We start from the raw sequence: 57671 nt of genomic DNA, 5'->3' as shown, positions 1-57671 counted from the left end.
GTACTCGTCCGTGATCAGACCCGCCGACTCCCGGATGCCGAGCCCCGCCGCCTCGTCCTCGACGACCCACGCGCCGAGCACCACACGGTTGCCGTCGAAGTCGGGCAGCGGTGCGAACTCCTGGTAGCAGCAGGCCTCTTCGCGTACGGCGGGTGCGGCGGATTCGGCGGGTTCGGCGGGTTCGGCGGGTTCGGCGGGTTCGGCGGGTTCGGCGGGTTCGGCGGGTTCGGCGCCCGGCGGGTGGACCGTGACTCCGGCGCCTTCGCGGCCAAGGAGAGGCTTGGCGACGTAGCCCCGCCCGGAAGCCAGCTCCCGGGGACCGTCCAGGTAGGCGGGGAGGAGATTCGGGTGGCCGGGGTACAGCTCCCAGAGGATCGCCAGGAGCGCCTTGTTGGAGAGGAGCATCTTCCAGGCGGGCTCGATCCACAGGGTGGAGCCGGTGCCGCCGCCGTTGTCGAGGGTCTCCAGGACGTGCGGGGCGAAGCGGTCGGTGGTCAGCCACTCCCACGGGTAGAGCTTGAAGCAGCTGCGGATGAAGCCGAGCTTCTTGTCGACGAAGCGCCGCGAGAGCCGGTCCCAGCCGATGTCCTCCATGGAGATCGCCTCGGTGGCGAGCCCGGCCTGCTGCGCGGTCTCGCGCAGGTAGGCGACCGTCATCAGATCCTCGCCGAGCTCGTCGCCCGCGGAGTGCGCGAAGTACAGCGGGCCGCCGGGCGGCAGCAGGGCGGCCTGCTTCTTCCAGGCGTCCACCAGGCGCTCATGGAGGGAGTTCCACTGGTCGGCGCCCGGGAAGCGCTCCTCCATCCAGAACCACTGCGGGCTCGCGGCCTCGACCAGGGACGTGGGGGTGTCCGCGTTGTACTCCAGCATCTTGGCCGGACCGCCCTCGGCGCCCGCGTAGTGGAGGTCGAACCGTCCGTAGAGGGAGGGGAGTTCAGCGCGGCGGTGCCAGGCCTCGGTGACCGCTTCGGCCACGCGGGGGTCCGTGATGCCGAGATCGGCGAGGCGGCCGTGCGTGACGATGTGCTCGGCCGCCGTCAGGCACATCGCGTGCAGCTCCTCGACGACCTCCTCCAGTGCCTCGACCTCGGGGAGCGTGAACGTGTAGTAGGCGGACTCGTCCCAGTACGGGCGCAGCGAGTCGTCGGGGTAGCGGGTCAGGGGGTAGATGAGCCCCTGGTCCTCGACCGTCCGCTGCCAGCCGGGGCGGGGAGTGGTGGTGTGGCGTTCCATGGTCCGGGATCAGCCGCCGCCGCTGCCCGAGCAGCCGAAGCCGTCGCGGTCGACGGCCTCGCTGCGGCTGAAGGTGCCGTAGTCGGCGTGGCGGCCGTCGATGTCGGCGTCGTAGTACCACTCGGGGTCCATGCGGCCGGACGTGCCGGTTCCGTAAGAACTGCCGCCGGCCTTGCGTCCCTTGCCGTTCGAGGAGGACGAACCGGAGCCGCTCTTGCAGTTCTTGTCGGCCACGATCTTGTAGCCGGTGTAGGCGTCGTAGCTGTCGCGGTCCACGCACCGCTTGTCCGGCTCCGAGCCGCACGAGGTCAGGGCCGCCGCGAGGACGCCCATTCCGCCGAGCACGACCGTGCTGGACCGCAGCCTCCGCCGTGGGGCTTTCCGCTCTTCCTGTTCTTCCATCTGTGCTTCCGCTCCCCCGTTGTCGTACATGCGTCCGTCTGTTGTCCGTCCGTTGTCCGTCTGTCGTACGTCTGTCGTACGTGATCGGCGATCAGCGTAGGTAAGGGCCCGTGCGCCATGCCAACCGGCTCAGCCGAATCCCTTTCCTCTACAGTCACTTCGTGTCTCTTGGGATGATTTGCGCTCTCGGTTCAGCGGTCTGCTTCGGCACGGCCTCCGTCTTTCAGGCCATCGCCGCCCGCGCCACGGCGCCCGGGACGGGGTCCGGGGTCGACCCCGCGCTGCTGCTGCGCGCGGTGAAGCAGTGGCGGTACGTCGTGGGGCTCGGGCTCGACGGGCTCGGGTTCCTGCTGCAGATCGTGGCGCTGCGTTCCATCCCGATCTACGCCGTCGGTGCGGCGCTGGCCGCGAGCCTCGCCGTCACGGCGGTGGTGGCCTCGCGGATGCTGCGGGTTCGGTTGAGCGGTGTGGAGTGGGCGGCGGTGGGGGTGGTGTGCGCGGGGCTCGCGATGCTGGGGCTCGCGTCGGGGGACGAGGGGGAAGGCGTCGGCTCGACGACCCTGCGGTACGTGATGCTCGGCGTGGCGGTGGGTGTGCTGCTGCTCGGCGCGGTGGCCGGGCGGTTGCCCGGACGGGGGCGGGCGCTGGCCCTGGGGCTGGGGGCGGGGCTCGGGTTCGGGGTGGTGGAGGTCGCGGTGCGGCTGATCGACGATGTCTCACCGGGGGCGCTGGTGAGGAACCCGGCCGCCTATGCGCTGCTGGTGGGCGGGGGTGCGGCGTTCCTGCTGCTCACGTCCGCGTTGCAGCGGGGCTCGGTGACGACCGCTACCGCGGGGATGGTGATCGGGGAGACGATCGGGCCCGCGGTGGTGGGGGTCGTGTGGCTCGGGGATCGCACGCGGGGCGGGATGGAGTGGGTGGCCGTTCTGGGGTTCGTGGTGGCTGTGGTGGGGGCGTTGGCGTTGGCGCGCTTCGGTGAGGCACCGGTCGAGGAGGAGGCGGCGGTGGGAGGGACTGCGTAGGGGGCTGCCTGGGTTCTGCCTGGGGGCTGCGTAGGGGCGGGCCCTGCGGGGCTTTCCCCAGTCCCGCAGGGCCCGCCCCTTCCCGGCTGTGACATTTGCGGCTCCGCCGCGTGGGGCTCCGCTCCAGCCCCCGCTCCTCGAACGCCGGAGGGGCTGAGACACCGCCCTACGGCAGCACCGCGCACAACGCCTCCAGCGCCCCCGCCCAGCCATGGTCCGCCGGTGTGCCGTAGCCCACCACCAGTGCGTCCCGCTCCGGGGGGCTCGCGGCAGGGTGGCGGAAGCTCGCCAGGCCCTGGACCGCGAGGCGTTGCCAGCTTGCCGCCTGGACCACCGTGCGTTCCGTGCCCGGCGGGAGTTCCAGCACCGCGTGCAGTCCCGCGGCGATCCCCGTGGCCCGTACCTCCGGCGCCCGCGCGGCCAGGGCGGCGACCAGCTGGTCCCGTCGGCGGCGGTAGCGCAGCCGCGCGCCCCGCACATGGCGGTCGTACGCACCCGACGTGATGAACTCCGCGAGCGTCAGCTGGTCCAGCGCCCCGCAGGCCCATTCCGCGCCCCCCTTCGCCTCGATGACCTCGGCGGCGATGGGCGCGGGCAGCACCATCCAGCCGAGCCGCAGGCCGGGGGCGAGGGACTTGCTGGCCGTGCCGAGGTAGACCACGCGGTCGGGGTCGAGGCCCTGGAGCGCGCCCACCGGCTGCCGGTCGTAGCGGAACTCCCCGTCGTAGTCGTCCTCCAGGATCAGGCCGCCCGTGCGCCGCGCCCAGTCGACGGCGGCCGCACGCCGGTCGGGGTGCAGCGGCACCCCCATCGGGAACTGGTGGGCGGGCGTCAGGAGCGCCACCTTCGCCGAGCCCGACCCCGACGACCCCGACGACCCCATCGACCCCAACTCGTCCGTCGAGGTGCCCAGTGCGTCGAAGGGCAGCGGCCTCGTCGTCAGGCCCGCCCGCTTCAGCAGATTCCAGTGCACGTCCAGGCCGTACGACTCGACCGTCACCTCCCGCAGACCGCGGGCCCGCAGTACTCCGCCCAGCAGGCTCAGGCCCTGCGCGAACCCGGCGCAGATGACGATGCGGTCCGGGTCCGTGTGCACGCCGCGGGCCCGGGAGAGGTAGTCGGCGAGGGCGGTGCGCAGTTCGACGCGGCCGCGCGGGTCGCCGTAGCCGAGCGCGTCGTTCGGGGCGGCGGCCATGGCCCGGCGCGCGGCCTTGAGCCAGGCGGCGCGCGGGAACGTGGAGAGGTCGGGGGTGCCCGGCATCAGGTCGTACGTCGGACCGCCGACGGCCCTGCGGCGCGGCGCGGGTTCGGCGGGGCGGGGCACGGCGCGCTCGGCGACGCGGGTGCCCGAGCCCTGGCGTGCGGTGAGCCAGCCCTCGGCGACGAGGTCCGCGTAGGCGTCGGCGACGGTGTTGCGGGCGATGCCCAGGTCGACGGCGAGGGAGCGGGACGAGGGGAGGCGGATGCCGGGGGCGAGCCTGCCGCCGCGCACCGCCTCGCGCAGGGCGTCCGTGAGGCCCTTGCGCACGCCGGAGCGCGTCGCCTCTCCCCACCTCTCCAGGTGGAGGTCGACGCCCAAAGTGGCCCAGGATTCTTCCATGGGAATGGACCATACCTGTGGGCTACTCCCCCCGTACGGTCGATGTCATGACGACGAACGAGAGCACCGCCATAGACAGCCCGGTAGACAGCCCCACAGACACCCCCGTACCGGCGCACTCCAAGGAATACGTCCACGAGCACACGCCCCGCCTCGACTGGCACGCGCAGGCGCCCGAGGTCTTCAAGGAGATGGTCCGGCTCGACGCGGCCGCCCGTAAGGGCGTCGACCCGGTGATCCTGGAGCTCGTCAAGATCCGCGCCTCGCAGATCAACCACTGCGCGCTCTGCGTCGACATGCACAGCAAGGACGCCCTCGCGGCGGGCGAGAGCGTGGAGCGGATCATCCAGCTCAGCGCGTGGGAGGAGTCGCAGCACTTCTACACCGCGAAGGAGGTCGCCGCGATCGCGCTGACCGAGGCGATCACCGTCCTGACGGACGGCTTCGTGCCGGACGAGGTGTACGACAAGGCCGCGGCCCTCTTCGAGGAGCAGGAACTGACGCAGCTCATCGCCGCGATCACGGTGATCAACGCGTGGAACCGCTTCGGCGTCTCGACGCGACAGGTGCCGGGCCACTACAAGGCCGGAGACCACAAGTGACCGCTCGTACCGACCACAGCGCCCGGACTACTCATCTCGACAAGCGCTTCGGGTCCGCCCTGGCCGCCTTGAGCGCGGCGGCGAAGAAGGGGCTCGGCGATCCCGTGCTCGCCGAGCTCGTGATGATGCGGGCCTCGCAGATCAACGCGTGCGCGTTCTGTCTGGACATGCATGTGGACGTCGCCGTGCGGAACGGCGAGAGCGCCAAGCGGATCGCCCTCCTCAACGCGTGGCCGGAGGCGGGCGAGCTCTTCAGCGAGCGGGAGCGGGCCGCTCTCGCGCTGACCGAGGCGGTGACGGTCCTGACGGACGGGTTCGTCCCGGACGAGGCGTACGAGGCGGCGGCCAAGCACTTCGACGAGTCCGAACTCGCCCATCTCATCGGGGTGATCACCGTCATCAACAGCTGGAACCGGGTGATGGTCAGCCGCCGTATCGAGCCGGGCGGGTACACGCCATGAGCCTCGTGGACGACTTCCGCGCCCTGCACCATGGGCGCGCGCCCGGTGACCCGCTGGTCCTGCCGGGACCCTGGGACGCGGCCAGCGCGCGGGTCTTCGCCGAGGCCGGTTTCCCCGCTCTCGCGACGCCGAGCGCGGGGGTCGCGGCGTCGCTCGGGTACGCGGACGGGGAGGTGCCGGTGGACGAGATGTTCGCGGCGGTGGCCCGGATCGTGCGGTCGGTCCCCGCATCCGTGCCGGTGTCCGCGGACATCGAGGACGGCTACGGGCTGCCGCCGAAGGAGCTGGTGGAGCGGCTCCTGGCGACGGGCGCGGTGGGCTGCAACCTGGAGGACTCGACGGACGGGGTCCTCAGGGATCCGCACGAGCAGGCGGAGCGGCTGGCGGAGGTGCGTGCCGCCGCGGGCGACGGGGTGTTCATCAACGCCCGCGTGGATACGTTCCTCCGGGGAGTCGCGGATCCGGGCGCCGCCGTCGAGCGGGCCCGCCTCTATGTGGCGGCGGGCGCGGACTGCGTCTACCCGATCTTCGCGCCGCCGGAGGCGCTGCCGCAGCTGCGGGCGGGCATCGAGGGCCCCATCAACGTGGGCGCGAAGGCGGACGGCCCGTCGCTGCGGAAACTGGGCGAACTGGGCGAACTCGGCGCCACGCGCATCACGTTCGGCCCCGGCCTGCTGATCCGTGCGACGGAGGCGTTGCGGGAGATCGCGGGCGGCCTGAAGCAGACGTGACGGCGCCGGGCTCCCTTCGCGAAGGGAGCCCGGCGCGCAGCACATGAGTCCGCCCCTGCCGCCGGGCAGCTCACACGGCGTCAGTGCCGACCAGTGCTAGTACTTGCTGATGCAGGACGCCTTGACCCGCCCGACCTGCGCGTTCGGGATGCTGTTCTTGATGCTCCAGGCCTCGACCCGCCACTTCACCGAGCGCATCTCGGTGGGTGTCGCGCGCTCCGTCACCAGGACCTGCTGGGAACCGCCGAAGTTGTGCGTGTGCAGCGCCCCGCCCCCGGTCGACTTGAACCGGTGCTTGAGGTTGCCGATCCCGCCGGACGAGATGTAGACGACCTTCCCCGCGGGGCAGGTCTTGGTGCCGGACTTCTTCTGGCTGAGGCGGTCCGACGCCTTGCCCACGCGCCAGCCCTGCGTGCTGCAGTAGCCGTACACCTTGCTCAGGTTCTTCTTGTTCCCGTATACCGAAGTGACCTTCCATGTGACGGACTTGCGCCACGTCGGAACGGTCCGCGTCGAGATGCCGTCGTGCGAGTGCTTCCACACCCGGGACACCAGCCGGCCGCCGGCCGGCTTCCACGACACCCGCGAGCGGCCCGCCGCCGAGTCCCAGATCCAGGCCGTCTCGCCGGGCTTACGGCACTTGAGCGTGCCCTTCTTCGAGTGGAACCCGCCCGCCGCGGCGACCGCACCGGAGTCGGATCCGGACGCCGAGCCGGAGACAGACGCCGCGGCGGAGGGAGCTGCGGGTGCGGCCTGGGCCGAGCCGCTGCCGATCATCGGCACCAGCACGGCGGTGCCGACGGCGAGTGCGCCCACCGACGTACTCACGCGGCGAGGGAGTTTCATACGCGTCCACCAGCTCTCTTGAGGGTTTGACATGAACATCGCCCACCGTAGGAGGAGACGTACGGCTCCGCTATTGCACAAAAGTGCAACGCCCCAGATCAGAGGCCTCACACATGCCGATGGTGCCGACCCCGAGGGGACCGGCACCATCGTCACGGCTACGCCGGCACAGCGGTCATCGCGCTGTGCGGCGTCACATCAATCGCCGCGTCACTACTTCTTCGGGAGCCACTTCTCCCAGACGTCCTTGTTCTCCTTGACCCACTTCTTGGCCGCGGCCTCGCCCGTCATCTTGTCCTTGGCGATGGACTTGGCGACCTCGTTCTGCTGGTCGTTGTCCCACTTGAAGTTCTTCAGGAACTCGGCCGCGTCGCCGCCGTCCTTGGCGAAGTCGGCGTTCAGGTACTTCTGCAGCTGATTGTTGTCATAGCCGCACTTGGTCTCGGTCTTCGGCTCGTTGCAGCCCTCGGTGTACTTGGGGAGCTTCACCTCGACCATGTCCAGGTCGACGTTGGCCCACAGCGGCTCCCACCAGTAGGTGATGAACGGCGTCTTGGCCTCGTACTTCGACTGGATTTCCTTGATCTGCGCGGCTTCGTTGCCGGTTTCCTTGATGTGGAAGTTCAGCTTGTGGTTCTTGATGAGGTACTGGTCGTACGTCGTGTACGAGGGGGCCGCACCGATGAACTCGCCCTTGTCGCCCGACTCCGAGGTCTTGAAGTCCTTGGCGAACTTGTTCAGGTTCTTGTAGTCGAGGATCTCGGGGTGCTTGTCCGCGTAGTACTTCGGGACGAACCAGCCGATGTGCCCGACGACACCGAGGTCGCCGCCCCTGACGACCGACTTCTTCTTGTCGATGTAGAGCTTCTGCTTGTCGGGCTGGCCGTTCCAGTCCTCCATGATGACGTCGGCCTTGCCGCTGTTCAGGGCGTCCCAGGCGATGGGCTCGTCCATCGTCTTGAGGTTGACCTTCTTGACGTCCAGCTCGTCCTCGAGGATCACCTTGGCGACCTCGGCGTTGGCGCGGGCGCCGACCCAGGACGGAACGGTGATCGTGACCTCGTCGCTGTTGCCCGACTTCTTGGTGTCGGCGGCGCAGGCGCTGAGGCCGACCATGCCGAGGGCAGCGATGCCTGCGATGAGACTGGTGCTTATCCGCTTGCTGTGCTTCACGAGATTCTTCCCTTACCTAGCAGGAGTAGCAGAAGTATGCGGGGAGTCGAGGCGCGGCGCGGTGGGCCCGCCCCCGGCGCCCGGGGTCAGCGCAGGGCGTTTTCCTTCACCTTCGCGCCCGGCTGCGAGACCCGGTCGAGCAGCACGCCGAGGCACACCATCGCGACACCGGCGGTCAGGCCGAGCGGCAGGTCGTCCTTGGCCAGGCCCGTGACCACCTGCACGCCGAGGCCGCCGGCGCCGATCATTCCGGCGATCACGACCATCGACAGGACGAGTACGACGCCCTGGTTGACGGCCAGCAGGAGCGACGAGCGCGCCAACGGAAGCTGCACCCCGCGAAGTTGCTGACCCGTGGTGGCACCGAGCGAACGGGACGCCTCCAGGGCCGACGGGTCGATCTGGTTGACGCCCTGCGTGGTGATGCGGATGACCGCGGGCAGTGCGTAGAGCACGGCCGCCACGACACCGGCGGTGCGACCGCCGTGGAACAGCGCGATCGCCGGGATCATGTAGACGAACTGCGGCATCGTCTGCAGGGCGTCGAGCACCGGCCGGATCGCCCGCTCCACCCAGCCGACCCGTGCCGCGAAGACACCGATGGCGAAGCCGAGCAGCAGGGTGACCACCAGGGCCGTGAGGACCACGGAGAGCGTGTCGAGCGACCGGGTCCACAGGCCCATGCCGCCGATGACGCCCAGGGAGAGCACCGCGGTGATGGCGGACCACCAACGGCCCGCCAGGAAGGCGAGAACACCGACGACCAGGGCCAGCGCCCACCAGGGAGTGGCTTCGAGGCCGTCGCGGATCGGGTTGATGACGTACGTGGCGAAGTTCGACGCCATCGTGATCGTGCCGCCCACGACGGGGACACCGGAGCCGAAGGTGTGCTCGATCCAGTCCACCGCGGAGTTGACCGGGTTCGCGAAGGCGACGACCCACTCGTCGGGCCACTCCTCCTTGCCCAGCACGGAACCCAGTACGGAGCCCACGGCGGTCGCGATGACGACGCCGAGCCAGATGAGCCCGGTCTTCTTGCCGCCCCTGCCGGCGCTCGGGGAGTCGAGCCGTTCGCCCACGGCACCCGTGGTGCGGTCCAGCCAGATGGCGATCAGCACGATCGCGATGCCGGGCGCCAGCGCGAGGCCGGTGTCCACGGTGGAGATCGCGGTGTAGATCTCGCCGCCCAGGCCGCCGACGCCGACCACCGAGGCGAGCACGACCATCGAGAGACACATCATGATCGTCTGGTTGAGGCCGAGCAGCATCTGCTTGCGGGCGAGCGGCAGGCGCGCGGTCCACAGCCGCTGCCAGGCGCTCGCGCCGAGGGAGGCCGACGCCTCCAGCGCGGCTTCGTCGGCGCCGCGCAGGCCGAGCGCGGTGAGGCGGGCCATCGGCGGAGCCGCGTAGATGACCGTGGCGACGAAGGCGGGCGGCACGTCGACGCCGAAGATCAGCGCGAAGGGCAGCAGATAGGAGAAGGCGGGCAGGATCTGCATGGTGTCGAAGACGGGGTTCAGAATGCGCTGACCCCGCTCCGAGAGACCGGCCCAGAGTCCGAGCAGCGCTCCGACGAGGGCCGCGACGGCGACACAGGCCACCATCAGGGCGAGGGTCTCCATCGCCGGTTCCCACATGCCGAGCAGGCCGATGACGACGAAGGCCGCGAGCGCGGTGCCCGCGGTGCGCAGCGCCCGGCGGCTGAGGTCCGCGCCGCCCGCCACCCAGGCGATCAGCACCGCGGCGAAGGTCACGCCGAAGACTCCGAGCGTCTCGAAGAGACTGACGAGTCCGTCGACGGAACCCTGTGCGGCATTGCTGATGTGCAGCAGGAAGTACAGGAAGATCCAGTGGGTGTCGCGGTTGTCCTCGAGCCAGGTCTCCGCGTCGCTCAGCGGGGACCTGACGTCGAACGTCCAGCCGCTGGGCCAGGCACTGTGGCTGACCAGGAACGCGCTGACCACGGCAACGAGCACGGCGGCGACAAGGACGACCACCTTGGGCCGGGCGGCGAACCGGGCGGCCAGGCCCGGCGTCGGCGGGACGGCGGGCTCCTGCGGGGCGCGGTCCTTCTTCTCCAGGACGGAGGTGTCGGCGGCACTCATACGGCCGCCACCTCCCTGCCCTCGGCATCGCCGTTGATCCCGGCGACCACCGCGAGCAGTCGAGCGTGGTCGACGACGCCCAGCGTGCGTCCGTTGTCGACGACCCGGCAGTGCTCGCCGCTGCGCGCGACGGCCTCGATGGCGTCGACGACGAGGGTGTCCGGGCTGAGAGCGACGCCCGTGGTCGCCTCGTCGCCCTCCGCGGGACGCATCGCGCTGCGCACCGGGATGACCTGCTCGCGCGGGACGTCACGGACGAAGTCGCGTACGTAGTCGTCGGCGGGCCTGGAGACGATCTCCTCGGGGGTGCCGAGCTGCACGACCGCGCCGTCCCGCATCAGCATGATGCGGTCGCCGAGGCGCAGGGCCTCGGAGAGGTCGTGGGTGATGAAGACCATCGTGCGGCCCTCTTCGCGGTGCAGGCGGATGACTTCTTCCTGCATGTCGCGGCGGATCAGCGGGTCGAGGGCGCTGAACGGCTCGTCGAAGAGGAGGACCTCGGGGTCGACGGCGAGGGCGCGGGCCAGGCCCACACGCTGCTGCTGACCACCGGAGAGCTGCCCCGGCCTGCGCTGCTCGAGACCGTCGAGGCCGACCTTGGCGACGACCTCCATGGCCTTCGCGCGGCGCTCGGCCTTGCCCATGCCCTGGATCTCCAGGCCGTACGCGACGTTGTCGAGGACGGTGCGGTGCGGCAGGAGGCCGAAGTTCTGGAAGACCATGGAGGCGCGGTGCCTGCGCAGTTCGCGCAGCCGGTTCTTGTCCATGGCCAGGACGTCCTCGCCGTCGATGACGACGGAGCCGGAGGTCGGCTCGATGAGGCGGGTCAGGCAGCGGACGAGCGTCGACTTGCCGGAGCCGGACAGGCCCATGACGACGAAGACCTCGCCCTTCTTCACCTCGAAGGACACATCGCGCACAGCTGCGGTGCAGCCTGTCTGCGCCCGGAGTTCGGCGGGGGTGAGCCCGTGCACCGAGGTGTCGCCCGGTATCCGGTCCGCCTTCGGCCCGAAGACCTTCCAGAGGTTGTCGACGGCGAAGACGGGTCCTTGGCCGGACTCCTGTCGCGTCGCGTCGTCCCGCGTCGTGTCGTCCGTCTTGTTCACTGAGACCTCACTCATCGGCCTTCACCACCCAGCATCTCGGCACACTTCTCCCCGACCATGAGCACTCCGATCATCGGGTTCACGGCAGGCATCGTCGGGAAGACGGATGCGTCCGCGATTCGGATTCCCGCAAGGCCGCGAATCCGCAGCTCCGGGTCGACTACAGCAAGTTCATCAGCGGAAGCGCCCATTCGGCAGGTTCCGGCGGGGTGGTACACGGTGTGTGCGGCCTTGCGCACGAGTTCGCTGATCTCGGCGTCGTCGGTGACGTCGGGGCCGGGGAACACCTCACGCTTGAGCCACTTGGCGAACGGCTCGGCCTGCGCGACCTTGCGGGCCAGCTTGATGCCGTCGACCAGGGTCCGGCCGTCGTAGTCACCCTCGTCCTCGAAGTACCTGAAGTCGAGGGCGGGCTTGGCCTCCGGGTCGGCCGACGTCAGGTAGAGACGGCCGCGCGCACGGGACTTGGGGATGTTCGGCGTCATCGAGACGCCGTGCTCCGGGCGTTCGTAGCCCAGGCGCTCCGGGTTGTCCGTGAACGGGATCTGGTAGAAGTGGAACATCAGGTCAGGACCCTTGTGGTCCGGGTCCCGCTTCACGAACAGGCCCGCGTCGGAGTCCATCGCGGAGTTGCCGGGGATCGGCCCGTTCGTCTCCCAGACGATGACCGACTCGGGGTGGTCGATGAGGTTCTCGCCGACGCCCGGCAGGTCGTGCACGACGGGGATACCGAGGGCTTCGAGGTCCTTGGCGGGGCCGATGCCGGAGTGCATGAGCAGACGCGGCGTGTCGACGGCGCCCGCGCAGACGAGGACCTCGCGGCGGGCGGTGAGCAGTTGCTCGACGCCGTCCTTCGTACGGATGTGGACGCCGCGCGCGGTCTTGCCGTCGAGCTCCAGCTTGGTGGCCCACGTCTCCAGGAGCAGCCGGAGGTTGGGGCGGTCACCGGCCTCCATGTGGGGGTGGAGGTAGGCGACGGAGGCGGAGGAGCGCTTGTTGTTCTCCGGGTGGTACGAGAGGTCGAAGAAGCCGACGCCCTCGTCGAAGGGCTTGTCGTTGAAGCCGACGACCTCGGGGACGCCGAGCGCGCTCTTCGTCGCCTCGACCCAGTCGGTGGCGATCTGGTTCTGGTCCTTCTTGGCGACGCGCACGATGTTGTTGCGCAGCTTGCCGAAGAAGGGGTCCATCGCGGCGGAGCCCCAGCCGGTGGCGCCCGCCTCTTCCCACTCGTCCCAGTCGGAGGGCAGCGGCTTGAAGGAGATCAGGGTGTTGTGCGACGAGCAGCCGCCGAGGACCTTGGCGCGGCTGTGCAGGATGTGCGAGTTGCCGCGCGGCTGCTCGGTGGTCGTGTACCCGTAGTCGAGGTCGCCGCCGAGCAGGCCGAGCCAGCGGCGCAGCGTGAGGACGTCCTCGCGGTCGATGTCGCTGGGGCCGCCCTCGATGACGGCGACGGTGACGTCCGGGTCCTCGGTGAGGCGGGATGCGATCACCGAACCGGCGGTGCCGCCGCCGACGATGACGTAGTCGTACTCAGTGGTCTCAGCCATGCGTGCTGCTCCTCTTCCTGCGAGGTGTGGTGCAAAGTGCTTGCGCGTAGTGAGCGGGGAGTGCTCGGACGTACAGACATGGATACGTGCGCGGGGGCGGGACTGCCGCCCCCGCGCACGCCTTCGTGAGTCGGGCCTCAGCCCGCGAACCAGCGGACCGGCTGCGGTGCGAGGTTCTGGTAGATGTGCTTGGACTCGCGGTACTCGGCGAGTCCGGCGGGTCCGAGCTCGCGGCCGACGCCGCTCTTGCCGAAGCCGCCCCACTCGGCCTGCGGCAGGTAGGGGTGGAAGTCGTTGATCCAGACCGTGCCGTGGCGCAGGCGCCGCGCCATGCGGCGACCGAGGCCCGCGTCATTGGTCCAGACGGCACCCGCGAGACCGTACTCGGTGTCGTTGGCGAGCGCGACCGCTTCGTCCTCGGTGCGGAAGGTCTCGACGGTCAGGACCGGGCCGAAGACCTCCTCGCGGACGACGCGCATCTCGCGGTGGCACTGGTCAAGGACGGTCGGCTCGTAGAAGTAGCCGGTCGCGGGGCGCACGTCGCTGGGCTCGGGGCGCTTGCCGCCGGTGCGCAGGACCGCGCCCTCCTCCAGCGCGGAGGCGACGTACATCTCGGTCTTCTCGCGCTGCTGCTGCGAGACGAGCGGGCCGCACTCCACGCCGTCCTCGGTGCCGCGGCCCAGCTTGATGCGGCTCGCGCGGCGGGCGAGTTCGGCGACGAAGCGCTCGCGCACCGACTCCTCGATGATGAGGCGGCCACCGGCGGAGCAGACCTGCCCGCTGTGGATGAAGGCCGCGTTGAGTGCCTGGTCGACGGCGGTGTCGAAGCCTTCTTCGGTGGCGCAGGCGTCGGCGAAGACGACGTTCGGGTTCTTGCCGCCGAGTTCGAGGGCGACCTTCTTGACGCCGAGGGCGGCGGCCTGCGCGACCTTGGTGCCGGAGACGAGGCCGCCGGTGAAGGAGACCAGGTCGACGTCGGGGTGGTCGGAGAGGCGCGCGCCGACGGTGTGGCCGGGGCCGGTCACGATGTTGGCGACACCGGCCGGGAGGCCCGCCTCGACGAGCAGCTCGATCAGCGCGACCGTCGTCAGCGGAGTGACCTCACTCGGCTTGATGACGAAGGTGTTGCCCGCGGCGAGCGCGGGGGCGACCTTCCAGCTGGCCTGCAGGAGCGGATAGTTCCAGGGCGTGATCATCGTGCAGACGCCGACCGGCTCGTGCACGACGACGCTGTGGATGTCGTCGGACCCGGCGTCGACCACACGGCCCGCGCCCTCGCCGATCACCAGGTCGGCGAAGTAGCGGAAGGCGTCGGCGACGCAGTCGACGTCGACGCGGCCCTCCTCGACGGTCTTGCCGGCGTCGCGGCTCTCCAGGAGCCCGATCTTCTCCCGGTCGCGTACGAGGAGGTCCGCCACGCGGCGCAGCAGTGCGGCCCGTTCGGCGACGGGCGTGGCCGGCCACGGTCCGTGGTCGAACGCCTCGCGTGCGGCGGCGATGGCCGCGTCGGTGTCCTCGGTGCCGCCTTCGGCGATCAGCGCGAACGGCTTGGCATCAGCCGGGTCGAGGATCTCGCGTGTGGCGCCGGAGAGGGCGTTTCGCCACTCTCCGCCCACATGGATGGTCTGTTGTGCGGACACGTCCCGTTTGCCTTCCGTTCCTGTCATTCGCCCCGCCGGTCACCCGCGGTAGCCGGGGGCACATGCCCCCGGGTGGAGAAACCATGCGCATTACATAACTGAAAGTGCGCTGTGTCACTGCGCGTGCAGGCACCTGGGGAGAAACGTACGCAGGAAGAAGGGTTTGTCCGGTGAGGTGGCGCTATACAGGGAATGGCCGGAACTCGGCCCGAGGGCCCGTCAGTCGGTCTCGTCGAGGTCCGCGGGCTCGTCCTGCACGGCGAGCCCCGCCACCCACAGCGGCATCAGCCAGTGCACGACGAACGCGGTGAACAGCGCCGGGAAGAGCAGCCCTTCGGCGTCCCATCCTTGGTAGGCGGCGAATCCGGCACCACCAGCGGCCACCAGGAGCAGCCACAGCATGACCTGACGGGCACGCGCCGCGACGCGGACGCGCTCCGCGCGCTGCCGCTCGTCGAGCGCGCGTTCACGCAGTTCGAGGAGGCCGCGCGTGGCGCCGTTGATGACGCCGGTGGCGACGCACCACGGCAGCAGCAGCGCGAGCATCGTCCACATCGCCCAGCGCTGGTCGCCGACGACCGTGAGCAGCCAGGCCGCGACGCTCGCCACGGTCAGCGCGATGTGGGCGCCGACCGCGATGCGCCTGCGCACGGCGGTGGCGTACATCGGCGCGGCCTCGCGCCGGTTCATGAGCGCGAACATCCGCCGGTCGTAGCCGGTCATCCGCTGCGCCCCCGTCTCCCGCACCTGCTGGCCCGTCATCCCTGACTCCTCCCGTAGACCTCGTCCGTGAGCGGGCGGAACGGCTCCAGGGAGAACAGTGCCTCCACCGGCAGCCCGAAGAACACCGCGATCTTCAGCGCCAGGTCGAGGCTCGGGTTGTACTGCCCGCGCTCGATGTAGCCGATGGTCTGGTAGTGGACCCCCACTGCCTCGGCCAGGCTCTGGCGCGACACCTTCCGCTCCGCGCGCACCATCGCCAACCTGTTGTGCACCTGCTCACTCATGTATAAGAAGTACTACATCTGCGAGCAGGTTGGCAACAGGCTGCAGGTGGTGGTGATCAAGGCTTGGGGCAGGTCTCGCCCGGCGGGCAGAACCACGACAGGGCGGTGGACAGAAACTCCTCCTCGTCGTCCCTGCCGTCCGCGTCGGAGCCGTACACCGCCAGGGCGTACAACTGGCCGTCCACCGCCTCGAAGCGATGGTCGATGACGTGCCACGGGCCGGCGTCGGGCTCGCCCTTGAACGTGTCGGCCACGTACTCGACGCGGGCCGCGGGGCGGCCGTCGTCGTCCGTGCGCTCCAGCGGGCCGAGCTGGTCGAAGCCGCCGGGCATCGGGGTCTCGTCCAGCCAGGTCCGCAGCGAGGAGTACGGGGACGACTCCCCCACCCGGTACACCTGGAGCCGCCCGTCTCCCTTCGGGCTGCGGTAGTTGACGACGTTGAAGCCCTCGGCCGGTTCGACCAGGTCACGGACCCACCCCCGCGGCACCGCGAGCCTGAAGCCCTCCTCGTCGAACACCTCCTCGTACGGGGCGGGCGGCACTCCCTCGGGGGACGGGGCCGCGGTGTCGCCCTCGACGCCGGTGCCCGCGCTCTTCGAAGGCTGCTCCAGAACCGTCAAGTACCCCGTCGGGCGGGGCTCGTCCTTCCAGCCGAGCGCCCACGCCCCGAAGCCCAGACCGCACACGGCGAGAACCGTCACGACACCGCGCAGAGCCTTGCCCTGGCGCACCGCGTCCCGGCCGTGGAGCTCGGCGATCCGCTGCTCCTGCTCGTGGCCGACCCACTCCTGGCGGTCGGCGTCGAAGATCCGCACCGCTCGTCCCTCAGCCCGTGACCTGGGCGATCGCCTGGAGGACGGCCGTCACGGAGGCGGCTGTCGCGGCGGCGGCGCCGTACTGCTCCAGGCGGGTGCGGAGCCTGCCGAGCAGTCCGGCGTCACTGCGGCCCGCGCGGCCGATCTCCCCCTCCACCTCGCCCAGTTCGGCGTCGAGCGCCTCGTCGCCGGCCGTGCGCCCCTCGGCCCGGGCCAGTTCGCCGCGCAGTGCGCGGACCTGGGTGAGCAGGTGCTGCTGCTTCGGATCGGCCACCACCACCGTGTGGTTGGTGGACTCGGCCGTGCCGTGCGAACCGAAGGCCTGGGAGCCGCCGGTGATCGAGCCGATCTGGACGTGCGCCCCGCCGCCGGTGTCCTGCTCGCCGCTCATGCCGTGCTCCTCTCGGTGTGCGTGGCCCGGCCGTGGGAGCCGGTGGCGATCGCGCCGCCGGACATCTCCGTGATGTAGACCCCGCTGTTGTTGATCTGCGTGATGTTCTGTTCCAGTCGGTCCGTACGGAAGCCGCCGGCCCGCAGCGCGTCGCGCACGCCCTCGCCGATGCGGTCCTGGAGGGTGCGGATATAGCGGGCGACGTCCATCTCCTGGAAGAGCGAGAGGTCGTCGGTGCTGGCCAGTTGGCGCAGCGAGACCACCGGGGCGTCCGGCGGCGCCTCTGCGGGGGCGCCGATCCCGAGCCAGTCGCATGCGACCCGCAGGGCGCGCGCCGCCGGTGGCGCGGCGACGGGTCCCTCGGGCTGCGCGAGCCAGAGCCGGAACGAGGGGACGAGCGAGGGCAGTGCGCGCAGGGCGGCGATGCCGATCGCCACACCGACCGCGGGGCCGTCGACGCAGGCGCGCAGGGCGTCGCGGACGGGACCCTCCGGCTCGCGGGCCACGATCGTGTCGACCTCGCGGAACTCGGGGACGATCGGCCCGAGCACGTGCGGCACCACTTCGAGGACCAGCATGCCGCCCTGGGTGTGCACCCGGACCAGGAGCGAGACGACGACCTGTTCGTTCCAGGCGCCGACCCGGATCCGCAGGAAGTGACGGCGCGCCTCCCCGCCCTCACCGGCCGCCCGTTCGAGATGCCGGGCCGCCTGGCCGGCGTCGTAGAGCCCCGCGGTCTCGTACCCGTGTCCGGTGTAGAGCTGCTCGTCGCGGCCCGCGCCCGCCGGGAGGTAGACGAACTCCTCGATCTCCAGGTCCCGCAGCCGGTCCACGCTGCTGGCCGCGGCTGACCTGCGCAGATCCTTCAGACGCGGCTCGATCATCTTGATGACCTCACGGGCGGCGAGCGGTTCGTACGCGCGCTGCGGAGGCACCCCGGCGTCCCGCTCCTTCTCCTTCTCGGCGCGCTGCAGCTCAAGGACGACCGACCACGGTTTGCGGGGCTTTCCGGCGCCGACGAAGGGGCGGTTCGCGTCGTAGAGGGTGACCGGGGCGTTCTGCTCGCGGTGGATGCAGTCGACGATGCGCGAGAACCGGCGCGGGACGGCGGGCTGTTCGGTCTCGGCGAAGGCCTGCCGGGCGAGCTGGGTGCGCAGGGTCCGCTTGCGCAGGAACTGGTGGCGCCACACCACGGCCGCGATGAGCAGCGGGAAGATCACGGGGTACGGGGTGTCCCTGATCACGGCGAGCGCGGAGTACACGTACGCCGCGGCGCACCACCACACGAACGCGGTCACCAGCCAGCCGATCCGGCGCCGCAGCCAGGCCAGCGGTCCGGGCAGTTCCACCCGCCGCAGGATCCCGCCGTCCGTGCCCCGGCCGGAGACGACCCGCGCGAGCCACAGCGACGCGACCACCACGGCGTACGCGATCGCCCAGCCGCCCGGCACGAAGGAGCCGAACGTGCCGTCGGGTCCCGTGTCCACGAGGTCGTCCGGGTCGAAGGCGAGCAGCGCGAGGTCGATGCCGGAGACGCCCGACTTGCCGCCCTGGGCGTCTTCGAGCGCGTCCCAGACCATCACCGCGTCGGTGACGAGGAACCCGATCCACACGGTTGCCAGGAGCAGCGCGGTGAACAGCTCCTCGCGCCGGGCGCGCAGCGCGTGCGCGAGCACCGGAAGCACATCGGCACCGAGCGGCGGCGCCACGGGGCGCTCCGCATGGCCGACGAGTTCGGAGACGACCCGCCTGCGGAACACCGCGTCCAGATGGACACCGGCGCACAGCAGTCTGGTGGCCTCGGTGTGAGCTGCCATGGCCAACTCCGTTGGGATGAAGCGGAATTGGATCGTAACTGAGCGTGTACCCAACGGCCACAGAAAGGTGATTATGCCCCTCGAATAAGTGAATCCTCGGCCGTTGTGCGGGCGGGGGCCTCCGCGAGCAGGTCCCGCACGCATTGCCGCAGCCACGCGTGGGCCGGGTCCGCGTCGTGCCGGGGGTGCCAGGCGATGCCCAGCGGGAGCACCGGCAGGCCGAGGGGGATCTCGAAGGTGACCAGGCCGAGGGTGTCCGTCAGGGGAAGCGCCCAGGAGACGGCCAGGCCCACCAGATCGGTGCGCAGGAGGATGAAGAGCGACGAGGGATACGTCCCGACGCTGCCCACCACCCGGCGCTCGAGCCCCCGTTCGGCGAGGGCGGCGTCCAGCGGCCCGTGCAGCCTGCCCCTCCTGGAGACCGTGATGTGGTCCGCGGCGGCGAACCGCTCGGCGGTCAACTCACCCTGGAGCAGCGGGTGTCCAGGGCGCACGACGCCCAGCATCCGGTCGTCGCGCAGCCGCTCCACCCGCACCTCGGGCGCGACCGTGTCGATCACCCCGGCCTCCAGGTCGGCCGTACCCTCGCGCAGCACGGGCGCGTCCACGTGGCTCTCGCCGAGGAAGCGGATGCGGACGCCGGGCGCCTCGGCGGCGGCGCGGGCGAACAGCGCGGGGCCGTAGGCGGCGGCGATCGAGTCCTGCCCGAGGACGGTGAGGGTGCGGGACACGGTGCGCAGATCGGCCGCGCCGGGACCGGCGAACAGCGCCCGCGCCCGTTCCACCACGGCGCCCACCTCGGCCCGGACGGCGAGCGCGTGCGGGGTGGGCACCATCTGCCGTCCTGCCCGCACGAGGACGGGGTCGCCGAGGGCCTTGCGGATGCGGCCCAGGGTGCGGCTCATCGCGGGCTCCGACAGGTGCATACGGCGGGCGGCGCCGGAGACGCTCTCCTCGTCGAGGAGCACGTCGAGGGCGAGCAGGAGGTTGAGGTCGAGGCCGCTGCCGGGAGGGCCCGGTTCGGATTGCGTCACACGCATTCATCCCTTGCAAAGGTTGCACTGGAGATCAGGTAAGCACCGAGCCTACGGTGGCAGGACCCCCCGCACCACGACCCCTGACGCTCCTTGGAGGAGCCTTGCCCTCGCCTGCCCCGAACCGCCTCAAGCGCTCGGCCGAACTGACGCTCTGCGCCTGCGTGCTCGTCGCGCAGGGCATGGTCGCCGCCATCAACCTCCTGATCCCGCAGCTGAGTTCGTCGTCCATCGCCCCCTCGTCCAGCGAACTGCTGTGGACGGTCGACGCGTACGTCATCGTCTTCGCGGGGCTGCTCATCCCGGCGGGCGCACTCGGCGACCGGTACGGCCGCAAGGGCGCGCTGCTCTGCGGGATCGGCCTCTTCGCCCTGGGCGCCACGGTCAGCGCGCTCGCCACCGGACCCGTCCAGCTGATCGCCGGACGCGGTGTCTCCGGCGCCGGGGCCGCGCTGATCATGCCCGCGACCATGTCGATCCTGGTGCGCACCGCCACGCCCGAGCAGCGGCCGCGGGCCGTCGCCTCCTGGGCCCTCGCCGCCGGGCTCGGCGGTTTCGCCGGGAACGCGGTCGGCGGCCTCATCGGCCAGTACCTGCCGTGGCGCGCGCTGTTCTGGCTGATGGTGCCGCTCGCCGCGCTGCTCGCCCTCGCCGTGGCGCGCACCGCGCCCCGTACGGAGACGTCACCCGATGCCGCTGTCGACCCCGTCGGCGCGGTCCTCCTCACCGGCGGGCTGCTCGCGGTGCTCTTCGGCATCATCGAGAGCCCCATGTACGGCTGGACGTCGGCGCGCATCCTCGTCGCGTTCGCGCTGGGCGCGGCCCTCATCGGCGCCTTCGTGGCGCACGCCCTGCGCTCCCGCGCGCCGCTCTTCGACCCGCGGGTCTTCAGATCCCGCCGGCTGCGCTCGGCGACCCTCGGCACGGCCGCGTCCTTCTTCGGCCTCTTCGCGCTCTTCTACGTCAACTCGCAGTACCTGCAGTACGTGAAGGGGTACGGCGCCGCCCGCGCGGGCCTCGCCATCATCCCGCTCACCGTGGGGATGGTGCTGGTCCCGAAGCTCGCCGCCCGCTGGTCGCGCCGGCCGCGCCCGCTGGTGGGCGGCGGACTGCTCCTGATCGGGCTCGGCCTGCTCGGGGCGTCCACGGCGGACGCGGGCACGCCCTACGCGGCGTACGCCTGCTGGCTGCTCGTCATCTCGGCGGGCACCGGGATGTGCATGCCCGCGCTCACCCTCGGCGTCGTCTCGTCGCTGCCGCCGCACCAGGCCGGGCTCGGCTCGGGCCTGGGCACCTCGGCCCGCGAGGTCGGCGCCGCACTCGGGGTGGCCGTCACGGGGACGGTCCTCGCCTCGCACCCGGGATTCACCTCCGGCATGGAGGCGGCCCTGCGGGTCGTGGGGCTCGCGGTGGTGGCCGCGGCGGCCCTGGTCACCTTCGGCTACCGGCCGGGACGCACGTCGCCCCCGGCTGCCGATCGAGCGGCCGCCGGGGGCGAGGTGGACGAGCTGCCGTACGAGCCGAGCCGTACGGGAGGGCGTACTAGATGAGGCCGAGGCCGCGAACCGCCTCGCGCTCCTCGGTGAGCTCCTGCACGGACGCGTCGATGCGCGCACGCGAGAACTCGTTGATGTCCAGGCCCTGGACGATCTCGTACTTGCCGTCCTTGGTGGTGACGGGGAAGGAGGAGATGAGGCCCTCCGGAACGCCGTACGAACCGTCCGACGGGATACCCATGGAGGTCCAGTCACCGGCGGCCGTGCCGTTCACCCACGTGTGGACGTGGTCGATGGCGGCGTTGGCGGCGGAGGCGGCCGAGGACGCGCCACGGGCCTCGATGATCGCCGCGCCGCGCTTGGCGACGGTCGGGATGAAGTCGTCGGCGAGCCAGGACTGGTCGCTCACGACGTCCGCGGCGTTCTTGCCGGCGATCTCCGCGTGGAAGATGTCGGGGTACTGGGTGGCCGAGTGGTTGCCCCAGATGGTGAGGCGCTTGATGTCGGAGACCGGGGCGCCGGTCTTCTTCGACAGCTGCGAGAGCGCGCGGTTGTGGTCCAGGCGGGTCATCGCGGTGAAGCGCTCGGCCGGTACGTCCGGGGCGGCGGCCTGCGCGATGAGCGCGTTCGTGTTGGCCGGGTTGCCCACGACGAGGACCTTGATGTCGTCCGCGGCGTTGTCGTTGATCGCCTTGCCCTGCGGCTTGAAGATGCCGCCGTTGGCGGAGAGCAGGTCGCCGCGCTCCATGCCCTTGGTGCGGGGGCGGGCGCCGACGAGGAGGGCGACGTTGGCGCCGGAGAAGGCGACGTTCGGGTCGTCGCTGATCTCGATCGAGTTCAGCAGCGGGAAGGCGCAGTCGTCGAGCTCCATGGCGGTGCCCTCGGCGGCCTTGAGGGCCGGCGTGATCTCGAGCAGTCGCAGGTTGACCGGCACGTCCGCGCCGAGCAGGTGGCCCGAGGCGATGCGGAAGAGCAGCGCGTAGCCGATCTGGCCGGCCGCGCCGGTGACGGTGACATTCACGGGAGTGCGGGTCATGGCGATCTCCGTAAGACAGCTGGCGGTGGGGGTCCCTGCCCCTTGTGCTGGATCCCCAAGGACGCCCTCGATGATCGATCTCTTGGCATCAAGAGAGATCCGCCGCTCAGGCTATCGCGCCCCGCCTACCCCCGAACCCCGGGAGGGTGTGGCCCACCCCACAAAGATCCAGCCGTGCCGTCGGACGGCAGTCAGGGGGAGGAAATCCGCAGGGAAACAGCGGCTCAGAGGCCTGCGAGAAAATTCCGCGAAATCGACAGGCATGTCTCGCGTAGGTCAGGGCACACGCACGAGTACCCCCACGGGAGTGGTCACACCCCCAGGCGGCCGCCGCGCTCCCCCCCCTGTGTTGGCGGCCGCCACCTCCCGGTGGTCACTCCCGACGTCCGGACCCGGCTGCACCTACTTCGTGCAGCCGGTCTGGCCGGCCTTGAGGGTCGCGCACGCCTCCGCCGAAGCACCGTCCTTGACGGCCACCATCGGCGTGTACGCGTCGAAGTCCGCGTTCACGGTCCCGTTCTGCTTGGCGCCGTCGCCGGAGATCGTGACCTTGTCGCCCGGGGCCGCCTGCGTGATGCGCGCCCATGCCGCCCCGCACGTCTTGCTGTAGCGGACCTCGATCACGGCCTTGCCCACCGTCGCGCGGGTCGTCGTACCAGCCAGCTCGCCGCCGCAGCCCATGGTCTCCGGGTCCTTGCCGGTGCAGCTCTTGCCGGTGCACTCGACACCCGCGGGCAGGTCCTTCTCGCTCGTGCTCGGCGACGCCGGCGGCTTGGCGCTCTCGTCGCCCTTGTCGTCCTTGCCGAGGCCGCCGGTCAGGAAGACGGCGGCGGCTATGACGACGAGCGCGCCGACGACGCCCGCGAGGAACATCGTCAGCTTCCTGCGCCGCCGCTGCCGGTCGGGCGAGTCCGCGCCACGCCCCGGAGCGGCCGGACCGGACGGCGCCGACCCGGCGCCCTGGCCGCCCACGGCTCCGCCTCCGTACGGCGTCTGCGGCGGCACCGTGGGCGAGACGCCCGCGGGACCCGCGACCCCGGTGACGCTCCCGCCGGGACGGCCCGGGCGGTCGGCGGAATCGACACCGCCGCCGGTGCCGGCGCTGGTGCCGGGGGCGCCGTTGCGCGCGGCGCCGCCATTCCCCTTGCCCTTGGGCGGGTTCGGTCCCAGCTCGCCGAGCGCGGCCCGCGCCTGGGAGATCCGAATCGCCTGCATGGTCATGTCGTGCCGCATCTCGGAGCGGCTCCACGCACGCTCCGCGAGCTCCCACATGGTGATGAGGTGCACGGGATTGGTGCCCGTCACCTCGGCAAGCGCGACGATCGCACCCTTCGGAGCGAGCAGCCGCCCGTTCAGATAACGCTCCCACGACGTCTTGCTGTACCCGGTGCGGTCCGACACCGCGGCAATGCTCAGACCACTGCGGTCGACGAGCCTGCGCAGCTGACTGGCAAACTCCCTGACCTCCGCGTCCAGCTCATCCGGTAGCGCCTTCCAACGAGGCATTGCTCCCCCTCATCCCCCCGTACGTGCCAACGTGCCCCCGCGCGTGGTTCCCCCCGCTCCGCCCATGAGGCAGCCCCCGCTGTTCCTGTCATGGGCTACCCAGAGGGATGCCCAAAGTCAGGATGTCAGTTCCCGGACCGAGGGCGCACGGAGGCATTCGGTCCACGGGCGTGCACCGTTGCACTCCGTGCGGTCCGGCGTCCAGTGTCCCATCGCTGTCCCACATCACGATCCGGAACCCCTGGCAGCAGCTCGGGACGCCCCAATCGATCCCGAATGTACTGGTGGGGCTCGACGGTGGCCGTGACGGCGGGGGCGGCGCTGTCTGCCCACATGACGGCGGGGCGACCCGAAGTGGTTCCTTCCGCGCCCCGCCGCCACCTGTTGCGGGCTGGGAACACCGCTGCGGAATGGTCACCTCCGTGCCACAGGGGCAAGGCATCCCTTGTACGGATTCCGCGGGGGGGATGACGCTGGTTCCCGTTGGAGCGGCCCCCCGCAGACCGGCGGCGCCCGTCCTCCCACGGGGGAGAGGACGGGCGCCGCCTTCAGTTACCGGGGCCTCAGCGATCAGCGCCTTCCGCCACCGCCGCCCGGCGTGACGAGGCCCGACTCGTACGCCACCACCACGGCCTGCGCCCTGCTGTCCAGGTCGAGTTTGGACATCGTGCGGTTGAGGTGGGTCTTGACGGTGGCCTCGCTGATGTAGAGGCGGTCGGCGATGTCCGTGTTGGACAGGCCCGTGGCGATCAGCTTCAGCACCTCGACCTCGCGCAGGGTCAACGCCCGCAGATCGGCGGGCGGTTCGGCGCGGTCCTTGGCCCCGGCCCCTGCCTGCCGGGCAAAGGCCTCCACGAGGCGGCAGGTGACGCTGGGCGCGAAGAGCGCGTCGCCGCCCCCGACGGCGGCCACCGCGGCGAGCAGGCGCTCGGGCCCGGAGTCCTTGAGCAGGAAGCCCGACGCTCCGGCCCGCAGCGCCCCGTACACATACTCGTCGAGGTCGAACGTGGTCAGCACCAGGATGCGCGGCGGCGGTTCGGGCGCCTCGGAGAGGATCTTCTCGGTGGCCACGATGCCGCTCATACCGGGCATGCGGATGTCCATCAGGACCACGTCGGGCCGGGTCGTCGCGGCGAGCGCGACGGCTTCCGCCCCGTCCCCCGCCTCCCCGACGACCTCGATGCCGGGCGCGGCACGCAGCAGCCCCACCAGACCGGCCCGGATGAGGAACTGGTCGTCGACCACGAGCACCCTGGTCATTTAAGTCGCGTCGTCCCCCTGCGATGCGGCCTGCGCCGAGGTCGGCAGGGTCAGTCGCACGGCGAACCCTCCCTCGCTCCGCGGGCCGATGCTGATCGTCCCGCCGTAGAGCTTGGCCCGCTCCCGCATCCCAATCAACCCATGGCCGCTCCCCGTACCCACTCTGTCCGGAATCACCCCCTCACCGTCATTGGTGACCGAGACCGTCACGTGGTGCGGCTGATAACGGAGTTCGACCAGCGCACCGGCACCGCGCGCGTGCCTCAGTACGTTCGTCAGCGCCTCCTGGACCACGCGGTACGCGCAGAGTTCGACGCCGGGAGCGAGCTGCCGCGGCGTCCCCTCGACGCGCAGCTCGACGGCGACTCCCCCGGCCCGCACCCGCTCCACCATCTCGCCGAGCCGCGCGAGCCCCGGCATCGGCGCGTCGGGCGCGCCGTCGCCCTCCTCCCGGGCCCGCAGCACCCGCAGCATGCGGCGCAGCTCCTCCAGCGCCTCGCCGCTGGTACCGGAGATGGTGGACAGCGCGGCGTGCGCGGTGGCCGGATCGGACGTGAAGACGAACTTCGCGAGGCCCGCCTGCACGGAGATCACCGACATGTGGTGGGCGACGACATCGTGCAACTCCCGTGCGATGCGCCCGCGTTCCTCAGCCACCTCGCGCCGCGCCCGCTCGTCCTGCTCACGCTTGAGCTGCCTGGCCAGCTCGGCGGACCGGCGTGCGACATGCCCGAACCGCCAGATCACCAGGGGGAAGCCGATGGCCTGCCCGATCACGGACGCCATGGTGGCGCCCTCGCTGATCGCGCCGGCGTAGATCCAGACCGCGCTCATCAGCGCGGCGCACGGCAGAGAGACGCGCGGAGGCTTCAAGGAGGCGACGGTGTAGACGGCGAGCATGGGCCCGAAGGTGTTCACCACGGGCCAGTAGCCGACGGTGACGTACGCGATCCAGGCCAGGTACACGACGGTGAGCACGGTGAGCGGGGCCCTGCTGCGGGCCACGATCGGCACATTGACCAGCGCGACCAGCACGTAGCCCCGCACGTCGAGTTCGGGCCACCCCTGTTTGGCGGACTCCTGCCCGAGGAGTACGGCGACCGTGGTGAGGGCGACCGCGATCGACGTGTCGGCGACGAGGGGGCGCATCCGCATCGCCGCAGCGTAGCCCGGGTGCGGGCACCGGAACGTCAAACCACCGCGGTACAGCGGAAGTTGCAGGAACCGCGCGGATACCGCGCAGGGCGCACCGCGAGATCAACCGAGTGCGGGACGACGCCCCGCCGGGCCGCCCGTAGCTTCTTGGACCAGCACCACGGGCACCGGCCGACCACCGGGGCCCGGCAGTTCGGGAGCGGGGCCCGACGGGGGGACCCAACGGGGGGGCCGGGCCGCGCTCCGGAGAAGGGACCGCAATGTCATTGAAGACGGCGACCAAGAGTGGCAGGCGGCCCGCGGCCTCAGCGCCGACGGCATCGTCGGCAAGAACACGTTCGGCAAGAACGACAGCAAGCTGAGTTTCAGCCACTACGAGGGCAACTTCGAGATCCACAAGTACGACGGCACCAAGCACGACTTCTGGATCAAGTGCACCAAGGGCGGCGGCGCCCACTCCATCCAGGTGAGCACCAGGGTGGGCTTCAAGGCGGCGTCCTACACCTCCGCCTCGGCCCGCGGCTGATCCTCTCCGCTGCACGGCAGTGGCCCGTCCCCCGGGGGAGGACGGGCCACCGTCATGCGTTCGTGCCGACCGCTAGGTCGTGATCGTCCGGTGCAGGGTTTCGCCCAGGAACGGGATCCGCAGCCACGGATTGGGCTGCGCCATCATCGCGAGCAGGACGATGGCGAGGCCGAGTGAGCCGTACGTGACCATGTCCGTGAAGCGCGAGCGGACCGCCAGCATGCCGACGCCGGGCAGCGCCCACCGCATGACGGCGCCCGCGATCAGCGCGAGGCCGATCAGTATCGTGCCGACGCGGAACACGTCGAAGGCCGTGAGCAGCAGCCCGAGCCCCACCGTGGAGAGCACGGTGAGCAGCGGCCACTGCCGGGCGGGCGCGGGGGCGTCGCCGCCCGCGGCCCGGCCGCCGCCCTCGGGCCGCGCGGTGTCCCGGGTCAGGAGCGGGAAGCGCCGCGTGGTCTTCTTCGGCCCGTCGGGGCCGGGGGCGCTGACGGCACCCTTGGCTTCGGCGTCCGCCACGGCCTCGGTCTCCGTGACGTCGGCCGGCGATGCTCCTTGATCAGGTTCGGCGCTCATGGGCTCACCCTTTCCCGGTTCAGCTCGCGGCGGCGGACGCGGCGCGCTCGGCGGCCTCGACGACGTTGACGAGCAGCTGGGCACGCGTCATCGGGCCGACGCCGCCGGGGTTCGGCGAGATCCACCCGGCGACCTCGCGGACGCCCGGGTGCACATCGCCGACGATCTTGCCGGTCTCGTCGCGCGAGACGCCGACGTCCAGGACCGCGGCGCCCGGCTTCACGTCCTCGGGCTTGATCAGGTGCGGGACGCCCGCGGCGGCCACGATGATGTCGGCCTTCTTCAGGTGGAAGGACAGGTCGCGGGTGCCGGTGTGGCACTGCGTCACCGTCGCGTTCTCCGAGCGGCGGGTGAGCAGGAGCGGCATGGAGCGGCCGATCGTCACACCACGGCCGACGACCACGACCTCGGCACCGTTGATCTCCACGCCGTACTGGCGGAGCAGCGTGATGATGCCGAAGGGCGTGCAGGGCAGCGGCGCGGGCTCGTTCAGGACGAGACGGCCGAGGTTCATCGGGTGCAGGCCGTCGGCGTCCTTGGCCGGGTCCATGAGTTCGAGGACGCGGTTCTCGTCGATGCCCTTGGGCAGCGGGAGCTGCACGATGTAGCCGGTGCAGGCAGGGTCTCCGTTGAGCTCGCGGACGACGGACTCGATCTCGTCCTGCGTCGCGGTCGCGGGCAGCTCGCGCTGGATGGAGGCGATGCCGACCTGCGCACAGTCACGGTGCTTGCCGGCGACGTACTTCTGGCTGCCCGGGTCGTCACCGACCAGAACGGTGCCGAGGCCGGGCGTGAGGCCCCTCTCCTTCAGGGCCGCCACGCGGGCGGTCAGTTCGGACTTGATCGCGGCTGCGGTGGCCTTGCCATCGAGAATCTGGGCGCTCATGACCCCATCTTCCCGGATGGGACCCGCCCGGTACCAATCAGGTCGCCGCCACGGGCCGACTGTGTCTCAGCCGTGTCCCGAGACCTGACCAGCTCTGTTGCACTTGCACAACGCATAGTGAATGCGGCTGGACAAATAAGCCTGGCCTAAAGAACGATATGCGACACAGTGCCGCGGGCAGTGTCGGGGGGACGGACCGCATCTGTAGAACATTCCTCCGTGATGTGCCGCGTCGTCCCCGCATTACCCGACGGAGGAAGACCGCCATGAGTTACGGCGACCCGAACAACCCCTACGGGCAGCCGCCCCAGCAGCCCCCGGCCGCTCCCGGATACGGCTACCCCCAGGCCCCGCCCGGCGTCCCGCCGCAGCAGGGCTACGGCTACCCGCAGCAGCCGGCGTACCCCGGCTACCCGGGCGGCAACATGATGCCGCAGTCGATGCCGGGGCTCCTGGTCACCGCGCGCGTCTTCCTGTTCCTGATCTCGGCGGTGCAGATACTCGCCGCGATCGTCTACCTCTACATCGGCGCCATCGCCAGCGATGTCTCCGACAGCGCCGACGATTACGGCTTCGGCGGCGTGAGTGACGGCGGGGACGCCATCGCGGGCATCCTCATCGTGGTCGCGCTGATCGCGGCGGGTCTGGCCGCGCTCTCGATCACGCTCGGCGTGAAGTTCAGCCGCGGCGGCCAGGGTGTCCGGATCACCACGGTCATCTATGGCGCGCTCGGCGGCATCGTCGGCCTGATCGCCCTCTTCGTGGGTCTCGACTCCGGTCTCGCGACCGCCATCATCGGCCCGCTGATCTGGGTGACTTTCGCCGTCATCATCACGATCGCCCCGGTCGTGCCCAGCGGCACCGCGTGGTTCAACCGCCCCCGCTACTGAGGCACTTCACGCCTGCGGGCCGTGTCCCCCTGCCTAGGGGGACACGGCCCGCAGCCGTTGCTCAGCGCTCAGTACTCATCCCAGTACTCAGTGGAAGAAGTGCCGCGTACCCGTGAAGTACATCGTCACGCCCGCCTTCTTGGCGGCCTCGACGACCAGCTCGTCACGGACCGAACCGCCCGGCTGCACCACGGCCTTGACGCCCGCGGCGGTCAGGATCTCCAGGCCGTCGGGGAACGGGAAGAACGCGTCAGAGGCGGCGTACGCACCATGCGCGCGCTCCTCGCCGGCCCGCTCGACGGCGAGCTTCGCGGAGTCGACGCGGTTGACCTGACCCATGCCGACGCCGACCGACGCGCCGTCCTTGGCGAGCAGGATCGCGTTGGACTTCACCGCGCGCGACGCCTTCCAGGCGAAGGCGAGTTCGGCCAGCTCGCCCGCGTTCAGGGCGTCGCCCGTGGCGAGCGTCCAGTTGGCGGGGTTGTCGCCGTCGGCCTGGAGGCGGTCGGTGACCTGGAGCAGCGCGCCGCCGTCGATCTGCTTGACCTCCACCGTGTTGGACGGGGCCTGGTGGGCGCGCAGGACGCGGATGTTCTTCTTCTTGGTGAGGGCTTCGAGGGCGCCGTCCTCGTACTCGGGCGCGACGATGACCTCGGTGAAGATGTCGGCGACCTGCTCGGCCATCTCCTTGGAGACCGGGCGGTTGACCGCGATCACGCCGCCGAACGCGGAGAGCGGGTCGCAGGCGTGCGCCTTGCGGTGCGCCTCGGCGACGTTCGCGCCGATCGCGATGCCGCAGGGGTTGGCGTGCTTGATGATCGCGACGCAGGGGTCGTCGTGGTCGTACGCGGCACGGCGCGCGGCGTCCGTGTCCGTGTAGTTGTTGTACGACATCTCCTTGCCGTGCAGCTGCTCGGCCTCGGCGAGGCCTCCATTGCCGTCGACGTAGAGGGCGGCGCCCTGGTGCGGGTTCTCGCCGTAGCGCAGAACGTTCTTGCGGGCGTACGCGCTGCCGATGAACTCGGGGAAGTCCGTGCCGTCGCTCGCGTAGTCGTCCGCGAACCACGAAGCGACCGCGAGGTCGTACTCGGCGGTGTGGCGGAACGCTTCGGCGGCCAGGCGCTTGCGGGCGGTCAGGTCGAAGCCGCCGTCACGGACGGCGGCGAGCACGTCGGCGTACCGGTCGGGGCTCGTGATGACCGACACCGAGGGGTGGTTCTTGGCGGCGGCGCGGACCATCGAGGGGCCGCCGATGTCGATCTGCTCGACGCACTCGTCGGGCGTCGCGCCGGACGCGACGGTCGCCTTGAAGGGGTAGAGGTTCACGACGACCAGCTGGAACGGCTCGATGCCGAGGTCGGCGAGCTGGCGCTGGTGGTCCTCAAGGCGCAGGTCGGCGAGGATCCCGGCGTGCACGCGCGGGTGCAGCGTCTTGACCCGGCCGTCCAGGCACTCGGGGAAGCCGGTGAGCTCCTCGACCTTGGTGACGGGCACCCCGGTGGCGGCGATCTTCGCTGCGGTCGAACCGGTCGAGACGAGCTCGACGCCGGCCTCGTGCAGCCCGCGCGCGAGCTCCTCGAGCCCGGTCTTGTCATAGACGCTGATGAGCGCGCGCTTGATGGGGCGCTGCGAACCGTGCGTACCTTCGGCGGTCACGGGATAAGTACCTTTCGTCCCTCAATGCGGTAGCCGTTGCGGGCCAGACGCCCCACGACATCGACGAGCAGCCTTCGCTCGACTTCCTTGATGCGCTCGTGCAGAGCGCTCTCGTCGTCCTCATCCCCGACCGGGACCACGCCCTGGGCGATGATCGGGCCGGTGTCGACGCCGTCGTCGACGAAGTGGACGGTGCATCCCGTGACCTTCGCGCCGTACGCGAGCGCGTCGCGCACACCGTGGGCCCCCGGGAAGCTGGGCAGCAGGGCGGGGTGCGTGTTGACGAACCGCCCGCCGAACCGAGCGAGGAATCGCTTCCCCACGATCTTCATGAACCCGGCCGACACGACCAGATCGGGTTCGTACGCGGCGGTCGCCTCGGCGAGAGCCGCGTCCCACTCGTCGCGCGTCGCGTGGTCCTTCACCCGGCAGACGAAGGTGGGAATCCCGGCGAGCTCGGCACGCTCCAGGCCGGCGATGCCGTCGCGGTCGGCGCCGACCGCGACGATCTCGGCGCCGTAGCCGGCCGTCCCGTCCGTCGCGATCTTGTCGAGCAGAGCCTGCAGATTCGTGCCTGATCCGGAGACCAGCACGACCAGGCGCTTGGCCACAGGGCTCTTGGCCACAGCGGGGCCCTTTCTCGGGAGGTGCGTCTTTGTAGGGTCGTACAAAGGCTTCGCCCCCAGCGATACGGGGAACTCTACGAAGCGGCCGACCGTCAGCAACGATACCGGCACACGGTGCGGCCCCTCACGGGACGGGGGCGCGGCCGGAAGGTAGCGTCTGCACCAAGACGTCACACCGTCCAGAAGCTCGCCAGCCAAGCTCGTCAGTCAAGCTCGTCAGCCGAGCCTGCTCGACCAAGCTCGCTCGACCAAGGGGAAGACGCACACCTGATGCCGGACCGTAGCCTCCGCCTCCCGCTGTCCTTCGCGTTCGGACTGACGCACGCAGGGGAGCGCGGCTCGACGCTGCTGCGCGACGGCCGCCCGTCGTCCTTGCCGCAGGACTCCCAGGACTCACAGGACTCCTCGGGCAGCTCCGGCGACTCCGGGAAGAAGTCCGGTAAGCCGGGGAAGAAGTCCGGGGAGAACGACGACAATCCCTTCGCGCCACCGCCGGAGGGGACCCCTGACCAGCCGTGGCGGCCCCGGCCGGGCAACGGCGGCGACCACCAGGACGACCAGGGCCACTCCCCCTGGGGCAGCCAGTGGAGCGACCGGCAGCCCGGCCGCTCCCAGGGCGGCGGCTTCGGCGAGCGCCCCGGCAAGGAGGGCGGGGGCCAGGGCTCCGACGGACCCTCCGGGCCCGGCTCCGGCATGCGCTGGGACCCGACCGACCCGGCCCAGCGCCGCGCTCGCTACGCCCTGCTCTCCGGCATGTGGGCCTTCTTCTTCGCGCTCTTCGGCTGGCGGTACGTGGCCCTGCTCCTGGGCGCGCTCGCGCTGCACTGGGGCATCAGCTCGCTGCGGGCGAAGCCGAAGCAGCCGGACCCGACGGCGCCCGCCGCCCCGCAGCCCGCGGCCGATCCCGCGAGCACGAAGCCGCAGCGGACGGCGGCGATCAGCGGCCTGGTGACGGCGTCGCTCGCCCTGGCGATGGTGGCGGCGACGTTCGCCGCGCAGCTGGTGTACCGCGACTACTACACGTGCGTGAGCGACGCCCTCACCAGCCAGTCGAAGCAGCAGTGCAACGACCTCCTGCCGAAGCAGCTGCGGCCCTTGCTGGGCGAACGCGACTGATCCTTGCCGGGGGCCCGGCTCCGGGTTCTCGGCCACCGCTGCGCGGTGGATCGATCCTTAGCTCCCACCCATGCGATTGCCCGGTGGCGTGACGCGCGAGCCCGATTGCCCGGTGGGGTGACGTGCGAGCCCGATTGCCCGGTGGGGTGACGCGCGACGGCCCGCAGCCTCCCGTCCGTAAGGGGCTCGGGCTCCACCCAGGCGTCCTCGCCCCTCATCCCGTCGGCTTCCCGATGCTCGCTGCCCCTGCCCCTGCCCCCTAGCCCCCGGCTAAGCCCCCGGCGGCCGTTCCTTCTTGGTCGCGTCTCTGAGGGCTGCCCAGCGGGCCTCCCGGGAGGCTTCGTCGTGCCAGTCCGTCATGCCCCAGTCCGTCGTGTCGCCCACCGGCGTGTGCGGCAGGAAGTCGTACGGCTCGAACGGTTCCGGGGCCGGGGGCTCCGGAGGCGGTGGAGGGCTGTGGCGGCGGCGCGGGAGGCGCAGGTCAGGGGCGCGCAGCCGCGGGCGGGGCAGGTGGGGCAGGCGAGGCCTCGGCAGGCGCAGGGTGGGCCAGGTCCAGCGCGGGGTGGGCCACGTCCGGCGTGGTGTGGTCCGGCGGGTTCTCAGGCGCCAGGCCCGCATAAGCAGGGCGCCCGGCACCCCCACCACCGCCGTCCACCCCAGCGCCGCCGCCCCCGTCTGCCACCACACCGGCCCGAAGTCGGCCAGGGCGGCCACCCCCATCGGGCCTCCCGCAAGCGCCGCGAGCCCCGCGAGAGCCGCCCCGCACACCGCAGCCGCGCCCACGGCGACCAGCGCCGTCCGCCCCCGCGACCACGCCTCACCCCGCTCCCCCACGACAGGCGCCGCCGCCCCCGCCGTGAACCGCGCGACCGCGCACCCCGCCGCCAGCGGCACCGCACCCGCCGCCCACGTCAACGGCGACCCCGGCCCCTCAGCGGGCACCGCCGCGAGCAGCGGGAACGACGGCAGCATCGGGCCCGCGCTCACGGCGAGCGGCCCCGCCACACCTCCCGTGCCGAGCGCGAAGCCGGGGCCGAGGCCGTACGCCGCGCCCCACACCGCCGCGTTCGGCACCAGGGCCACGGCGAGCAGGAGCACCGCGAAGCGGCCCGACCACACGTCCGTGACCTGTGCGAACGACGCCCTCGCCAGTCCGCCGTGCAGCGCGAGCGACACCGCCACCAGGAGCGCTCCCCCGCCGACGAGCACCACCGCCCCGGCCGCTCCGGCCCGCGTGACGGCGCGGACGTACCGGCGCAGGAAGAAGGGACGTACGGCTGCGGGCAGCGTGCGCAGGCCGACCCGGACCACGCCCGGCAGCGGCTCCCGGGGGCGGCCGAGCGCCGTCCACACCCCCACCGCCGCCGCACCCGCCACGACCAGCGGCAGGTGCAGGGCCGTGCTCGGCCATGACGGCCGCATCTCACCCCCGGCGGCGTACAGCGTCGCGGCGGTGGCGACCAGGAGGTAGCCGCCGACCACCCCGCACCACGCGGTCCGCGGCGCCATTCCCCGCTCCTCCGGATCCGCCGCGTCCCGCGCCGCCCGGTGCGCGAGCCAGCCCGGCAGTGCCATCAGGAGCAAGGGCGTGACGCCGACCGGCGCCGGGGTCCCGGAGAGCGTGTCCGTCCTGACCAGCTCCACGCCGTGGGCGATCAGCCACACCGAGGCCGCGACATGCAGCGCCCCGTCGGGCCCGCTGTCCGGATAGGGCGAGCTGATCCAGAGGACCATCACCAGGACGGCGCACGAGCCCAGGCCGAGCCCGGCCGCGACGGCCCCGCCGAACAGGCACGTCCCCAGTCCGGGTGAGCGGTCCCGGAACCGCTCGACCAGCGGCTTCAGGGGCGGCAACGGTGAGGTGCGATCGGTGATTTGAGTCACACCCGCCATGCTCCCAACGACACGCGCTTTCTCCCCGTAACAGGCGAATACCCGATGTGTCGCTCAAGATACGTTTATGTACTTTTTCGTACGACGGATCAGCCGCGCCCCGCTGCCCGCCGCACGAAGGCCCACGGCCAACGGCGCGGAGAGTCCGACATGACCCAGAGCCCTGCCGCCCCCAAGCGCCCGACCCCGGTCGGGCAGGGGGGAGCCCCTTCGTTGCCGACCCCGAAGGAACGCCGCCGCCTGCGCGAGGCGAAGCACCTGAGCCAGGCGGAGGTCGCCGCGAAGGTGGGCGTCACCCGGGAGACGGTCCGCTCCTGGGAATCAGGGCGCTCGACGCCACGCGGACGCAAGCGCGACAGCTATGTGAAGCTGCTCGCCGAGATCGCGAACGAGCAGACCGTCTCGGATTCCGGTACGGGCAAACGCGCCGTACGCCGCCCCAGCTGGGCCCGGGACATGGCCCCGACCGTCGACACCAAGGACGGCAAGGCCCCCGCGCGCATCCCGGTCGGCGCGGCGATGAACAGCCACACCCGGCCCGAGCCGGTGGTGCGCGCCACCCCTGCTGTCGCCACGGCCGCTCCTCCGGCGGCGCGGGAGTCCGGGCCCACCGCTGCGGCGACCCCCGCCGAAGCCTTCGACACGCTCTGCGCGACCTGCGCGCCCGGTCTCGTACGCCAGACGTACCTGCTCACCGGCCGCCGCACCCTCGCCCAGGAATCCGTGGAGCGCGCCTTCCAGCTCGCCTGGCAGCGCTGGCCCGAGGTCGCCGTGGACCGCGACCCGGCGGGCTGGGTGCGCGCGGCGGCGTACGAGTACGCGATGTCCCCCTGGCACCGCCTGCGCCCGGCCCACCGACAGCCCGACGCGCCGCCCGCCGAGGCGGCCGACCGCGCCTTCCTCAAGGTGCTGATGAGCCTGCCGCCCGCACAGCGCCGCACCCTGCTGCTCTACGACGGCGTCGGCCTCGACCTGCCCGAGACCGCGGCCGAGACCGAGGCGAGCACGCCCGCAGCGGCCCACCGGCTGCTGCACGCGCGCGAGGCTCTCGCCGAGAAGCTCCCCGACGTCGCGGCGACGCCCGAAGCCCTGCACCAGCGCCTCGGCGAGCTGTGCGGCGCGGAGAAACTGCGGCCCCCGAACGCGGTCCGGGTCCGCACCGGGAGCGAGCACCGCGCCCGGTTCTGGACCCGCGCGGCGATCGCCTTCACCGCCCTGATCGTCGGCGCGACCGCCCTCACCCTGCGCACGGCCCCCACCCACTACGAGCCGCCCCAGGCCCCGGGCAAGGCCATCAGCGGAGTACCGCCCCGCATGGGCCCCGGCCACCTGACGTACGCGGACCAGATCCTCCACAAGAAGCTCCGCGAGGACCTGTCGAGCGGCCCGGAGAGACTGACGCCAATGGCGAAATAGGCCGCGCCCCTTAAGGGGCGCGGGGAACTGCGCCATCTTTAGGGGCGCGGGGAACTGCGCGGCCAGCCACGGCCGGCCCGCAGGTCACAACGAACGAACAGTGGGCCCGCACCTCTCACGAGAGATGCGGGCCCACTGTTCAAACGGTTCAGGCAAACTCAGCCCGCGAGAATCGCCCGCGCGAGCTTCGCCGTCTCGGTCGGCGTCTTGCCGACCTTGACGCCCGCGGCCTCAAGGGCCTCCTTCTTGGCGGCGGCCGTGCCGGAGGAGCCGGAGACGATGGCGCCGGCGTGGCCCATGGTCTTGCCCTCGGGCGCGGTGAAGCCGGCGACGTAGCCGACGACCGGCTTCGTCACGTTGGCCTTGATGTAGTCCGCCGCACGCTCCTCGGCGTCGCCGCCGATCTCGCCGATCATGACGATCAGGTCGGTGTCGGGGTCGGCCTCGAACGCCTCGAGGGCGTCGATGTGCGTCGTGCCGATGACCGGGTCGCCACCGATGCCGACGGCCGACGAGAAGCCGATGTCACGGAGCTCGTACATCATCTGGTACGTCAGCGTGCCGGACTTCGAGACCAGGCCGATGCGGCCCGGCTTCGTGATGTCGCCCGGGATGATGCCGGCGTTCGACTGGCCCGGGGTGATGAGACCGGGGCAGTTCGGGCCGATGATGCGGGTCTTGTTGCCCTTCGACTTCGCGTACGCCCAGAAGGCGGCGGAGTCGTGGACGGCGATGCCCTCGGTGATGACGACGGCGAGGGGGATCTCGGCGTCGATCGCCTCGACGACGGCGGCCTTGGAGAAGGCCGGCGGCACGAAGAGGACGGACACGTTGGCGCCCGTGGCCTCCATGGCCTCCTTGACCGAGCCGAAGACCGGTACCTCGGTGCCGTCGAAGTCGACCTTCGTGCCCGCCTTGCGCGGGTTCACGCCACCGACGATGTTCGTGCCGTCACCGAGCATGAGCTTGGTGTGCTTCATGCCCGTGGCACCGGTCATGCCCTGGACGATGACCTTGCTGTCCTTGTTGAGGAAGATAGCCATGGCTGTTCTGTCCCTCGTCCCTTACTTCGCGGCCGCGAGCTCGGCGGCCTTGTCGGCCGCGCCGTCCATGGTGTCCACGCGCTGCACGAGCGGGTGGTTGGCGTCGCTCAGGATCTTGCGACCCAGCTCCGCGTTGTTGCCGTCGAGACGCACGACCAGGGGCTTGGTGACTTCCTCGCCCTTGGACTTGAGGAGCTCGAGCGCCTGCACGATGCCGTTGGCGACCTCGTCACAGGCGGTGATGCCACCGAAGACGTTGACGAAGACGGACTTGACGTCCGGGTCGCCGAGGATGATCTCCAGGCCGTTCGCCATGACCTCGGCCGAAGCGCCGCCGCCGATGTCGAGGAAGTTGGCCGGCTTGACGTTGTTGTGCGCCTCACCGGCGTACGCGACGACGTCCAGGGTGCTCATGACGAGACCCGCGCCGTTGCCGATGATGCCGACCTCGCCGTCGAGCTTCACGTAGTTGAGGTTCTTGGCCTTGGCAGCAGCCTCGAGCGGGTTGGCTGCGTCCTTGTCCTCAAGAGCCTCGTGGTCCGCCTGGCGGAAGTCGGCGTTCTCGTCGAGCGAGACCTTGCCGTCAAGCGCCAGGATGCGGCCGTCCTTGGTCTTGACCAGCGGGTTCACCTCGACGAGGAGCGCGTCCTCGGCGACGAAGGTGTCCCACAGGGTCACCATGGCCTCGGCGACACCCTCGGCCACCTCGGCCGGGAACTTCGCCTGGGCCACGATCTCGCGGGCCTTCTCGATGTTCACGCCTTCGACGGCGTTGACCGGGACCTTCGCGAGGGCCTCGGGGGTCTTCTCCGCGACCTCCTCGATGTCCATGCCGCCCTGCACCGACGCCATGGCGAGGAAGGTGCGGTTGGTGCGGTCGAGGAGGTACGAGACGTAGTACTCCGCCTCGATCTCCGGGGACAGCTCGGCGATCATCACCTTGTGGACCGTGTGGCCCTTGATGTCCATCCCGAGAATGTCCGTCGCGCGAGCGACGGCCTCGTCCGGGGTGTCGGCCAGCTTCACGCCGCCGGCCTTGCCGCGGCCACCGACCTTCACCTGTGCCTTGACGACCGACTTGCCGCCCAGCTTCTCGGTGGCCTCGCGCGCCGCCTCAGGCGTGTCGATGACTTCACCGGCCAGCACCGGTACACCGTGCTTGGCGAAGAGGTCCCTCGCCTGGTACTCGAACAGGTCCACGCGCGTCCGTCCCTTTTCCGTGATCTCGCTGCGATCTCGCTGCTTTGTGGTCAGCTGTCTGCGTGGGCGTGCCGCGGAGGGCAACGTGACTGCGCTGTCACAAGGGAGGCGTAGGACGGAGTCCGGTACGCGGCATGTCCGTCTCGCAGGTTATCGCCGTGGGCCGTAGGTCCCTAAATCACAGATCACATTTGGGCGGTGATGACTGTCACAGATCGCGGGGCCAGGTAGGGGGAGGGCGGCCCCTGGGGTGACAGGGACCGCCCGTTTGCGCCTGTTACTGCTGGTACAGCGGGTGCAGTGAGGTGCAGTGCGTGCCGCCGCACGGCTGCACCTTGCGTGTCAGACGTTGTGCGTGGCGTTGTACGCAGCGTTGTGCGTCGCGTTGTACGCCTGCTCGTAGGTGGGGAGGTAGTCCGGGGTGACCGAACCGGCGACACCCTGGACGCCCGTGACGGCGTTCCCGGCGAGGGACTGCGCGTCGGGGGCGACGGTGCCGGTCAGGTCCTGCGCGAACGGGGAAACCTGGCCGACGACGCCACCGGTGAACGCGGGGACATCACCTGTGACGCCGTACGCGAGCTGGTCCGCGCTGCCGCCGACGCCCTGCACGACGGGCCGCACCTGGTCTGCGACGGTCCGCACGAGCGGCGAGACCGAGCCGACGACCCCGCCCGCGAAGGGCTGGACATCGTCACCGACGACACCCTGCGCGAACGGCGGGACCTCGCCGACGACGCCACCGGCGAACGGCTGCACGTCCCCGACCACGCCCTGCGCCAGGTAGCCGACGTCACCGACGGCCTGCCCGGCGACCGGCACGACGCCGTCGACGGCGGTGGCGGCGACGGGCGGCAGCACGGAGGCGGCGGTCTCCTCGGCGATGGGGGTGGCGGTCGCCTTGGCCTCGTCGACAGCCGGGGCGAAGGCGGAGAGGGGTCCGAAGAGGTAGTCGACGGAGTCCTCGGGAGCCTGGGGAGCCGTAGGAGCCTTGGGCGTGTCGAGCTGAGGGGTGTCGAGATGAGGGGTCTCGATGTGCGGGAGGTCGGACTTCGGGGCGGCGGCCTTGGGGGCCGCGGCCTTCGCGTCCGCGACGGTGGACTTCGCGCCGGAGAGGGCGGACTTCGTGTCGGCGAGAGTGGACTTCGCCTTGCCCTGGACGTCAGCGACATCGGCGGTGTTGGCGGTGTCGGCGACGTCGGCTGCGTCACCGGTGACGTCGGCGACCGCGTCGGACGCCTGGTCCGGCAGGGAGACGGAGTGCTGCGGCAGCTCGTCCGCGCTGGCCACGGCGGACCCGAGCGCCCAGGCTCCCGTGACACCGGCGGCTATGACGATGGAACGACGGATGTTCTTGTTCATGCGTGCTTCAGATCCTTCGAACTCTGGCTGTGAATCCGACCCGGTACGAGATACGTCCGGTCGGCGGGCAGACCTTTGCCACCCCCGCGCGGCAGGTCTTCGCGGGGAAAGGGCTGCCCTAGCCAGGGAATTCGGGAATGTCCCGGTGCCGTTCGCGGATCGGCGCGGGAACCTGACCGGCCCCGGCGCCCTGCAGAAGCCTCACCGGCGCACGGCCGTCGAGCGAGGCGGTACACGGATCGCCGTGCCGCGTCGAACTCCCGTCACCGGCCGACTGCCCGCCCAGCGTCCGCACGGGATCTCCGGGTGCGGACGGAAACGGAGAGGGGAGGGGGGACGGGAGTGGGGACGGGGACGGCTCGTGCCCGGTGCGGTGCGCCTGCTGACCGCTCGGGTGGGTGGTGCCGGTACCGATGTGGGTGCTGGTGCGAGTGCCGGTGCCGGTGCCGGTGCCGGTGCCGGTGCCGTACGAGGACTCGGCCCGCGCCACGTGCGCCCGTGCCGTCGCCTCGCCCTGACCGGCATGAGAGGCCGGAGGCTCGGCGCCGGCACCATGGCCGGGGCCCGGCTGCGGAAGCTCGGGCACGTCGGGCACGTCGGGCACGTCGGGGGCGCTGGGCAGACCGGGGACGCCGGGCGTACCCGGCAGGTCGGGCGCCTCGGGCAGCACGCGCTGCGGCGCGCCCTCGACAACTCCGGTGACCCCGTCCACGACCGGCCGCACAACACCCCGCGCGGTCCGGGCCACGGGCTCGGCGACGTGGGCCACGGGCTCGACGGCGGCATCGCGCACCGCCTCGCGCCCGCCCCGCACGGCCTCGCGCGCAGGTTCGGCCCCACGCTCACGCACCGGTTCCACCGACCGCGCCGCAGGCTTGGTTGCCTGGCCCGGAGCCGGCACACCGTCCGCCGCATGCGCACGCTCGCCGCAGAGGAAGCCCAGCGCGAACAACCCGGCCAGCAGCAGCACCACTTGCAGCGCACGCCGCCCGGCCACGGCGCGCGGCATGCGCACAGCGGCATCGGGCAGAACGACTGCTGCGGGAGTCAAGACGAGGGGTTCCTCTGCTGGTGCTGGGGCGGGCCGGGCCGGGCCGGGCGAGGCCCGGAACACGGCCCCGGAGCGTGACGCTCCAGGAGTGAAGCCCGCCGATACTCGCACGCCCCGCCCGCCCTCGCGCAAGTCCCGGGTTACCGATGCGTATTCATGTGTTACCGATGCGTACTCATGTCCGGTATGGGCAGCGGGCGCTTCTCGATCGCCGCTGCCATCACCTCCGGGAAGAGATCCGGGGTGCAGGCGAAGGCCGGCGCGTCCAGGGCCGAGAGCGCCGCCGCATGTTCGTGGTCGTACGCGGGCGTCCCCTCGTCGGAGAGCGCGAGCAGCGTCACGAACTGCACGCCGGACGCCTTCATCGCCGCGACCCGCTTCAGCATCTCGTTGCGTATGCCCCCTTCGTAGAGGTCGCTGATGAGGACGACGATGGTGTCGGCGGGCCGGGTTATCTGCGACTGGCAGTACGCGAGCGCCCGGTTGATGTCCGTCCCGCCCCCCAACTGCGTGCCGAACAGGACGTCCACCGGATCGTCGAGCTGATCGGTCAGATCGACGACGTTCGTGTCGAAGACGACGAGCCGCGTGTTGAGCGACCGCATCGAACCGAGCACGGCACCGAACACCGAGGCGTAGACGACGGACGCGGCCATCGAGCCCGACTGGTCGATGCAGAGGATGACTTCCTTCTTCACTGACTGAGAGGCCCGCCCGTACCCGACGAGGCGCTCGGGCACGATCGTCCTGTACTCCGGCAGGTAGTTCTTGAGGTTGACCGCGATCGTGCGGTTCCAGTCGATGTCGTGGTGGCGCGGCCTGCTGACGCGGGCGCTGCGGTCGAGCGCGCCGGTGAGGGTGGCCCGGGTGCGCGTGGCGAGCCGCTTCTCCAGGTCCTCGACCACCTTGCGCACGACGGCTCGCGCGGTCTCCTTGGTGGTCTCCGGCATGGCCTTGTTGAGGGAGAGCAGAGTCCCGACCAGATGTACGTCGGCTTCCACGGCCTCCAGCATCTCGGGCTCCAGGAGCAGCGTCGACAGACCCAGCCGCTCGATGGCGTCACGCTGCATGACCTGGACGACGGACGAGGGGAAGTACGTCCGGATGTCCCCGAGCCAACGCGACACGGACGGCGCGGACGCCCCCAGCCCCGCCGAACGGTCCCGCCCCCGGTCCTTCTTCCCCGCCTCCCCTCCCCCGTAGAGCGCACCGAGCGCCCCATCCATGGCCGCATCCCTACCGCCGAGCTCGCACCCGGTCCCGTCAGCAGCGCCCCCACCCAACACAAGCCGCCACCGCCGCATCCGCTCCCGGTCATCCCCCACGCCCGAAACCTCCCCTGGCCCCAAGCCCCCCACCAACAGTTGCCCTGCACCTGCACCTGCACTCCGAGCCACAACCTCACCGTCACCCCCTGCGACGACAGCCGCCCCTCGAGCAACAGTCGCTACCGCCCCACCACCCCCAGCAACGGCCACCGCCCCACCCCCATCTGCGACGACGACCGCCCCTCGAGCGACAACCTCCACCCCACCCTGAACAGCGGCAACCGCCCCACCCCGAGCAACGACCACCGCCCCACCCGCCCGAGCCTCCAAAGCCCCGCCCTCCATCACGCCCACCCCCGCGGCAGCCGTCACCACCCGAACCACGTCCGACCGCACTCCCTGAGCCACGTCGGCCCCCACCGCTTGAGCCACGTCGGCCCGCACGGCTTGAGCCACGTCCGCCCGCACCGCTTGAGCCACGTCCGCCCGCACCGCTTGAGCCACAGCCCCCGCCCCACCCTCACCTGCGACGGCGGCCGCCCCTCGATCAACAACATCCGCACCACCCCGAACAGCCTCTACCGCCCCACCCGCCCGAACCTCCAAAGCCCCGCCCTCCATCACGCCCACCCCCGCGTCAGGAGGCGCCACCCGAGCCGCGTCCACCCGAGTCACGTCCGACCGCAGTTCCCGAACCACGTCCGACCGCACTCCCTGAGGCACGTCCGCCCGCGCCTCCCGAACCACGTCCACCCGCACTCCTTGAGCCACGTCCACCGCCACCTCCCGAACCACGCCCCGCCCCACTTCCCACGTCATCACCCCACCCCCACAAGGCCGTTACCGTCACCAACACCAGCCCTGGTTCCGGACGCAGGCCCAGCCCCGCCCCCGGTCCCGGCCCCCGTCTCGGAACCAACCCCGCCCTCAGCCCGAATCCCAACCCCGGAATCCGCCCCGGCCCCAACCCCCAGCAACAGACTCAGCACCGGCAGCACCGCATCCGCGCGCTCGGCGTCCAGGTCCGGTCCGAAGCCGGGTATCCCGCCGGCGGCGGTCGCGGCGCCCGCGCTCGCCGCTGGGCCACGTCGCACCAGTTCCCCCAACGTCCGCCGTACGCCCGGTTCGTACGCCGAGAAGGTGCGTCGCAGCAGTGGCAGTACGTCGGTGAAGGCGCGGTCGGGGGCTCCCGTCAGCCAGTCGTCGACCAGCCCGAGCAGCCGCTCGTCGTGCACGAGCAGCATGCCGCCCCCGGACCCGCCGCCCACGAACCCCTCGATCCAGGCGGCGGCTTCGGCGGGCTCGGTCCCCCGGGACAGGGCGAGCCCCATGAACCGAGCGGCCTCACCGTCGGCCAGCTCCCCGCCGTCCATCAGGAGCCGCACGCACCGGCCCCGCACCACCCCGGCGACACTGTCCCGCTCCCCCAGCACCCTCAAAACGGAGTACCACCGCCCCCGCATGCCAGCACCCGGCAGAGTCACACGCGCACCGGACGTTCCCCCACTCGCAGTTTCACCGCCCAGCTCCCCCAGCAAGCCCACCGCCTGATGCACCGCATCCACATGCCCCCGCATCTCGAGCGCCGCGTCCTGGTCAAGCCCCGCACACGCCGGGGGCAGCCCGACGAACACCCGCTCGGCGAGGCCCACAGCCACCTCGCCGAGGGCAACCGTGTCCGTGCCCCGCACATCCCCGTACCGCAGCGACCGCACCAACGCGGGCAACGCCTGCGCCAGATGCCCGACATCCGCATCCAGCGCCGCCCGGTCCGCGAGGACCCGCATCACCACGGGCAACGCGTCCGGCAACGCGGCCAGCAGACACCGCTCGGCCAGCGCGGTGACCTCGGCCAGGGCCCTGGCCCCGACGGCATCGGACTCCGTGCGGGCGGTGGCCGCCGCCACGACAGTCGTCCCCCACACCCCCGCCTCCGCCACCCGCACGGAAAGCTCCGGCTCCCACCGCAGCCGCCAGGTCTCCCGGAACGTACCCGTGCTCCCCCGTGACTCGACCGGCGTGCCCCAGCCGATCCCGAGCAGCCGGAGGCGATGCAGCAGCCTGCTGCGCGCCGCATCCGTCTCCTTGCGCAGATCCAGCTCCAACTCCCGCTCCAGAGCCTCCGGTTTGAGCCGCAGCTTGCGCTGGAGGCGCGTGAGATCGCGCTGCAACGGCACCGCCGGCGCGGAGTCCGGCACCTCACCGAGCACATCTCCGACGACGAGCTTGTCGTGCACGAGGGAGAGCGGCACGTCGGAGCCCTCACACATCACCGCCCGGATCGCATCCGTCGTCTCGGTGAGCCCCGCCAGCGGACGCCCCCGCATCGCGGCAAGCGTCTCCGCGAGCCGCACCGCCTCGATGACATGCGCGGACGACACGAGCCTGTCCTCGTCCCGAAGGAGCCGTGCGACCTTCGTCAGCCAGCGCTCGACGGGCCGGTCGGGCGCGCTGAACAGATGCCCGTACCACCCCGGCGACGCGATCCCCGCGCCGTATCCACTGGCCCGGGAGAGGCGGCGGTGCGTCCACGGCACCCAGGTCATGTCGACCTTCACCTTCGGCAGCCCCTTGAGCAGCGCCCGGTCCGCCGCCACGGTCACCTTCTGCCGCAGCGCGGGCACATGCCAGGCCCCGCACACGACCGCGACGTCATCGACCCCGAACTCCCGCTGCGCAGAACGCAGTTGGATCCGCATGTACGCCTCGCGCACCAGGTCACGGTCGTGCCCACCGGCCCCGTACTCCTCGCGCAGCGCCCCCATGGCCTCACCCAGCGCGTCGAACGGCGCGAACGCGTCCTCGCCCGACCCCCGGTGCTCGACGACGTCCTCCCACCACCGCTCCGGATCGTCGTACCCGGCGGTCTCGGCGAGCACCGCGAGCGGATCGATCCGCACCGCCTCTACGTCCGCTTCCCCCGGAGGTCCGGGTGCGCCCGGCTCCCCCTCCGCGGTGCCCTTTTCCCCGTCAGCGGCGTCCTCTTCCCCCTCCGCTCCTTCCGCCCGCGCCAGTGAATGCGACGCCGGTAGGTCCATGAACCGGACCGGAACCCTGGCCTCCGCAGCCCACTTGATAGCGACCCACTCCGGCGAGAACTCCGCCAGCGGCCAGAACGCCGACCGGCCGGGCTCGTCCACCACGTGCGCGAGCAGCGCCACCGGCGGCCGCATCCCCTCGTCCGCCGCGAGCGCCACAAGGCCGTCGGCCTCGGGTGGCCCCTCGATCAGCACCACGCGTGGCGCGCCCTCATCGAGCGCGGCCCGCACCGCTCGCGCCGACCCCGGACCGTGATGCCTAACCCCGAGCAGCAACGGCCCCTCGCCAGCCCGCGTCCTCGTCCCCCGCACCTCGTCGCTCATGTCCGCCCCACCCCTTCTCACGCGAACCAGCCACCGTCACACCCACACCCACACGCACAGTCACACCCGGCACATCCGGGCCGCCCCAACCTCCCCCGTACGTCACGCACTCACCTCACGGCACGCGCGGTAGAAGTCCTTCCACCCGTTACGCTCACGGACCACCGCCTCCAGGTACTCCTGCCAGATCACCCGGTCCGCCGCCGGGTCACGGACGACCGCGCCGAGGATGCCCGCCGCGACATCACCCGGCCGCAGCACGCCGTCCCCGAAGTGCGCTGCCAGAGCCAGGCCGTTGGTGACTACGGAGATCGCCTCGGCCGTCGAGAGCGTGCCGCTCGGCGACTTCACCTTCGTACGCCCGTCGGCCGTGACCCCGTCCCGCAGCTCGCGGAAGACGGTGACGACGCGGCGTATCTCGTCGATCCCCTCGGGCCCGGACTGCAGATCGAGCGAGCGCCCGATCTGGTCGACACGGCGCGAGACGATGTCGACCTCGGCCTCGGCGCTCTCCGGCAGCGGAAGGACCACCGTGTTGAAGCGGCGGCGCAGCGCGCTCGACAGGTCGTTGACCCCGCGGTCGCGGTTGTTGGCGGTGGCGATGAGATTGAAGCCGCGTACGGCCTGCACCTCCTGACCCAACTCCGGTATGGGGAGCGTCTTTTCCGAGAGGATCGTGATCAAGGTGTCCTGTACGTCGGCGGGGATGCGGGTCAGTTCCTCGACCCGCGCCGTCATGCCCTCGGACATGGCCCGCATCACAGGGCTGGGCACGAGCGCGTCGCGGCTGGGGCCGTGCGCGAGCAGCTGCGCGTAGTTCCAGCCATACCGGATCGCCTCCTCCGGCGTGCCGGCCGTGCCCTGCACGAGCAGCGTCGAGTCCCCGCTGACGGCGGCCGCCAGATGCTCGGACACCCATGTCTTCGCGGTGCCGGGCACGCCGAGCAGGAGCAGGGCGCGGTCCGTGGCGAGGGTGGTGATAGCGACCTCGACGATGCGGCGCGGCCCCACGTACTTCGGCGAGATCACCGTTCCGTCGGGCAGCGTGCCGCCGAGCAGATACGTCGCGACGGCCCAGGGCGAGAGCCGCCAGCGGGCAGGGCGCGGCCGGTCGTCCTGCGCGGCGAGCGCGGCAAGTTCGGCGGCGAAGGCGTGCTCGGCGTGCGGCCGCAGCGCCTCTCCCGCGGGCGCGGATTCCAGCGTGGGCCGGCGCTCGTCCGGCGAAGTCATCCCAGTCGTCGAAGCCGTCGAAGTTGCTGAGGCCGATGAAGTCGATGAGGTCGTTGCGGTCGTCGAGTCGACGGACACGGTCATGGAGCGATCCCCCTCCAACTCGTCCGGGCGCATCTGGCCCGGATGTGATTCCAACCGTGCACCACGCCACTGACAATCGACTCTCGAACGCCGCTGACCTGCGCATACATCGACGCCCAGGTCGATTGTCAGTGGCGGGATCTACCTTCGATGACATGACTCAGCAGGGGGTGCGCTGGACGGCGGATCAGGTGCTGGCCTTGGCGCCTGATGCCCCGTCACGCAAGGCGGGAAGCAAACTCGGCGTCGCCGGCCCATGGTCGGAGGCAGGCAGTTCGGGCGAGGGGACGGTGTGGGGACTGTGCAAGGGGAGTGGCAGCAAGCCGTATCAGACGGTCGTCGACATCGCGGACATCACCGGCGCGGCGGGCCCGGCGTACAAGTGCAGTTGTCCGAGCCGCAAATTCCCGTGCAAGCACGCGCTCGGGCTGCTGCTGCTCTGGGCCGGCGAGGACGGGACGGTCGGGGCGACGCCGGACGCGCAGCCGCCGGGGTGGGCGGAGGAATGGCTGGCGGGGCGCCGTAAGAGGGCGGAGACGCAGCGGACTTCGGACGCCGAGCCGGTCGCGCGGGTCGCCGACCCGGAGGCGGCGCGCCGCAGGGCGGAGCGGCGGGCCGAGCGGGTCACGGCGGGGGTGACGGAGCTGGAGCAGCGCCTCTCGGATCTGCTGCGGGGCGGTATAGCCGCCGCCGAGCAGACGGGGTACGGGCTGTGGGAGGAGACGGCGGCCCGCATGGTCGACGCGCAGGCCCCGGGACTGGCCGCGCGGGTGCGGGAGTTGGGAGCCATACCCTCCTCGGGCCCCGGCTGGCCGGTGCGGATGCTGGAGGAGTGCGCACTGCTCCACCTGCTGGGTCAGGGCTGGCTGCACCGCGAGCGACTGCCGGAGGCCCTGGCGGCCACGGTCCGCTCCCGTATGGGCCTGCCCATGTCCGCGGAGGGCCCGCCGGTGCGGGACCACTGGCTGGTGCTCGCGCAGTACGACACGGCGGACAGCAAGCTCACCACCCGACGGATATGGCTGTACGGCGCGGAGTCCGACCGGACGGCCCTGCTCCTGTCATACGGAGCCGCGGGCCGCGCACCCGCGCTCGCGCTGCCGGTGGGCCTCGCGCTGGACGCCGAGCTGACCTCGTATCCGGGAGGCGGGCAGCTGCGGGCCGACCTGGGCGAGCAGTTCGGCACTCCGTCGCCGACACCCGCCCGGCCGCCGGGGCTGCGGACGGAACAGGCCGCGCGCCGCTATGGAGAGGTGCTGCGGGACGACCCCTGGCTGGATTCCTGGCCGGTGACGCTGCACGAGGTGATACCGACCCCTCACCCCGGGCCCTCCTCCGACAGCTGGCAGCTGGTGGACGCGGAAGGCGGGACAGCGCTGCCCATCACCCCTTCCGCGGCGTCCCGATCGGGCCTGTGGCGGCTGGTGGCACTCTCCGGAGGCGCTCCCGTGACGGTCTTCGGCGAGTGTGGTCACAAGGGCTTCACCCCTCTGACGGCCTGGCCGAGCGGAGCGGGAGAGGCGGTGGCCCTGTGCTGATCACCACGTGTGCTCCTCGGGCTCTGCGGGCTTCGCGGCGCGTCACGGAGCTCGCCGGGATGCCGCAGCACCGCGCCGCCCGCTGAGAACACCGCCACGCTCTCCATCCGGTCCTCCAGGCCAATACGTCCAGAAGAAGAACCCGAAGTACTCCCAGAAAGACCCGGGACACCCGCGAAACCCGCAAGACCTGAGAGACCCGCGAAACCAGCGAGATCAGAGAAACCAGCGAGACCCGACAGGCCCGACAGACCCGACAGATCCGTCCGTGAGAGGAGTCCACATGACCGGCACCACCGCACTCACCGAAGCGACCGTCATCCCCTGGGAAGACCTGGTCACCGCCGCGCTCCTCGGCACCGACCGCCGCACGCCCCCCGTACGCACCCAGGACAAGGACGCGCCGACCGCCCTGCTGGACGCGGCCGCGGTGCAGACCGTGCGGCGCAGAGCCGGGCTGTCCCCCGCGCCCGCCGCCACACCTCCCGAGCCTGCGGCGGACGACCCCAGGCCCCTGGTGCCGCCGTCGGCACGGCGCAGGCTCGCCACTCTGCTCACCGATCACCCCGGGGCGGGCAGCGGCGGTCGCCGTGGCGCGGTGCCCGATCTGATGGAACTGCTGCCCCAGTGGCTGGCGCTGGCCAACGACCGCGGCTTCGCGGCACCACCCGAGCTCCTGCCGGCCCTCCTGAACGCGGCCCGCGGGCGCACGGACATCCGCCCGCAGGCCCTCGCCTTCGCGGGCCCGCAGGCCCTGTGGCTCGCACGGCTCAACCCGGACTGGAAGTTCGCGCTTCGCTCCACCCCGGGCGGCGGTGTGGCCCTGCCCGCCCCTGAGGACACGGCACAGGTCCAGCAGCTCTGGGAGGAGGGGTTGTTCGCCGAGCGCGTCGCCCTGCTCGGCGCCGTGCGGGCCCATGACCCGGCCGCCGCACGGGACCTGCTCGCCTCCACCTGGAGCACGGAGCGCGCGGAGGACCGCCTGATGTTCCTCGACTCCCTGCGCAACCGGCTGTGCGAAGCCGACGAGCCGTTCCTGGAACAGGCCCTCACCGACCGCAGCCGCAACGTCCGCGCCACTGCGGCCGAGCTCCTCTCCGCGCTCCCCTCCTCCGCCCTCGCCGCGCGGATGGCGGACCGGGCGGCGTCCTGCGTGGCCATCGACCACGCGCAGGGCACGAAGGCCATGCCGACGCTCACGGTCGAGGCACCGCACGAGTGCGACGCGGGCATGGAGCGCGACGGGGTCACCCCGAAGCCACCGGCCGGACGGGGCGAACGATCCTGGTGGCTGGGTCAGTTGGTGGAGTCCACCCCGCTCGGCACCTGGCCGGAGCGGCTCGGCGGCCGTACCCCCGCCGAGATCGTGGCGCTTCCCGTGGCCGACGACTGGCAGAGCGAACTGCACGCCGCGTGGTGCCGCGCGGCGGTGCGGCAGCGCGACGCGGTCTGGTCCCGGGCGCTGCTCGGCGCCCCCTCGTCCCCCGATGCGGCGGGGCCCGGCGCGGCGTCGCTCGCCGAGCGGGCGAAGCTCCTCGCCGCGCTGCCTGCCGGGGAGCGGGCCGACTGGGTCGCGGGGTTCATCGCGACGCACGGCCTCTCGGAGGCGTTCCAGCTGCTCGGCGTGTGTGCGCTGCCCTGGTCGGAACCGCTGGGCCGGGCGGTGGTGGACGCGCTGAACATCGCGCGGGACGCCGGGAGTTACCCCTGGAGCTTCAGCGGGGTGATGGGTCTGGCGGAGCGCTGCCTCGACCCGGCGGAGGCGGTCCGCCTCGACGTACTGACCGCGATACCGGACGAGCCGGAGGACGCTTCCCCCGGCGCGGGCGGCTACTGGTCGGAAGCCTTCCAGCGCCTGGTCAGTACGTTGCGTCTACGCGCGGCGATGCGAGCGGAGCTGGGCGCTGACCCGGGGAAACCGGGCGCCGAGCCGCGGAAACCGGGCGCGACGCCGGACGATTCGGGGGCGCCGACGTCTCCGGAAGATCCGGGGGTGCCGTCATCTTAGGCACCTCCGCCAAGAAGCCGATGCTGCCGGAAGTCCCCACCGCCACCGAGGAGCGAGCCCGGCTGGCTGCTGCCAGGAAACCCAGGGAGCAGAGGAGGCCGGACACTCCCACCGCAGCGCGGTGGCCGTCAGGCGCCCGCCGGCTGACGGACGTTCACCCGGACCCAGTCCACGATCGACGCCGTCGTCGCCCCGGGAGTGAAGATCTCCGCGACGCCCTTCTCCTTGAGCGGCGCGATGTCCGCCTCAGGGATGATGCCGCCGCCGAAGACCTTGATGTCCTCCGCGTCGCGCTCCTTGAGAAGCTCGATCACGCGCGCGAAAAGCGTGTTGTGGGCACCGGAGAGGATGGACAGACCGATCGCGTCGGCGTCCTCCTGGATCGCGGTGTCCACCACCTGCTCGGGCGTCTGATGCAGGCCGGTGTAGATGACCTCCATACCCGCGTCACGCAGTGCCCTCGCGATCACCTTGGCCCCGCGATCATGACCGTCGAGACCCGGTTTGGCCACCACCACGCGGATCGGACCGGCTGCCACACCCATCACTGCCTCCATGTACCGATATCCATCTGCCCAAGCACTGGCACCCCGTGCCGCACCGGCCGGGGAAGTGAACGAACGTTATCTCCAGCATCTCGCACCCGGCAGTTTCACGGTGGTGAGCGAGGGGGAAATCACACGATGGGACACGTTCGCTGCGCGCCACTCCCGTATCCAGCGGCATATGGACCGCCCCGGGAACGGCGCAAGGGGAGCCGCAACGAGGTCGCCGTGCCACCGCGCCGCCAGCCGCGCCCCGTGGTGACGCGGCACATCGGCGATCGCGCCGCTGTGCGGAGCGCCACCGGCGCTGACCACGCGTCGTCGTACGACCTCTGCCACGCCTCCCCACTACGGGCACACGGGGGACAGAGCCGTCCTCTCGCGTGCCGACCGGGAGGTCGACCATGACCATCACGAGGGGCCTGCCCTTTCGCCCGCCCTGCCTGTCGCTGCCCGCCAGACTGGCGGGGCTCTCCATGGCGCTGCTGAAGGCGACCGCACTTGAGGTGGCCATCCTCGCCGGTCACCTTCTCCTCTACCCCTCGGGCATCGCTCAGGAACGCAGGATCGCCGCCGAACTGCCACCTCCCGACGCCACCCGGCTCCCGGCGGAGAACCGCCCGCCGGTCATCCTCCTGCACGGCTTCATCGACAACCGCTCGGTCTTCGTCCTCCTGCGCCGCTCCCTGGCCCAGCACGGCGGCCAGCACGTGGAGTCCCTCAACTACTCCCCCCTCACCTGCGACATCCGCACCGCCGCGGAGCTGCTCGGCCGCCACATAGAGGAGATCTGCGAGCGCACGGGCCACCACCAGGTGGACATCGTCGGGCACAGCCTCGGCGGCCTGATAGCCCGCTATTACGCGCAGCGGCTCGGCGGTGACGAGCGCGTCCGCACGCTGGTCACCCTCGGTACCCCACACGAGGGAACGCGGGTCGTGCCGCTGGCCGACGCGCACCCGATCGTGCGCCAGATGCGCCCCGGCTCGGACGTGATCGAGGAGCTGCGCGAGCCCGCACCGGGCTGCCGGACCCGCTTCGTGAGCTTCTGGAGCGACCTGGACCAGCTGATGACCCCGCTCGAGACGGCCTGCGTCAACCACCCCGACCTGATCGCGCAGAACGTACGCGTCACCGGCGTCGGCCATCTCGCCCTGCCCGTGCACCCCGCGGTCGCCGCCGGAATCCGCCAGGCCCTCGATCTGCCCGCTCCCGGGAGCGCCGCGACGGGCGCCCGGAAGGGACTGACCGTGGCCTGAGGAGCAACTCGGCCACGCCTCAACGAGGGAAATTTGTCGAACGGAGCTCGAACGCAGGGCCAAAGCTGTGCCCGCCGACCACCGAAAGGCGGCCGAATGCCCGTTTCCTGAGAGCGTGAAACCTGACGAAGATTGTCGCGCCCGCATACCGCCGGGTACAGTCACCGCACTGCTCTGCCCCTGCTGCCGAGGCGAAAGAGAAGTTGGTGAACGACCGTCACCCGTCGGGGAGCTCGACACCCCCGGCCTCGGCACCCGCCGACTATGCGCCCTACGCGGCGTACGACCCGCAGAGCACCGAACACGGCGCCTATACCGGTTACGACGGCTACTCCACCGGAAGCTTCGACACCACAGGCAGCCATGCGACGGCCGGTCACGACACCGGAAGCTTCGCGTCCGACCCCCTCTTCGGCGACATGCCCGGCGGTTCGTACGACACCGGCCAGTGGTCCACCACGGGGACGCGGCAGACGCTGAACCACGACCCGTACGCCGCGCAGCACCAGGCCGCGTACGACACCAGTGGTTACGAGACCGGCAGCTACGACACCGGCGCCCTGTGGTCGACCGGCGGCTATCAGCACCTCTCCGCCGACATCCCGGCGCAGCCGGGCCCCGACGCGACCGCGCAGTGGGACGCGAGCGCCTGGAACCAGCCGCAGCAGACCGGCCAGTGGGAGACCCAGGCCTTCGACACCGGCGCGTACGACGCGACCGCGTGGAACTCCGGCGGCCAGGACATGACACAGGCCGTGCCGTACGGGGCCACCGGAACGCACGAGGCGTACGGCACTCCCGAGACGCTTGAGGCGCACGAGAACCACGGCTCGCACGAGACCCACGGCGCATACAAGGCCCAGGACACGCCCGGAGCGCCGGACACGTACGAGGCACCCGAACCGTACGAGCATTCGCCTTACGACACCGGGTCCTACGCCTCCGGTTCCCACTCCCCCGAGCCCTACGCCCAACCGGCCCCCGCCGAGCACGAGTTCACGCCCGACGAAGCTCCCGCCGATTCGCTCGGCCCGGTCGAGCCCAGCCCCAGGGGCACCGCGGGTGACGACGAGCCGCCGGTCATGGACCGTTCGCACGGCTCCCGCTCGCGGGCCCGCCGACGCTCCCCCGCCAAGCGTTCCGCACTCTTCACCGTCGCCGTGCCCTCCGCCTGCGTGATGGGCGTCGCCGGTATCGCCGCCGCCTCCGTGGGCGACTTCGGCGGCGACGACGCCAAGGAGACGCAGGCGGCAACGGCCCCGGACCCCGCGTCGGTGCAGCCCTCCGCCGCGAACAACAAGCTCGACACGCAGCTGGCGAACCTCTCCGCGGACGCCGGTGACTTCGCCGACCGCGCGAGCCGCACCCAGGAGCGCATCGACCTCAAGGCGGAGAAGGTCGCCGCCGAGAAGAAGGCCGCCGAGGAAGCCGCGCGCAAGGAGCGCCTGCGCCCCAAGTTCGCGCTGCCGGTGAAGCAGCACGGCCTGAGCGCGTACTACGGACAGGCCGGCGTCAACTGGATGTCCGCGCACTCCGGAATCGACTTCCCGGTGTCGTACGGCACCGAGGTGCTCGCCGCCACCGACGGCACGGTCTCCACCAAGTGGAACAGCGCCTACGGCAACATGGCGATCGTGACCGCCAAGGACGGCACGGAGACGTGGTACTGCCACCTCTCCACGCACAAGGTGTCCAGCGGCCCCGTCAAGGCGGGCGACCCCATCGCCTTCTCCGGGAACTCCGGCAACTCCACGGGACCGCACCTGCACTTCGAGGTGCGCCCCGGCGGCGGCTCGGCGATCGACCCGCTGCCGTGGCTGCGCAGCCACAACCTCGACCCGACGTAACTCCGGCCGCCGCCCCAGGCGTTACAGCTTCTCCACCGGCGCGTACCGCAGCAGGAGCCGCTTCGGCTTGGGCTCTCCGAAGTCCACCGTCGCCTCGGCGTTCGCACCCGTGCCCTTCACCCCGACCACGGTCCCGAGGCCGAACTGGTCGTGCGTGACCCGGTCCCCGATCGCCAGCGCGACCACCGGCTTCTCCGAAGCACGACGCGTGGCGAAGCCCTGCGCGCCCCCGGTGCGCGAGCGCGACGACGACAAGGAGGAGGCGATTCCGGCCGCGGGCCCGGAGGAGGCGGGTGCCCCGACGGACCCCTTCCGCTTCCAGTCCAGGTGGGCCTCCGGGATCTCCTCCAGGAAGCGCGACGGCGGGTTGTACGAAGGCTGTCCCCAGGCGCTGCGCATGGAGGACCGCGTCAGGTAGAGCCGCTCACGCGCGCGCGTGATGCCCACGTACGCGAGGCGGCGCTCCTCCTCCAACTCCTTGACCTGGCCGAGGGAGCGCATGTGCGGGAAGACGCCGTCCTCCATGCCGGTCAGGAAGACGACGGGGAACTCGAGGCCCTTGGCGGTGTGCAGCGTCATCAGCGTGATGACTCCGGAGCCGTCGTCCTCCTCGTCCGGGATCTGGTCCGAGTCGGCGACGAGCGCGACCCGCTCCAGGAACTGGGACAGCGTGCCCGACACGCCTGCGGCAGCACCCGCGTCCGCTCCGTCCGCGGCGCCGGTCTCGGCGTCGGTCTCGGCGTCGGTGTCTGTGTCGGTCTCGGCGTCGGTCCCGCCCTCCGCTGCACCGCTGTCGTGCTCGAACTCCAGGGCCACGGCGGCGAGTTCCTGGAGGTTCTCGATGCGCGTCTCGTCCTGCGGGTCGGTCGAGGCCTGCAGCTCGGCGAGGTACCCGGTCCGTTCGAGCACGGCCTCCAGGACGACGGCGGGCCCGGCGCCGGACTCGACGATGGTGCGCAGCTCCTCCATCAGCACGTTGAAACGCTTGACGGCGTTCGCCGAGCGGGCCGCCATTCCGTACGCCTCGTCGACGCGCTTCAGCGCCTGCGGGAAGGAGATCTTCTCGCGCTGCGAGAGCGCGTCGATCATCGCCTCCGCGCGGTCGCCGATGCCCCTCTTGGGGACGTTCAGAATGCGCCGGAGCGGGACGGAGTCCTCCGGGTTGGCGAGCACCCGCAGATACGCGAGGACGTCCCGAACTTCCTTGCGCTCGTAGAACCGGACGCCGCCGACGACCTTGTAGGGCAGGCCGACGCGGATGAAGATCTCTTCGAAGACACGGGACTGCGCGTTCGTCCGGTAGAAGATCGCGACGTCGCCCGCCTTCGCGTCGCCCGCGTCGGTGAGCCGGTCGATCTCGTCAGCGACGAACTGTGCCTCGTCGTGCTCGGTGTCGGCGACATAGCCGATGATGCCCGCGCCCTCGCCCGCGTTGGTCCACAGATTCTTGGGGCGGCGGCTTTCGTTGCGCTCGATGACGGCGTTGGCCGCGGTCAGGATCGTCTGCGTGGAGCGGTAGTTCTGCTCCAGGAGGATCGTCGTCGCGTTCGGGTAGTCCTCCTCGAACTGGAGGATGTTGCGGATCGTGGCGCCGCGGAAGGCGTAGATCGACTGGTCCGCGTCACCCACGACACACAGCTCGGCGGGGTCGTCCCCCTCGCCTCCGGAGGGGCCCACCAGCTCGCGCACCAGGGCGTACTGGGCGTGGTTGGTGTCCTGGTACTCGTCGACCATCACGTGGCGGAAGCGGCGGCGGTAGTGCTCGGCGACGTCCGGGAACGCGCGGAACATGTTGACCGTCGTCATGATCAGGTCGTCGAAGTCGAGGGCGTTCGCCTCGCGCAGACGCGACTGGTACATCGCGTACGCCTGGGCGAGCGTCTTCTCGAAGCCGTCGGCGGCCTGCCCGGCGAAGGTCTCCTCGTCGATCAGCTCGTTCTTCAGGTTCGAGATCTTGGCGCTGAAGGACTTCGGCGGGAACTTCTTCGGGTCGATGTCCAGATCACGGCAGACCAGCGCCATCAGCCGCTTGGAGTCGGCGGCGTCGTAGATCGAGAAGGAGGACGTGAAGCCGATCGTCTTCGACTCGCGGCGCAGTATGCGCACGCACGCGCTGTGGAACGTCGACACCCACATCGCGTTGGCCCGCGGCCCGACGAGGTTCTCGACGCGCTCCTTCATCTCGCCCGCGGCCTTGTTCGTGAACGTGATCGCCAGGATCTGTCCCGGGTGCACGTGCCGCTCGGCCAGGAGATAGGCGATGCGGTGCGTCAGGACCCGGGTCTTGCCGGAACCCGCGCCCGCGACGATGAGCAGCGGGGAGTCCGCGTGCACGACGGCCGCGCGCTGGTTCTCGTTCAGCCCGTCGAGCAGGGCCGCCGGGTCGAGCACGGGGCGCGGGGCGCCGCCGCGGTAGTGCGCGTCCCGGGGTGTGGGCGCGTCGAACTTCCCGTCGAACAGATCATCCGGAACGGATTCCGGACCACTGTCCTCGGGCGGCGGCGGGGGCTCTTCCTCCGAAGCCCGCGAGGGCTTGAGGTCCGCCAGGAAGCTGTCATCAAAGAGGCTGCTCATCGCCTCCCGAGTCTAGGCGGCCCCACTGACAACCCGCCCCGGGTTCCGGCCACCCCGTCCGCCCGCACTTCACCTACGCCCTGCCTACGCCCCGCCCGCGGGCCGTCACGTTCCGCAACAGCACCGCATGCCCGCGTCAAGCGCTTCGTAAAGTAACGAAAACGTATCGGGCATATCGAACATCAACCTTCACACGGGCCACACGAATTGGCTAGGTTGCTGCCCGGGCTGCTCGTACTTCCACCGGCGAACCCCGCCGGGAACGGGCGGCCTCCGCCGAGTTCGATCTCCTCGGAGCCGGGGACCCACGTAGAACTTGGGGTGAATCGGTCCCGTACGCAGTACGGGACTGTAGGGCAACCTTCCGGAACCACCCGCCCGAACCCGACAGCTAACCCGGTAGGCGGTCTACGGAAGGAGTCGCCTCCCTTGGCGTCGCACCGCAAGCCGCGGACCCGCATTGCCGGCCTACGCGCCACCCCCGCCCTCGGCATCACGACGGCAGCCCTGACGTCCGTGGCCCTCCTGTCACAGAGCGCGCAAGCGGCACCGTCCGCGCCCCAGAAGCCCAGCCTCGAAGAGGTCCAGAAGAAGGTCGACGACCTCTACCACCAGGCGGGCGTGGCCACCCAGAAGTACAACTCGGCCAAGGAGCGCACCGACAAGCAGCGCAAGAAGGTCGACACGCTCCTCGACGACGTGGCCGAACGCGCCGACAAGCTGAACGAGGCCCGCCGGCAGCTGGGCACGTTCGCCGCGGCCCAGTACCGCACCGGCGGCGTCTCCGAGACCGCCACGATGATGCTCGCCGACGACCCGCAGGGATTCTTCGACCAGAACCACCTGTCGGACCGGCTGACCGCGCGCCAGAAAAGGGCGGTCGACGACTACCAGACGCAGCAGGCATCGGCGACGAAGCAGCGCACGAAGGCCACCAAGAGCCTGGAGACGCTGAGCGACTCGCGGGACGACCTCAGGACGAGCAAGCAGACCGTCCAGAAGAAGCTGGGCCAGGCGCGCACGATGCTCTCGGAGCTGACGGCCGAGGAGAAGGCACGGCTCGCGGCGATCGAGAAGAAGAAGGAAGACGAGGCCAAGCGCAAGGCCGCCGAGCTGGCGCGCAAGCAGGAGGCCGAGGCCGAGGCCAAGCGCAAGGCGGCGGAAGAGGCCGCGGCCAAGGAGCGCGAGAAGGACAAGGAGACCCCGGACGCGGGTTCCGGCGCCGGCTCGGGCTCTGGCGCGGGCACGGGCAGCGGTTACGCGACGAAGGCCGCGAAGGTGATCAACTTCGCCGAGGCCCAGATCGGCAAGCCGTACGTGTGGGGCGCCACCGGCCCCGACTCCTACGACTGCTCCGGGCTCACCCAGGACGCGTGGAAGGCCGCGGGGATCTCCCTGCCGCGTACCACGTGGGACCAGGTGAAGGTCGGCACGACCGTGAAGACCGCCGACGCCAAGCCGGGTGACCTGGTCTTCTTCTACGACGACATCAGCCACGTAGGGATCTACATCGGCGACGGCAAGATGATCCACGCCCCGAAGCCGGGCGCGAACGTCCGCGTCGAGTCGATCTACTACATGCCGATCCACAGCGTGGTTCGCCCCGCGTAACCGTCACCTTCATAAGAAGCGGGCCGGGCCCCGCGCGGGGGGGGGGGCGGTGTTTTGGGTGGGGGGCGTGGCCATTTGGTTGCCGGGGGGGGGTGGGGGAAGATGAGACACGACACCGC

Annotated in this window: 46 protein-coding genes and 1 riboswitch (1 of these 47 cut by a window edge); of the genes, 13 read left to right on the top strand and 33 right to left on the bottom strand. The window is 71.2% G+C overall.

From position 1 onward, the window contains the following. Both AB0E78_RS27305 and AB0E78_RS27300 read right to left on the bottom strand, forming a co-directional pair. Positions 1 to 1233, bottom strand: partial view of a glutathionylspermidine synthase family protein gene (locus AB0E78_RS27305; protein WP_361837493.1) — the 5' portion only. It extends 30 nt beyond the left edge of the window; only the first 1233 of its 1263 coding nucleotides appear in the window; it begins with the start codon at positions 1231 to 1233; its stop codon lies off the left edge, out of view. 9 nt (positions 1234 to 1242) lie between these two features. After that, positions 1243 to 1635, bottom strand: coding sequence for a hypothetical protein (locus AB0E78_RS27300; RefSeq protein WP_361837490.1), 393 nt, complete (start codon positions 1633 to 1635; stop codon positions 1243 to 1245). 173 nt (positions 1636 to 1808) lie between these two features. Between AB0E78_RS27300 and AB0E78_RS27295 the strand changes: the two genes are divergently transcribed. Next, a complete protein-coding gene (locus tag AB0E78_RS27295) occupies positions 1809 to 2657 on the top strand; it encodes a hypothetical protein (protein ID WP_361837767.1) in 849 nt (282 codons plus the stop codon). A 166-nt stretch (positions 2658 to 2823) separates the two neighbouring features. Here the strand turns inward: AB0E78_RS27295 and AB0E78_RS27290 are convergent, their stop codons facing one another. Then, the gene (locus tag AB0E78_RS27290; protein WP_361837487.1) at positions 2824 to 4257 is read right to left on the bottom strand and encodes a PLP-dependent aminotransferase family protein; all 1434 of its coding nucleotides are present in this window, start codon (positions 4255 to 4257) and stop codon (positions 2824 to 2826) included. A 47-nt stretch (positions 4258 to 4304) separates the two neighbouring features. Here AB0E78_RS27290 and AB0E78_RS27285 point away from each other — a divergent pair, with 47 nt between their 5' ends. The 3 genes from AB0E78_RS27285 to AB0E78_RS27275 are packed head-to-tail and all read left to right on the top strand — an operon-like array spanning position 4305 to position 6051. After that, the gene (locus tag AB0E78_RS27285; RefSeq protein WP_361837484.1) at positions 4305 to 4859 is read left to right on the top strand and encodes a carboxymuconolactone decarboxylase family protein; all 555 of its coding nucleotides are present in this window, start codon (positions 4305 to 4307) and stop codon (positions 4857 to 4859) included. Continuing rightward, positions 4856 to 5320 carry a carboxymuconolactone decarboxylase family protein gene (locus tag AB0E78_RS27280; RefSeq protein ID WP_361837481.1) on the top strand — a complete coding sequence of 155 codons (465 nt, stop codon included), beginning with the start codon at positions 4856 to 4858 and terminating at the stop codon, positions 5318 to 5320. Before AB0E78_RS27285 ends, AB0E78_RS27280 begins: the two co-directional genes overlap by 4 nt. Beyond that, entirely contained in the window at positions 5317 to 6051 is a 735-nt protein-coding gene (locus AB0E78_RS27275; RefSeq protein ID WP_361837479.1) for an isocitrate lyase/phosphoenolpyruvate mutase family protein, read from the top strand. The genes AB0E78_RS27280 and AB0E78_RS27275 overlap by 4 nt, the downstream gene beginning before the upstream one ends. Positions 6052 to 6147: 96 nt before the next feature. On the opposite strand, the gene AB0E78_RS27270 is transcribed toward AB0E78_RS27275, so the two are convergent. The 12 genes from AB0E78_RS27270 to AB0E78_RS27215 all read right to left on the bottom strand — a co-directional run bounded on the left by AB0E78_RS27270 (position 6148) and on the right by AB0E78_RS27215 (position 19538). Next, a complete protein-coding gene (locus AB0E78_RS27270; protein WP_361837477.1) occupies positions 6148 to 6879 on the bottom strand; it encodes a hypothetical protein in 732 nt (243 codons plus the stop codon). Between the two features lie 231 nt (positions 6880 to 7110). Beyond that, positions 7111 to 8070 (bottom strand): glycine betaine ABC transporter substrate-binding protein, encoded by a 960-nt coding sequence (locus AB0E78_RS27265; protein WP_361837474.1) that lies wholly within the window; start codon positions 8068 to 8070, stop codon positions 7111 to 7113. Between the two features lie 86 nt (positions 8071 to 8156). Beyond that, entirely contained in the window at positions 8157 to 10175 is a 2019-nt protein-coding gene (locus AB0E78_RS27260; protein ID WP_361837471.1) for an ABC transporter permease subunit, read from the bottom strand. Next, entirely contained in the window at positions 10172 to 11296 is a 1125-nt protein-coding gene (locus AB0E78_RS27255; protein ID WP_361837468.1) for a glycine betaine/L-proline ABC transporter ATP-binding protein, read from the bottom strand. The genes AB0E78_RS27260 and AB0E78_RS27255 overlap by 4 nt, the downstream gene beginning before the upstream one ends. After that, complete coding sequence (locus AB0E78_RS27250; protein ID WP_361837466.1) at positions 11293 to 12828, bottom strand: GMC oxidoreductase; 1536 nt, start codon at positions 12826 to 12828, stop codon at positions 11293 to 11295. Before AB0E78_RS27250 ends, AB0E78_RS27255 begins: the two co-directional genes overlap by 4 nt. A 137-nt stretch (positions 12829 to 12965) precedes the next feature. Continuing rightward, positions 12966 to 14495: an aldehyde dehydrogenase family protein gene (locus AB0E78_RS27245; RefSeq protein ID WP_361837463.1), complete on the bottom strand. Its 1530-nt coding sequence runs from the start codon at positions 14493 to 14495 to the stop codon at positions 12966 to 12968. Positions 14496 to 14687: 192 nt separating this feature from the next. Further along, positions 14688 to 15230, bottom strand: a complete 543-nt coding sequence (locus AB0E78_RS27240; protein WP_361837460.1) for a hypothetical protein — start codon at positions 15228 to 15230, stop codon at positions 14688 to 14690. Then, entirely contained in the window at positions 15227 to 15475 is a 249-nt protein-coding gene (locus AB0E78_RS27235; protein WP_160506754.1) for a helix-turn-helix transcriptional regulator, read from the bottom strand. Before AB0E78_RS27235 ends, AB0E78_RS27240 begins: the two co-directional genes overlap by 4 nt. Before the next feature lie 56 nt (positions 15476 to 15531). After that, on the bottom strand, positions 15532 to 16290 hold the full coding sequence (locus tag AB0E78_RS27230) for a hypothetical protein (RefSeq protein WP_361837457.1): 759 nt from the start codon (positions 16288 to 16290) through the stop codon (positions 15532 to 15534). A gap of 10 nt (positions 16291 to 16300) precedes the next feature. Then, entirely contained in the window at positions 16301 to 16681 is a 381-nt protein-coding gene (locus AB0E78_RS27225; RefSeq protein WP_361837454.1) for a hypothetical protein, read from the bottom strand. Further along, entirely contained in the window at positions 16678 to 18498 is a 1821-nt protein-coding gene (locus tag AB0E78_RS27220) for a hypothetical protein (protein WP_361837451.1), read from the bottom strand. The genes AB0E78_RS27225 and AB0E78_RS27220 overlap by 4 nt, the downstream gene beginning before the upstream one ends. A 71-nt stretch (positions 18499 to 18569) precedes the next feature. Further along, the gene (locus AB0E78_RS27215; protein ID WP_361837449.1) at positions 18570 to 19538 is read right to left on the bottom strand and encodes a LysR family transcriptional regulator; all 969 of its coding nucleotides are present in this window, start codon (positions 19536 to 19538) and stop codon (positions 18570 to 18572) included. 98 nt (positions 19539 to 19636) lie between these two features. On the opposite strand from AB0E78_RS27215, the gene AB0E78_RS27210 reads away from it, so the two are divergent. Further along, entirely contained in the window at positions 19637 to 21082 is a 1446-nt protein-coding gene (locus tag AB0E78_RS27210) for an MFS transporter (RefSeq protein WP_361837446.1), read from the top strand. On the opposite strand, the gene AB0E78_RS27205 is transcribed toward AB0E78_RS27210, so the two are convergent. The 6 genes from AB0E78_RS27205 to AB0E78_RS27180 all read right to left on the bottom strand — a co-directional run bounded on the left by AB0E78_RS27205 (position 21075) and on the right by AB0E78_RS27180 (position 27973). After that, a complete protein-coding gene (locus AB0E78_RS27205; RefSeq protein ID WP_361837443.1) occupies positions 21075 to 22064 on the bottom strand; it encodes a malate dehydrogenase in 990 nt (329 codons plus the stop codon). The genes AB0E78_RS27210 and AB0E78_RS27205 overlap by 8 nt on opposite strands. 402 nt (positions 22065 to 22466) lie before the next feature. Beyond that, a complete protein-coding gene (locus AB0E78_RS27200) occupies positions 22467 to 23570 on the bottom strand; it encodes an XRE family transcriptional regulator (RefSeq protein ID WP_361837440.1) in 1104 nt (367 codons plus the stop codon). A 570-nt stretch (positions 23571 to 24140) separates the two neighbouring features. Next, complete coding sequence (locus tag AB0E78_RS27195) at positions 24141 to 24830, bottom strand: response regulator transcription factor (RefSeq protein WP_361837437.1); 690 nt, start codon at positions 24828 to 24830, stop codon at positions 24141 to 24143. Continuing rightward, positions 24831 to 25985 carry a sensor histidine kinase gene (locus tag AB0E78_RS27190; protein ID WP_361837435.1) on the bottom strand — a complete coding sequence of 385 codons (1155 nt, stop codon included), beginning with the start codon at positions 25983 to 25985 and terminating at the stop codon, positions 24831 to 24833. 598 nt (positions 25986 to 26583) lie between these two features. Continuing rightward, the gene (locus AB0E78_RS27185) at positions 26584 to 27087 is read right to left on the bottom strand and encodes a DUF3017 domain-containing protein (RefSeq protein ID WP_361837432.1); all 504 of its coding nucleotides are present in this window, start codon (positions 27085 to 27087) and stop codon (positions 26584 to 26586) included. 19 nt (positions 27088 to 27106) lie between these two features. Continuing rightward, positions 27107 to 27973: a bifunctional methylenetetrahydrofolate dehydrogenase/methenyltetrahydrofolate cyclohydrolase gene (locus AB0E78_RS27180; RefSeq protein WP_361837430.1), complete on the bottom strand. Its 867-nt coding sequence runs from the start codon at positions 27971 to 27973 to the stop codon at positions 27107 to 27109. A 266-nt stretch (positions 27974 to 28239) separates the two neighbouring features. On the opposite strand from AB0E78_RS27180, the gene AB0E78_RS27175 reads away from it, so the two are divergent. After that, positions 28240 to 28863, top strand: coding sequence for a hypothetical protein (locus AB0E78_RS27175; protein ID WP_361837427.1), 624 nt, complete (start codon positions 28240 to 28242; stop codon positions 28861 to 28863). 87 nt (positions 28864 to 28950) lie between these two features. Here the strand turns inward: AB0E78_RS27175 and purH are convergent, their stop codons facing one another. After that, the gene (purH, locus tag AB0E78_RS27170; protein ID WP_361837424.1) at positions 28951 to 30519 is read right to left on the bottom strand and encodes a bifunctional phosphoribosylaminoimidazolecarboxamide formyltransferase/IMP cyclohydrolase; all 1569 of its coding nucleotides are present in this window, start codon (positions 30517 to 30519) and stop codon (positions 28951 to 28953) included. Then, positions 30516 to 31145 (bottom strand): phosphoribosylglycinamide formyltransferase, encoded by a 630-nt coding sequence (gene purN, locus AB0E78_RS27165; protein WP_361837421.1) that lies wholly within the window; start codon positions 31143 to 31145, stop codon positions 30516 to 30518. Before purN ends, purH begins: the two co-directional genes overlap by 4 nt. Before the next feature lie 270 nt (positions 31146 to 31415). On the opposite strand from purN, the gene AB0E78_RS27160 reads away from it, so the two are divergent. Next, positions 31416 to 32261: a hypothetical protein gene (locus tag AB0E78_RS27160; RefSeq protein WP_361837419.1), complete on the top strand. Its 846-nt coding sequence runs from the start codon at positions 31416 to 31418 to the stop codon at positions 32259 to 32261. A 270-nt stretch (positions 32262 to 32531) separates the two neighbouring features. Here AB0E78_RS27160 and AB0E78_RS27155 read toward each other — a convergent pair whose 3' ends face one another. Next, entirely contained in the window at positions 32532 to 34154 is a 1623-nt protein-coding gene (locus AB0E78_RS27155) for a DUF6350 family protein (RefSeq protein WP_361837416.1), read from the bottom strand. Between the two features lie 150 nt (positions 34155 to 34304). On the opposite strand from AB0E78_RS27155, the gene AB0E78_RS27150 reads away from it, so the two are divergent. Then, the gene (locus AB0E78_RS27150; RefSeq protein WP_361837413.1) at positions 34305 to 35570 is read left to right on the top strand and encodes a sigma factor-like helix-turn-helix DNA-binding protein; all 1266 of its coding nucleotides are present in this window, start codon (positions 34305 to 34307) and stop codon (positions 35568 to 35570) included. Between the two features lie 158 nt (positions 35571 to 35728). Here the strand turns inward: AB0E78_RS27150 and sucD are convergent, their stop codons facing one another. The 7 genes from sucD to AB0E78_RS27115 form a co-directional block, all read right to left on the bottom strand. Continuing rightward, complete coding sequence (gene sucD / locus AB0E78_RS27145) at positions 35729 to 36613, bottom strand: succinate--CoA ligase subunit alpha (RefSeq protein WP_160506736.1); 885 nt, start codon at positions 36611 to 36613, stop codon at positions 35729 to 35731. Positions 36614 to 36634: 21 nt separating this feature from the next. After that, on the bottom strand, positions 36635 to 37813 hold the full coding sequence (gene sucC, locus AB0E78_RS27140; protein ID WP_361837410.1) for an ADP-forming succinate--CoA ligase subunit beta: 1179 nt from the start codon (positions 37811 to 37813) through the stop codon (positions 36635 to 36637). 342 nt (positions 37814 to 38155) lie between these two features. Next, the gene (locus tag AB0E78_RS27135; protein WP_361837408.1) at positions 38156 to 39175 is read right to left on the bottom strand and encodes a hypothetical protein; all 1020 of its coding nucleotides are present in this window, start codon (positions 39173 to 39175) and stop codon (positions 38156 to 38158) included. 118 nt (positions 39176 to 39293) lie between these two features. Then, the gene (locus tag AB0E78_RS27130) at positions 39294 to 40226 is read right to left on the bottom strand and encodes a hypothetical protein (protein WP_361837406.1); all 933 of its coding nucleotides are present in this window, start codon (positions 40224 to 40226) and stop codon (positions 39294 to 39296) included. A 161-nt stretch (positions 40227 to 40387) separates the two neighbouring features. Then, entirely contained in the window at positions 40388 to 41530 is a 1143-nt protein-coding gene (locus AB0E78_RS27125; protein ID WP_361837765.1) for a VWA domain-containing protein, read from the bottom strand. Positions 41531 to 42312: 782 nt separating this feature from the next. Beyond that, positions 42313 to 44856 (bottom strand): DUF5682 family protein, encoded by a 2544-nt coding sequence (locus tag AB0E78_RS27120; protein ID WP_361837403.1) that lies wholly within the window; start codon positions 44854 to 44856, stop codon positions 42313 to 42315. 102 nt (positions 44857 to 44958) lie between these two features. Continuing rightward, positions 44959 to 46086, bottom strand: coding sequence for an AAA family ATPase (locus AB0E78_RS27115; RefSeq protein WP_361837400.1), 1128 nt, complete (start codon positions 46084 to 46086; stop codon positions 44959 to 44961). Positions 46087 to 46325: 239 nt separating this feature from the next. Here AB0E78_RS27115 and AB0E78_RS27110 point away from each other — a divergent pair, with 239 nt between their 5' ends. Together AB0E78_RS27110 and AB0E78_RS27105 are read left to right on the top strand one after the other, a co-directional pair. Beyond that, positions 46326 to 47708 carry an SWIM zinc finger family protein gene (locus tag AB0E78_RS27110; RefSeq protein ID WP_361837397.1) on the top strand — a complete coding sequence of 461 codons (1383 nt, stop codon included), beginning with the start codon at positions 46326 to 46328 and terminating at the stop codon, positions 47706 to 47708. 283 nt (positions 47709 to 47991) lie between these two features. After that, positions 47992 to 49716 (top strand): DUF5691 domain-containing protein, encoded by a 1725-nt coding sequence (locus tag AB0E78_RS27105; RefSeq protein WP_361837394.1) that lies wholly within the window; start codon positions 47992 to 47994, stop codon positions 49714 to 49716. A gap of 128 nt (positions 49717 to 49844) precedes the next feature. Here AB0E78_RS27105 and AB0E78_RS27100 read toward each other — a convergent pair whose 3' ends face one another. Then, a complete protein-coding gene (locus tag AB0E78_RS27100; protein WP_361837391.1) occupies positions 49845 to 50261 on the bottom strand; it encodes a cobalamin B12-binding domain-containing protein in 417 nt (138 codons plus the stop codon). Positions 50262 to 50665: 404 nt separating this feature from the next. Here AB0E78_RS27100 and AB0E78_RS27095 point away from each other — a divergent pair, with 404 nt between their 5' ends. Together AB0E78_RS27095 and AB0E78_RS27090 are read left to right on the top strand one after the other, a co-directional pair. Further along, positions 50666 to 51520: an alpha/beta fold hydrolase gene (locus AB0E78_RS27095; protein WP_361837388.1), complete on the top strand. Its 855-nt coding sequence runs from the start codon at positions 50666 to 50668 to the stop codon at positions 51518 to 51520. 206 nt (positions 51521 to 51726) lie between these two features. Further along, positions 51727 to 53367: a M23 family metallopeptidase gene (locus tag AB0E78_RS27090; RefSeq protein WP_361837385.1), complete on the top strand. Its 1641-nt coding sequence runs from the start codon at positions 51727 to 51729 to the stop codon at positions 53365 to 53367. Positions 53368 to 53388: 21 nt separating this feature from the next. Here AB0E78_RS27090 and pcrA read toward each other — a convergent pair whose 3' ends face one another. Next, the gene (gene pcrA / locus AB0E78_RS27085) at positions 53389 to 55941 is read right to left on the bottom strand and encodes a DNA helicase PcrA (RefSeq protein WP_361837382.1); all 2553 of its coding nucleotides are present in this window, start codon (positions 55939 to 55941) and stop codon (positions 53389 to 53391) included. Between the two features lie 264 nt (positions 55942 to 56205). After that, positions 56206 to 56363: riboswitch (cyclic di-AMP (ydaO/yuaA leader) on the top strand. 7 nt (positions 56364 to 56370) lie between these two features. Between pcrA and AB0E78_RS27080 the strand changes: the two genes are divergently transcribed. Next, positions 56371 to 57552 (top strand): NlpC/P60 family protein, encoded by a 1182-nt coding sequence (locus tag AB0E78_RS27080; RefSeq protein WP_361837379.1) that lies wholly within the window; start codon positions 56371 to 56373, stop codon positions 57550 to 57552. Positions 57553 to 57671 lie beyond the last annotated feature (119 nt).

The organism is Streptomyces sp. NPDC032198 (genome assembly GCF_040636975.1).
Taxonomy (GTDB): domain Bacteria; phylum Actinomycetota; class Actinomycetes; order Streptomycetales; family Streptomycetaceae; genus Streptomyces.
Note: the sequence above shows the minus strand (reverse complement) of the source record. Positions and strands in the feature narration are given on the sequence as shown.

Coding starts and splice junctions, on each gene's coding strand:
- AB0E78_RS27115 (WP_361837400.1), bottom strand. CDS start 46,086: ATGACTTCGCCGGACGAGCGCCGGCCCACGCTGGAATCCGCGCCCGCG.
- AB0E78_RS27200 (WP_361837440.1), bottom strand. CDS start 23,570: ATGCCTCGTTGGAAGGCGCTACCGGATGAGCTGGACGCGGAGGTCAGG.
- AB0E78_RS27235 (WP_160506754.1), bottom strand. CDS start 15,475: ATGAGTGAGCAGGTGCACAACAGGTTGGCGATGGTGCGCGCGGAGCGG.
- AB0E78_RS27225 (WP_361837454.1), bottom strand. CDS start 16,681: ATGAGCGGCGAGCAGGACACCGGCGGCGGGGCGCACGTCCAGATCGGC.
- AB0E78_RS27295 (WP_361837767.1), top strand. CDS start 1,809: ATGATTTGCGCTCTCGGTTCAGCGGTCTGCTTCGGCACGGCCTCCGTC.
- AB0E78_RS27255 (WP_361837468.1), bottom strand. CDS start 11,296: ATGAGTGAGGTCTCAGTGAACAAGACGGACGACACGACGCGGGACGAC.
- AB0E78_RS27195 (WP_361837437.1), bottom strand. CDS start 24,830: ATGACCAGGGTGCTCGTGGTCGACGACCAGTTCCTCATCCGGGCCGGT.
- AB0E78_RS27185 (WP_361837432.1), bottom strand. CDS start 27,087: ATGAGCGCCGAACCTGATCAAGGAGCATCGCCGGCCGACGTCACGGAG.
- AB0E78_RS27215 (WP_361837449.1), bottom strand. CDS start 19,538: ATGCGTGTGACGCAATCCGAACCGGGCCCTCCCGGCAGCGGCCTCGAC.
- AB0E78_RS27260 (WP_361837471.1), bottom strand. CDS start 10,175: ATGAGTGCCGCCGACACCTCCGTCCTGGAGAAGAAGGACCGCGCCCCG.
- AB0E78_RS27105 (WP_361837394.1), top strand. CDS start 47,992: ATGACCGGCACCACCGCACTCACCGAAGCGACCGTCATCCCCTGGGAA.
- AB0E78_RS27205 (WP_361837443.1), bottom strand. CDS start 22,064: ATGACCCGCACTCCCGTGAATGTCACCGTCACCGGCGCGGCCGGCCAG.
- AB0E78_RS27275 (WP_361837479.1), top strand. CDS start 5,317: ATGAGCCTCGTGGACGACTTCCGCGCCCTGCACCATGGGCGCGCGCCC.
- AB0E78_RS27155 (WP_361837416.1), bottom strand. CDS start 34,154: ATGGCGGGTGTGACTCAAATCACCGATCGCACCTCACCGTTGCCGCCC.
- AB0E78_RS27135 (WP_361837408.1), bottom strand. CDS start 39,175: ATGAACAAGAACATCCGTCGTTCCATCGTCATAGCCGCCGGTGTCACG.
- AB0E78_RS27180 (WP_361837430.1), bottom strand. CDS start 27,973: ATGAGCGCCCAGATTCTCGATGGCAAGGCCACCGCAGCCGCGATCAAG.
- AB0E78_RS27175 (WP_361837427.1), top strand. CDS start 28,240: ATGAGTTACGGCGACCCGAACAACCCCTACGGGCAGCCGCCCCAGCAG.
- pcrA (WP_361837382.1), bottom strand. CDS start 55,941: ATGAGCAGCCTCTTTGATGACAGCTTCCTGGCGGACCTCAAGCCCTCG.
- AB0E78_RS27240 (WP_361837460.1), bottom strand. CDS start 15,230: ATGACGGGCCAGCAGGTGCGGGAGACGGGGGCGCAGCGGATGACCGGC.
- AB0E78_RS27095 (WP_361837388.1), top strand. CDS start 50,666: ATGACCATCACGAGGGGCCTGCCCTTTCGCCCGCCCTGCCTGTCGCTG.
- sucD (WP_160506736.1), bottom strand. CDS start 36,613: ATGGCTATCTTCCTCAACAAGGACAGCAAGGTCATCGTCCAGGGCATG.
- AB0E78_RS27290 (WP_361837487.1), bottom strand. CDS start 4,257: ATGGAAGAATCCTGGGCCACTTTGGGCGTCGACCTCCACCTGGAGAGG.
- AB0E78_RS27160 (WP_361837419.1), top strand. CDS start 31,416: ATGCCGGACCGTAGCCTCCGCCTCCCGCTGTCCTTCGCGTTCGGACTG.
- AB0E78_RS27120 (WP_361837403.1), bottom strand. CDS start 44,856: ATGAGCGACGAGGTGCGGGGGACGAGGACGCGGGCTGGCGAGGGGCCG.
- AB0E78_RS27125 (WP_361837765.1), bottom strand. CDS start 41,530: ATGCGGCGGTGGCGGCTTGTGTTGGGTGGGGGCGCTGCTGACGGGACC.
- AB0E78_RS27300 (WP_361837490.1), bottom strand. CDS start 1,635: ATGGAAGAACAGGAAGAGCGGAAAGCCCCACGGCGGAGGCTGCGGTCC.
- AB0E78_RS27220 (WP_361837451.1), bottom strand. CDS start 18,498: ATGGCAGCTCACACCGAGGCCACCAGACTGCTGTGCGCCGGTGTCCAT.
- AB0E78_RS27110 (WP_361837397.1), top strand. CDS start 46,326: ATGACTCAGCAGGGGGTGCGCTGGACGGCGGATCAGGTGCTGGCCTTG.
- AB0E78_RS27285 (WP_361837484.1), top strand. CDS start 4,305: ATGACGACGAACGAGAGCACCGCCATAGACAGCCCGGTAGACAGCCCC.
- AB0E78_RS27250 (WP_361837466.1), bottom strand. CDS start 12,828: ATGGCTGAGACCACTGAGTACGACTACGTCATCGTCGGCGGCGGCACC.
- AB0E78_RS27100 (WP_361837391.1), bottom strand. CDS start 50,261: ATGGGTGTGGCAGCCGGTCCGATCCGCGTGGTGGTGGCCAAACCGGGT.
- AB0E78_RS27190 (WP_361837435.1), bottom strand. CDS start 25,985: ATGCGGATGCGCCCCCTCGTCGCCGACACGTCGATCGCGGTCGCCCTC.
- AB0E78_RS27150 (WP_361837413.1), top strand. CDS start 34,305: ATGACCCAGAGCCCTGCCGCCCCCAAGCGCCCGACCCCGGTCGGGCAG.
- AB0E78_RS27245 (WP_361837463.1), bottom strand. CDS start 14,495: ATGACAGGAACGGAAGGCAAACGGGACGTGTCCGCACAACAGACCATC.